Origin of the sequence: Wenyingzhuangia sp. (genome assembly GCF_039768515.1) — a bacterium.
Classification (GTDB): Bacteria; Bacteroidota; Bacteroidia; order Flavobacteriales; family Flavobacteriaceae; genus Wenyingzhuangia.
This window is the reverse complement of record NZ_JBDNAI010000012.1, coordinates 1-57,671: the sequence shown is the minus strand read 5'-3', so window position 1 is coordinate 57,671 and position 57,671 is coordinate 1. Positions and strand designations below refer to the sequence as shown.

Below are 57,671 nucleotides of genomic sequence, written 5' to 3'. Positions count from 1 at the left end.
TCTGGGTAGGGTTTTAAATAGACGAGTGGTTTTAACTGCTGTAGAATAATTTAGCTCGTTTTCTTTTCTAAATCAAACTCCCTTTGTGCTCTTCTACTATTGGGTATTAAAGTAAACCTCCACTTATTCCAAACTATTTAGGAAAACATCTGCGTTTTTAAGATGCGCTTCTTTTTTTGTTGCATCCATTTTGTCAAACATAGCGACCATCATTCTTAGCCTTGGGTTTTTACTCAGAAAAGCTCTTTGTTTGTCTATAAATCTCCAAAATAAACCATCCCAAATGACTTGCCATTCCCCCTTTTTATAGTTGCTCATTTTCATTAAATAATTACTTCCACTTATGTACGGTTTTGTCGACATTAGGCCACCATCAGCAAATTGACTCATTCCGTAGATGTTAGGAACCATCACCCAATCGTAAGCATCGATGAACAGTTCCATAAACCATTGATATACTTCATCAGGATCAAATTCACAGAGCAACATAAAATTACCCAAGACCATTAAACGTTCGATGTGATGAGAATATCCAGATGTTAATAATTTATGAATTGTTTGATCAATAGGAACGATGCCCGTTGTTCCATCGTAAAATGAGCGGGGAATTTTTTTAGAAAACCCCCAAAAATTTTGGGTTCGTTCTTTAGATCCACACGTAATGTAAACACCTCTCATAAATTCACGCCAACCTATAACTTGTCTGACAAAACCTTCTGTTGAGTTGATAGGAATTTCATTCTTTTTTGCAAATGCCAAGCATTGATTGATAATTTCCCCTGGGGTAATAAGTCCTACGTTTAGCATGGGGCTCAAAACACTATGATTTAAGATAGAGTTCTCTGAAACAATGGCATCTTCATAGGTACCAAATTCAATAAATCTTTGCTCTAAAAATTGCTCTAGCCATGCTTGTGTACTCTCAAATTGGTACGGATAGAGAGGTTGGTCTGTCAGTTGACCCAAATTGTCTTTATAATATTGATCCACATATGAAATGGCTTCTGTGTAAAACAAATCTTTCTTAGGAAAAAGAATAGCAGGAGGTGTTTTCTTGGCAGGATATTTTTTTCTATTCTCATCATCAAATGTCCATTTTCCACCCTCAGGATTTCCAAAAGCGTCTATCAAAATATTTCTAAGAACACGTTGTTGTTTGTAGAAGGTAGTTTGGTGGAATTTCTTTTTTGTTTCTTTGAAGAAAGACGACAGGTCTTGTGGTGTGTTTAGAAACATTGGGTTGTCCACCATGGTTAACAAAATATTATTTTCATCGCCTGTCTGTTGAAGACGTTTTGATAACCACTCGTCTACGGGGTCTACATAATTTATTTGTGATATTTCTTCTTTTCTAAAGTGAGGAATTAAATTTCGTACATCCGATAGAGGCACTATAGCTTCAATATAAACGACTTCGATACCCTTAGCAATAAGAAAGGCTTCATAGGCTTTCATGCTTGCTCTGTGGAATGCAATTTTTTGTTTATGAAATTTATATTGATTAAAGAATAATTCTTCTTCGATTAAATAAAAGACACCTTCGTTTTTGAATAAAGGGGAGTTTTTAAATAATTGATGTGGAAAAATAAGGTTTGCTTGTTTCATTTCTTCGGTTTGTTTCTTCTACAACGTTCACTGCAATATCGTACTTCTTCCCAGTTTTTTTCCCATTTCTTTCGCCAATTAAAAGGGAGTTGACAAACGATGCATATTTTTGAGGGAAGATTTTGTTTTTTCATACCTAATGATAATTGTTAACGTCTATTTACATGCATTTGTAGTAGTCTCTTTTTTTCTTTTATTACCATTGGGTGTTTTCTATGCCCCCAGATTTTGTCTCTTGCTTTGCTTGCACTTTCTTTCAAATCAACAATTGGAAATGGATAGTCTTCACCCAGGTGGACACCACAAAAGCTTTGTTCCATCAAGCTCATTTTCCAAGGTTCATGAATAAATGCCTCAGGTACATCTTTTAATTCTGGTACCCATTTTTTGATAAATGCTCCATGGGTATCGTGGGTTTCAGAGTTTTTAATAGGGTTGTATAGTCTCACGGTATTGATACCCGTAACCCCAGCTTGCATTTGGAATTGTGGATAATGGATACCGGGTTCATAATCTAAAAACTGCTTTGCCAAATGGTAAACACCTTCTCTCCAATCTTGATCTAAGTTAAAGACCAAAAAGGAAACTACCATTGCTCTCATTCTAAAATTAATCCATCCTGTTTCCATAACGGCACGCATACAAGCATCTATCAAAGGGTAGCCTGTGGTTCCCATTTTCCAGGATTTTAAGTATTCTTCGTTAGGAAGATGAGGTAAATGTTCATAACCTCTATTGACACAAAGTGTTTCGTAGCTACATTCCATTTCAAACTTCTGAATGAAGTGGCAATGCCAATGCAATCTGGTTAGCATGGCAGAAAAAGCTTTGCTATTTTTGGTTCCATTTGGATGTGTTCCCACAAACTGAAATACTTGTTTGATGCTCAGGTTTCCCCAAGCAATAAAGGGAGATAATCTGCTGCATGATTTTCTGCTTTCGGAAGGTTTGGAAATGTTTTTTTGATACTGAAACCCACGATTTTCAACAAAAGAAGTAAGGTATCTCCATGCATTTTGTTCTCCAGGAGGTTGAAAACTTTTAGGATAGTTCTTTAGTTTGTTCAGTAAGTTTTCAGGAATAATAAAAGAGTGTTTTGGTGTAGATACAGTTCCTATACTATATTTGTTTTCTGTTAGAGGTTGGTGCATTTTTTGATGCCAAGATCTACTCCAATCTTTTCTGTTCTTAATTCCACGTAAAATACCATCTCGTTGAAACTCTTTCCATGTGATTGCATGATTTCGACAAAAATTATGCATTTTTTTGTCTCTATTCCATGTCAATTGTGTACCCGTTTCCTGGTAACTATAAAGATGTTTAACAGAGAATTGGGTATTTAAAAAGGAAAACACATCAATTGCTTCTCCATAAAAAATACTGACTTCTCTTTCAAAAGGTCTTAACCTCTTGTTGAGGGATTTAATGGAGTGATAAACAAATTGTAAGTGCCTTGTGTTAACGTCAGGTTGTTTTAAAATAGAGGGTTCAAACAGATAAACAATCAAATAAGGTAAGTGGCTTTGTTCTGCATGATGAAGTGCAACATGATCCTGTAAACGCAAATCACGTTTTAACCATACAATATTTAGATTATTGGCTTTCAATAGGTAATTTGTTTTTGACATTTTTTCCAAAAACTAAAGAAAGATGGAAAGTAGCCTTTTACATCAAACATCCACGCTCTGGGCTCCTCAATTCCCTTATAATGGGAGTTTGTAGGATGCTCTTTGTAGTGAACCGAAGAAAGATGGTATTCTTGAATCAATTCATCAAATTCACCGACATAGATTTGAACACCTTCAATGTTTTTTGAAAGTCCCAAAACAAAATCTAAAGTTTTTTGGCTGACAGGGTATTCTCTAAAATGAGAAGGTTCCAAGAGTAAAACGTTGTTGGTGATGATGTCTTTTTTCCAAAGCGGGTCTAAATTGTAAAAGTTGTACACTGCTGTTGGTAGTGAACTATCAACATATATAATTTCTTTTTTAGGTAGTGGGGTCTCCAATTTGATTTTGTCTGCCAAATCTTCTAATACTCTAGGGATCTGTAAATCGGGAATATTCTCGTAGGTTATGTCTAAAAAAGTATGTTGTTGCTGAGTGTTACAGTATTTATTTATGTTTTCTTGGTTCGCAATGTATTTTTTGTTGCTGTTTGCACCAGCTACCCATTGCCAACTCAAAGCATTGCTAGCCCAATCTGCGTCTAGCAAGTGATAATACATCCACCTTGCAGGGAGTTTCCAGTGGCTTTTCCCAAAATTACAAGCCAATGCAGCAATATACATTCTAAGGTGATTGTGTAGGTAGCCAGTTTGGTAAAACTCTTCTAAAGCCTTGTCAATGGCAATGATTCCTGTTTTTGCATTTAGGATTGCACTGGGGATCTTGTGATTTGATACCTCTGGTTGCTCATGCTTTAAATCAAAGTTAATCAGTGTTCCTTTGGCTATCCATACTTGTTGCCAATAGTCTCTCCAGGCCAGTTCTTGTATAAGTTTTTGCGCTTTCCAAGGTTTGTGTCCTTGTTTCAAAATTTCTTGATAAACGTATTGTGTCGAGATGACTCCACGAGAAATATAAGGGGACAGATAAGTAACAGACCCATTGATAAAATTTCTAGTTTTACCGTAGTCTACAGGGTCTATCGATGACACTTTCTTGAGAATGTCTTCAAATTGAGTAGAAAAAGGAGTAATCATCTTTTACTGATTTTATTTCCTGTGATCGCTCGTTGCCGAGTACATTTGAATCTAGTAATGTCTGGATTTCTTTTTTTGAGGTGTTTTTGACTTACACCGCTATGAACTCTTTTTCTCCAGCGCTTGAAGCTTGTTTCCTTTAGGTTTGCTCTCATGGTCTGAATGACTTCTTTCTCCGAAAGCCCAAATTGAAATAAAATGGCTTCAAAGGGAGTTCGGTCTTCCCAGGCCATTTCGATAATCCTATCTAGCTCCCTTTCGCTCAATTCTTTTTTGTCTTTCATGTCTTACCTGTTTTTTTTCCAAATAAAATCAGTGGTCAAATAAAAACTCCCTAGAAAATCAAAAAGGCATTGTTCAGGAGAAATAATGGATAAAAAAGTATCTCCGTTTGCTTTTTCATACAAATGATAAATTTCTCCAACGATGGGTTCAAAATTAAATTTAGCGTTAAAAATCAATTGATTGTGCTCATATTCCTCAATCATTTTTGCATACGCATTTTTGATTTCCAGATATTTTGCCTCCATCTTTTGATTGACCTTATGGATGCTTCTGTTTTTCCAAACTACACTATCAGTTGGCGTAATTGCAGGAGCTCCTACGTTGGTTGCATAGGGCTTTAAGTGAGCGTCGTATGTTTGACTTTCAGAGCTAAAGACCACATTATCTGGTTTTTTTTCTTTCATTGATCCGATTTAACCATAATTAATCTATAAAAATAATAATAACGCAAATAATACTCGTGCTTTATTTTAGAAATGCCATACTTTAGAATAGGTTAAGATAGTTTGTTTTTCTTTCAAAGCTTTCTTTAACTTATGCGTTCTTTTTTTTAAAAATTACGTTACTTTATAGAACAGCTTTTTTAACATAAAATATGAAAACATTTTTACAAGAAACGACGGAATCTATCATAAACATTACAGAGAATCAAAAAGATACGATTTGTATAGTTCCTAGTGAGCGAGCTGGAGTCTATTTGAAAAATGCGTTCAAAGAAGCGTTAAAAGGTAAAGTTTCCTTTTTACCTAAAATTGTAAGTGTTGAAAATTTTATTAAAGAAATATCAGGTTTAGAGAATATCGATCAGATTTCTTTATTGTTTGAATTTTTTAAGATCTATCAAAAAGAAAATAAAAAATTAAAATCAGATACTTTCGAGCGTTTCATAGGTTGGGCAACGATTGTGATTCAAGATTTTAATGAGATTGATAGGCATTTGGTTAATGCTTCAGAAATTTTTGAGTACCTCACAGATGTTCAGAAAATAAAAGACTGGTCACCTTCATCAACTGAGATAACAGACACAATTAATAATTATATGAGTTTTGTTGGAGATCTTCATTTGTATTACAAAGAATTAGGTAAGGTGTTGATTGATAAAAAAGTAGGGTATCAAGGTTTGGTATATAGACAGGCGTATAAAAATTGCGAGGCTTATTTGAGAAATCATCAGCAAAATCATTTTCATTTTATTGGTTTTAATGCTTTGAATAAGGCAGAAGAAGAGATTTTTAAGAGTTTTTTAGCTTTGGAACACAATCATATTTATTGGGATGCTGATGATTATTACATGGAGGGGGCTCACGAGGCAGGAACTTTTATGAGGAAGTTTTTTGATGAATGGCAATGTTTACAAAAGGGGAAAAGAAAAAACTGGATTCATAATCATTTCAGTCAGAAAAAAAACATTCAAATTTTAGGAAGTCCATTAAATGTAACCGGTTTAAAATCGGTTACCACCTTATTGGATGAAGAATTGGTGGCAAATGAAACCGCATTGGTTTTGGCAGAAGAAACTCTTTTGCCGGTCGTTTTAAATTCTATACCACCTTCAATAAATAAAGTAAATATAACCATGGGGTACCAGTTGAGCAATATTCCTTTATCGGGACTATTCCAATCCATTTTTGAACTCCATTTGAATAAAGACAAGCTAGGTAAAAATGATTTTTACCATAAGGATATTTTATCATTTTTAAGACATTCCTATATTTCTAAAATCAGCAATAACAATAGCGAAAAAGTAATCAACACGATTAATCAAAACAATTTGGTATTTGTTTCCCATTCCCAAATGCTTACTTTTTTTACCTCTTCTGGATTAGATAAAAGTTTGGCGGTATTGTTCGATCCCGTAGATGATATTTCTGTCTTTATTGAGCGAATAATTCAGTTTATCAATTACTTGAATACGGGGTTAGATGGGATTGAATTACTCTATGTTGAAGGGTTTAGAAAGGTCTTTCAAGAAATATCCAATTTGAATATGACCTACAAATACATCGACAACATAAAAGTACTTTACAAAATATTTAAAAAAATATTGCCTTTGGAGAGTATTGATTTTAGAGGAGAGGCTCTAGAAGGTATGCAGTTGATGGGGGTTTTAGAAACCCGTTGTTTAGATTTCAAGAACGTCATCATTACATCCGTAAATGAAGGGATTCTGCCCACCGGAGCAAGTGAACGATCTTTTATTTCCTTTGAAGTAAAAAAGCAATTTCAAATGCCTACATACTTAGCAAAGGACGCCATCTTCTCTTATCACTTTTATAGGTTGATTCAGCGAGCGGAAAATGTTTATCTGCTCTATAATACAACTTCTGATGATTTCGGTCGAGGTGAAATGAGTAGGTTTTTAACTCAATTGATGATTGATAAAGAGGCAGATGTTACCCATAGGAATATTGTTTCAAAAATCAATAATTATACAAAAAAGGCTAGAGAAATAGAGAAAACTCCAAAAGTAATGGAGGTATTATCTTCTTATTTTGAAAAAGGAGCTTCGCCCAGTAGAATTATAGATTACATAAGAGATCCTTTGTCTTTTTATGAAAATATGGTGTTGAAAATAAGAAAGCCTGAAAGTGTTGAGGAAGAAGTCGCAAGCAATACTATGGGTACAGTTGTTCATGATTCTTTAGAGCTTTTGTACCTGCCCCATAAGGGAAAAAAAATACAGGTTGAAGATTTGAAAAAAATGAAGGCGAGCCTAAAAGAAGTTGTGAGCTCAAAATTTAAAGAGTACTTTAAAGATGGAGAGGTAAAAACAGGGAAGAATAAATTGATTAGCGAAGTCGCTGAGAAATTTGTAGAAAGTTTTCTGGATAAAGAATTGTATGACTTGGCTTCGGGAAAAGAAATTGTTATTATCGATTTAGAGGGGAAATATGAATGTTCGGTCACTACACCAAATGGAAATCAAGTAGTTTTGGTTGGGAAAATAGATAGGATAGATGAGGTAGATGGAGTCCGAAGAATAGTAGATTATAAAACAGGTGTTGTAAAGTCGTCAGATTTAAAACTAGGAGATTTGACTTTATCGACTTCAGATTATAAATATCACAAGATTATCCAAGTCATGATGTATGTTTTGTTGTATACTGAAGATCAACATTTCGATTTGGATCAGTTTGAACTCCAAACAGGAATTTATTCTTTTAGAAATTTTAAAGAAGGGTTTTTAGGTATGAATTTTGCTACCAATAGACAGAAAAAAGACCAGAGGGTTACCCGAGAACATCTAGGTGCTTTTAGGCAGACTTTGTTCCGCTTAATTGACGAAATTTTAGACGATAAATTTAATTTTATTGAAAAATTAGACGCCCCTTATAAAAAAGAAGCATAATGGTAGAAAAGAATGTACAAGTATTAGGAAAACACAAAAAGCCAATTTTAACAGATTTTCACTACACCAAAAACAAGGTAAAGAAGCCCGTTGTTATTTTGTGTCATGGATACAAAGGCTTTAAAGATTGGGGAGCCTTGAATTTGGTTGCTACAGAGTTTGCTAAAGAAGGTTTCTTTTTGGTCAAATTTAGTTTTTCACACAATGGAGGAACAGTTAAACAGCCTATAGATTTTCCAGATTTAGATGCTTTTGGGCGAAATACCTTTTCTATTGAGTTAGATGATTTGCAATCTGTTATTGATGAAGTGATTCAGAATTCAAAATTTTCTAATGAAATAGACGTGAATAATATTTCATTAATAGGCCACTCTCGAGGTGGTGGTATTGTTACGATAAAAACAAACGAAGAGCCTCGAATAAAAAACATTATTTCTTGGGCAGGCGTCTCAGATTTTAAGTCTAGATTTCCAAAAGGATTCAAATTGTTTTGGTGGAAATTAAGGGGGGTTGCTTATATTATAAATACAAGAACCAAACAGAAAATGCCTCACTATATATCTTTTTATAACGATTTTATCAAACATCAAGATAGATTTAATATTCAACGTGCAGTAAAGAATTTAAAAGCAAACCATTTGATGATTCATGGAACTGCAGATGAAGTAGTAAAACCACAAGAATCCAAAGATATTCACATTTGGAATTCCAAAAGTAAGTTGGTCTTAATAGAGAATATGGATCATGCTTTGGGTTCTTGTCAGCCCTATTTGGAAAAACAAATGCCAGAATATTTGCGCCAAGTGGTGGAAGAATCAATATCTTTTATACATGAACAGTCTTAGGTTTTCGTTTAGGTATATCAATGGTATCGCTATTCCAGCTATTGTGTCAGGTGTTATTGAGCCTGTTTTGTCTTTGACAGATACAGCGATCGTTGGAAATGTTTCGGTAAACGCAACGCAAGCTTTAGCTGCGGTAGGCTTAGCAGGTTCTTTTATTGCAACTCTTGGTTGGATTTTTACACAAAGTAAAGTTGCTGTTGCAGCTTTAGTAGCTGAGTATCTGGGTAAAAATCAACTCGATAAAATCATAGGCTTGCCTGCGCAAATGATTGGAATCAATATTGTGTTGGGCTGTTTGGTTTATTTTATCACATATGGTTCATCAGTATGGATTTTTAAATTTTATAATGCTGACGGATTGGTGTTAGACTACACGGTTTCATATTATAAAATTAGAGCTTTAGGTTTTCCTATGCTTTTGTTTATCGTTTCTGTTTTTTCTGTTTTTAGAGGATTGCAAAATACTTTTTGGCCTATGATTGTAAGTCTTACTGGCGCCGTATTAAATATCATATTAGATGTTGTGTTGGTGTATGGTGTAAAAGGTTTTATTCCGGCAATGCACGTAGAAGGAGCTGCATGGGCAAGTGTGTTTTCTCAGTTGGTCATGTTTGTGTTTGCTTTGGTGTTACTGTTTTTAAAAACACCTTTTCGTTTAAAAATTAGTTTTAAAACTCATCCGCAATTAAAAAGAACACTCAGTATAAGCGCCAATATGCTGGTTCGGACAATTGCTTTGAATGTCAGTTTAGTCATGGCGAATACTTACGCTACAAAATATGGTCCTAGTTATATAGCTGCCTTTACAATTGCTTTTCAAATATGGTTATTCTTTGCTTTTTTTATGGATGGCTACGCTAGTGTGTCCGCTATCATTTCAGGAAAGTTAAAAGGAGAAAAAAATTATAAAGAATTATCTCTATTGGTCAATACGATTATGAAATATACGCTAGGAGTTTCTTTGTTGTTGTTAATTGTTTTTACATTTGCATATCCTTATGTAGGGTTTGTTTTTACAAAAGATAAAGAAGTTATAAGTATTTTTACTTCTTTTTTCTGGATGGTGTTGCTTATGCAGCCTTTGAATGCGGTCACCTTTGTGTATGATGATGTTTTTAAAGGAATGGCAGAAGCAGTAACATTGAGAAATACATTATTAGTAGCAACTTTTGTTGGATTTGTGCCCACCTTGATGATCTTTGATTTTCTTGGTTTTAAAATGTTAGGTATTTGGATGGCATTTGTGGTTTGGATGTTTATACGAGCAGTCATTTTACATTTCAAACTAAAAAATATTTTGAATTTAAATCTGGAATAAATATTTGAATATATGGAGTCATACGTAAAGAATACCATTAAAGATAAAGTAGCTCAGATAGAGTTTTTTAGTTCAGCGAGTAATTCTTTGGGAAGTGAGGCATTAGAACAGTTGCGAGAGATGATTAAAACCTGCGCTTCTGATGTTAATGTTCAGGTTATTCATTTGAAAAGTGCAGGTGAAAAAGTGTTTTGTGCTGGAGCCTCTTTCGATGAATTGTTGGCCATTAAGGAACTAGACGAAGCAAAGCGTTTCTTTATGGGTTTTGCTAAAGTAATCAATGAGATTAGAAGGTGTGGTAAAATAGTGTTAACGACTGTACAGGGTAAAGCAGTAGGAGGCGGTGTGGGGATTGCAGCAGCTAGCGATTACGTTTTTGCCACAGAAAGTGCTGCTGTAAAATTGTCAGAATTAAGTATCGGGATAGGGCCTTTTGTTATAGAACCGGCAATCACCAGAAAGATAGGCTTGTCAAATATGACCAGTCTAGCGTTAAATGCAAACCAGTGGAAAAGTGCAACATGGGCACAAACCTCAGGTTTGTTTCATGAGGTTGAGGCAGATCTTGATCAATTGAATCAAAAGTCAGATGCCTTGCTAAAACAGTTGGTCAGTTATCATCCTCAAGCTTTGGCTGAAATGAAAAAAGCGATGTGGCAAAATACAGATCACTGGGATATTTTATTAGAAGAAAGAGCTGCTATAAGTGGAGAGTTAGTGTTGTCCGAAGCGACAATAGAAGCGCTAACCCAGTTTAAAAGAAAGTAACATGGAAAAAATAAGAATTACAAAGAAATTTGATTTTGAAACAGGTCATGCGTTACATGGGTACGACGGTAAATGCAGAAATGTACATGGGCATAGTTATAAGTTGTATGTGACGGTTATTGGCACACCTATTCAAGATATAAATCATGTTAAAAACGGGATGGTTATAGATTTTTCGGATTTAAAAACCATTGTTAAATCTGAAATAGAAGATGTTTTTGATCATGCTACTGTATTCAATAAAAACACTCCACACGTGGAATTAGCAAAAGAATTACAGGACAGAGGGCATCATGTTATTTTAGTTGACTATCAACCCACTAGCGAGATGATGATTTTAGATTTTGCTAAAAAGATTAAAGATAGACTTCCTCGTCATATTAAATTGCACTCTTTAAAACTACAAGAAACAAGTAGCTCTTTTGCTGAATGGTATGCAAGTGATCAATAAAATTCGCGTTTTGGGAGGGTTCTAGACAGAAAGATTTACGTGTTGGTAACACTGGTGTCAAACCATTTGTGAATCAAAAACTTTACAAGCTTAACACATATAATGGCCTCTGTAACCCCTAAGGCATAGCCGCAGAGGATATCAAGGGGGTAATGTTTTCCCATATAAATTCTGCTGTAAGCAAACAACAATGGATAGCTGAAGAAAATAACTGTCCATGGAGATTTTTTTCTAAAAAGAAAATATATAAATGTAGTTACTGCCATAGAAGTGGTTGCGTGTCCTGAAACAAAACTAAAGCTCCTAGAAGGTTTTAAAATTCTTATTTGTTCCATAACTCCTATTTGCCAACATGGTCTTGGTCTTTCAAATGAGTATTTAATCAGGTTTACTAAAATATCAGATAACCCAGCCATCAGAGAGATAAATAAGAAAAGAAAGATCCCTTTTTTCCAGCCCAACTGCTTTACTAACAAAAATAGCCAGAAAATAAAAAGTGGGAGCCAGTTTGTTGCCTTTGTGATTGCAAGCCAAAAAGCATCGTAACGGCGGTCTCCAAAATTGTTAAGGTACACTAAAAGTTGTTGATCAGCATGGATGAAAACATCTAATAGATTCATTATTTCATCCTTTTAATAGGTCCTGTAACTTCATCGATGCTAGACTTTACGTCTTTAACAGTTTCTTTAATGTCTTTGGTAACGTCAAGATCTAACCCATTATTAACTGCAGAGTTGTTAATTTCTTTTTTGATGTCATTGGTAGCATTTTTAACTTGGTTGATCCCTTTAGCAAGTCCCCTTGCGATTTCAGGAATTTTATCAGCTCCAAAAAGCATAACCACTAACAGAAGAACGATAAAAATTTCAGGACCCCCGATGAATAAAAACATAGTGTTAAAATTTAGTTTAGCAAAGATAACAGGAATAAATGACTTTTCAATAATTTGAAGTTCCACAAAAAAAGACCCCTAACTAAAGAGATCTTTTTTGAGTTATGCTCCAAGTAAATAGTGACTTAACTTTGGATGATTTGGTTTTGTTTCATCAGAAGGTGAATGTCTTCATTTACAATTTCTTTTTTAGTATCAGCAAATGCTAAGAATTTTGGATAAATAGAATCGAGTTCTAATTTTGTAAGTTCATAACCTATGTTTTTTGCTCTGTAAGCCAAGGCAGCTCTTCCACTACGTGCAGTTAAAATGATAGCAGACTCGGTAACCCCAACATCTTCTGGATCCATGATTTCATAGGTTTCTCGATTTTTAATAACTCCGTCTTGATGAATTCCTGAAGAATGAGCAAAAGCATTTGAACCGACAACAGCCTTGTTCGCTTGTACAAACATACCCATGTGCTCTTGAACCATTTGAGAAGTACTGTATAGCAGTTTTGTGTTGACACCGGTATCAAGGTTTAGATTAGGATGTTGTTTCATAATCATAACCACTTCTTCCAAAGAGGTGTTTCCTGCTCTTTCTCCAATACCGTTTATGGTACATTCTATTTGTCTAGCACCATTGATCGCACCTTCTATTGAGTTTGCAGTCGCTAGTCCTAAGTCATTGTGACAATGACAAGACAATACCGCTTTTTCTATCCCTTTTACGTTTTCTTTTAAGTACTTAATTTTAGCTCCATATTCATGAGGTAAGCAGTATCCTGTTGTGTCTGGAATATTTAGAACTGTTGCACCAGCTTTGATGACCGCTTCGCAAACTCTTGCTAGATATTCGTTATCTGTTCGTCCTGCATCTTCAGCATAGAATTCAACATCTTGCACAAAACCTTTGGCGTATTTAACTGCAGCAACAGCTCGTTCAATAATGGCTTCACGGTTAGAATTAAATTTGAATTTGATATGAGAATCAGAAGTTCCAATTCCAGTATGTATTCTTGGTTTTACAGCGTGCTTTAGGGCTTCCGAGGCTACCTTAATGTCGTTTTCAACGGCACGAGTCAATCCACAAACGGTTGCTCTTTTAACCAGCCTAGCGATGGCATCTACCGATTTAAAATCACCAGGACTAGAAACAGGAAAACCGGCTTCGATGATGTCTACTCCTAATAAATCTAAACGCTCAGCGATGATTAATTTCTGCTCTGTGTTTAGTTTACATCCCGGAACTTGTTCTCCATCTCTAAGAGTTGTATCAAATATCTGTACGTGATCCTCAGCCATTGTTTTGTAGTCTTTTTTGCGTGTGTGTAAACAAAAATAACGTTCTGGTCAAGTGGGCAAAACTCTTGTTAAATAATCTTTCCCTAGGCCAAACGGTATATAAAACCCATTATCCCAGTAAAATCAAGTGTTTGTGTTGTTTTTTTTTACGACATCCAGCGTTGTAAATATGAATATTTTTTGTAGTATTGAATTAAATTAGATTTACATAAATATGAGAAAAGAAAAGAAAAAAGATCCCTTGTTTTTTCTGATAAAATCATTGAGCAAATCGGAAAAAAGACAATTTAAATTGTATGCGGGGAGGTTGGAAGGGAATACCCAGTCTAATTTTATGGCTTTGTTCGTTCTCATGGATAAGATTTCAACATATGACGAAAAGCTAATTCTTGCAAAGACAAGCATTAAAAAGCAACAGATGTCGAACACAAAAGCTCATTTATATAGGCAAATTTTAATTAGTTTGCGTTTGAGTCCTGTACATCAAAATAGCATTACTCACATCAGAGAGCAAATAGATTTTGCCACGATATTGTACACTAAAGGTTTATATAAGCAAAGTTTACGCTTGTTAGATAAAACCAAATTGCTTGCCGTTAGCAAAGAACAATTCAATTTGGCCTACGAAATTATAGAACTTGAAAAAGTAATTGAATCTCAGTATATTACCCGTAGTATGAGTGATCGAGCAGATACTTTAGCAATAGAAGCCAAAAATATCAACCAAAAAAATGTAATCACTTCAAAATTATCAAATCTCTCTTTACAACTGTACAGTTGGTTTCTAAAACATGGTTATGCTCGAAATGATACTGATACCCATATCGTTGAACAGTATTACAAAGACAGAATTCCAAAGTATAATTTTTCTGAGCTTGGTTTTACTAGTAAAATGTATTTGTACCAGGCTAACTTGTGGCAAGGTTTTATTACTCAGGATTTTTTATCCTGCTATCGTAATTCTCAAAAATTAGTTCAGTTGTTTCATGATTTGCCGGACATGAAAAAGTTACATCCTGTTTTTTACTTGAAGGCAGTGAATTATTTGTTAGAATCCCTGTTTTATCTTCAAAAGAATGACAAGTTTCAAGAAATCTTAAGAGATTTAGCTATAGAAATAAAAGAAGAGAAAGTATTTTCCTCTGAAAACACTCAAAATCTTTGCTTTTTGTATTTGTATCAACATAAAATCAATTCATTTTATTTGACTGGAGATTTCAGCAAAGGAACTGACTTTGTGAAAAATGTATTGGTAGAATTGGATAAAACAGATAAAAAAATAGATGCACACCATGTCATGTTATTTTATTACAAAATTGCTTGTATGTATTTTGGTGCAGGCGATTATGAACAGTGTATTTTTTATTTGAATAAAATCATTAGGAATAAGAATCTGAAAATGCGTGAAGACTTACTCTGCTATACAAGAGTTTTAAATTTGGTAGCACACTATGAGTCGGGAGAGGATGAACATATTGAAGAGTTGATTAAGTCTACTTATAAGTTCTTGTTGAAGATGGATAACCTATACGAGGTACAGAAAAAAATGATTAAATTCTTGAGAAACTTAAGCAACTTGTATCCACACGAATTAAGGAAATCTTTCAAAGATCTTTATGAGGGATTAAAAGTATATGAAAACCATCCCTATGAAAAACGTTCTTTCTTGTACCTGGATATTTTGTCATGGTTGGAGTCAAATGTCAAAGGAGTTCCTGTGGAAGATATAGTAAAACAAAAAATATTAAAATCAAAGCATTGAAGTATTTAGGCGATCATTATTATTTAATTCAACTCCAGTATTTAGGCTTTCGGTTTCATGGTTGGCAAAAACAACCAGGAGTCAAAACCATTCAACAATATCTAGAAAAAACTTTGCGTTTTGTTTTGAAGCATCAAAAATTCAAGACAATAGGAGGAAGTAGAACTGATGCTATGGTTTCTGCAAACGATGCGTATTGTCATTTGATTACCAAGCAATCATATGATACGAGTTGGTTGCTAAAGGAGTTAAATAAAAATCTACCAAGAGATATGAATGTGCTAAAGGTGAAAAAAGTTGAGGCTACCTTTGATATGATAGGAGCGGTAAAAGCCAAAGAATACCATTATTTGTTTTCTCACGGTGAAAGAAACCACCCTTTTTGTGCTCCAATGATTACAGGAAAGATTACAGAATTGGATATTGACCTTATGCAGCAAGGAGCTAAATTATTTGAAGGCAAGCATAATTTTAAAAAATACACCAAGCGTTCTAGTGAGCATACACTTTTTCAGAGAGAAGTTTTTTCTTCTGAAATCATAAAAAATGAACGATACCAGGCAAATTTCTTCCCAAAAGAAAGTTACATATACAAGGTTGTGGGGCCAGGGTTTATGAGGTATCAAATAAGAATCATGATGGGTACTCTTTTTTCATTGGGGAGTGGAGAAATAGATTTAGATTTCTTGAAAAAGACGTTAACCCATTTTGATGACGATGTTGTCTTGAACGAAATTGCACCTGCAAGTGGACTTATTTTACATCACAATACGTTGTGATTTGATTTACGTTTGATTTGAATTTGAAGAATACATATTTTAAACGATGATGTTTGTGCTTAAAATAAAAGTATTATATTTGCCGACCGATTCTCATCGTGGGAATCTGCATAATAATCATTTACATAAATATTAGCATGTCAATATCAAAAGAAGCAAAAGCAGAGATTTTTGCAAAACACGGAAAGTCAGCAACTGACACAGGTTCAACAGAAGGTCAAATAGCGTTATTCACCAAAAGAATTGCAGATTTGACAGAACACCTAAAAGAAAACAGAAAAGACTACAATACACAACGTTCTCTAGTGAAGTTAGTGGGTAAGCGTAGATCTTTGTTAGATTACTTAACCAAAGTAGATGTCTTAAGATATCGTGCCATTGTTGCAGAGTTAGGGTTAAGAAAATAATTTAAGACAAAAAAAAGAGGCGATGAGGCCTCTTTTTTTTATTTTAGTCATCTCGCTAGAATTTATTAGCGATAAAAATAAGAAATCAAAACATAGATTTTGATTCCATTGTAGACAAGACCCTATGACAACACAATATTTTGTTATACAATAACCGTTGGATTTTCTTATTTCATCCAACACTTAAAACATTTTAGTTATGGTACCTAAGGTATTTAAAGAAGTTATCGAATTAGGAGACGGAAGAACCGTATCTATCGAAACTGGAAAATTAGCAAAGCAAGCTCACGGTAGCGTTGTTGTGCAGATGGGAAAAGCAATGTTGTTATGTACAGTAGTATCTAACTACAAGCAGTCTGATGTAGATTTTTTACCATTAACAGTAGATTATCGAGAAAAGTTTGCAGCTGCAGGGAAATACCCGGGAGGTTTCTTTAAAAGAGAAGCTCGACCTTCTGATGCAGAAGTGTTGACTATGCGCTTGATTGATCGTGTGTTACGTCCATTGTTTCCAAAAGATTATCACGCAGAAACTCAGGTTATGATTCAGTTGATGTCACATGACCCAGAAGTAATGCCAGATGCATTGGCTGGATTAGGAGCATCAGCAGCTATTCAATTGTCTGATATTCCTTTTGAAACTCCAATTTCTGAAGCGCGTGTAGCTAGAGTCAATGGAGCGTTTGTGATCAATCCAAGTCGTGAACAATTAGCAGAAGCTGATTTAGACATGATGATTGGAGCATCTGCAGATTCAGTAATGATGGTAGAAGGAGAAATGGATGAAATTTCTGAAGAAGAAATGGCAGACGCAATTAAATTTGCACACGAAGCGATCAAGCTACAATGTGCTGCTCAAGTTCGTTTGGCAGAGGCTTTTGGAAAAAAAGCTACCCGTGATTATGATCAAGCTGAAGAAAATGAGACATTGGCGACAAGAATCAACACTTTGGCATATGACAAATGCTATGCGATAGCTGCACAAGGGACTTCCAAAGCAGAAAGAACTGAAGCATTTGCAAACGTAAAAGAAGAAGTAAAAGCTGATTTTACAGAAGAAGAGCTAGAGGCTTACGGTGATTTGGTTGGAAAGTATTTTAATAAATCTCAAAAAGAAGCAGTACGTGAATTAACATTGGCTACAGGAAATCGATTAGATGGACGTAAAACAGATGAAATTAGACCTATTTGGGGAGAAGTTGATTATTTGCCTTCTACTCACGGTTCTTCTATTTTTACACGCGGGGAAACTCAAGCGTTGGCAACAGTAACCTTAGGTACTTCAAGAGATGCTAATATAATTGATTCACCAACCAACGAAGGAGAAGAGAGATTTTATTTACACTATAATTTCCCTCCATTTTGTACTGGAGAGGCTAGACCACTAAGAGGAACTTCTCGTAGAGAAGTAGGTCATGGAAATTTAGCGCAACGCGCATTGAAAGGAATGGTTCCTGCAGATTGTCCTTACACTGTAAGGGTTGTTTCTGAGGTGTTAGAGTCTAACGGTTCTTCATCTATGGCAACAGTTTGTGCTGGTACTATGGCTATGATGGATGCTGGTATTCAAATGACAAAACCAGTTTCTGGTATTGCTATGGGATTGATTTCTGATGGTGATCGTTACGCGGTATTGTCAGATATTTTAGGTGATGAAGATCACTTAGGAGATATGGACTTCAAAGTGACAGGGACAGCTGACGGAATTACTGCATGTCAAATGGATATCAAAGTAAAAGGATTGTCTTACGAGATTTTGGTCAATGCATTGAAGCAAGCTCGTGAGGGGCGTTTACATATCTTAGGAAAAATCACGGAAGTGATACAAGCGCCTAATGAAGACGTGAAATCTCATTCTCCAAAAATGATTACAAGAGTAATTCCGAACGATTATATTGGAGCATTGATTGGGCCAGGAGGTAAAAACATCCAAGAGCTACAAAAAACCACAGGGTGTACAATTGTTATCAACGAAGACCCAGTAACTACAGAAGGTATAGTTGAGATTTTAGGAACCAACCAAGACGGTATTGATGCTGTTTTAGCGAATATAGAATCTATGTTGTTCAAGCCTGAGGTAGGAAAAGCTTACAAGGTTAAGGTGATTAAGATGCTTGACTTTGGGGCTGTGGTTGAATACTTAGAAGCACCAGGTAATGAAGTTTTGTTACACGTTAGTGAATTGGCATGGGAACGTACCGAGAATGTTACTGATGTAGTAAATATGGGAGATGAGTTTGAAGTTAAATACTTTGGAAGAGACCCTAAAACTCGTAAGGAGAAGGTTTCTAGAAAAGCCCTATTAGACAAACCAGAAGGTTATGTTGCAAGACCACCAAGAGACAATAATAGAGGTAGAGATAATCATCGCGGAAGAGATAACCGCAGAGAGGATAGAAGGCCTAGAGAAGATAAAAAAGCGGACTAGTTTTTTGATTTCTTGTAAAACAAAAACCCCTTTCAATTAATTGAAAGGGGTTTTTGTTTGGTTGATGCAAAGACCTAATGAGAATCAGTAAAAGAAAAACAGTAAATAGCTTAAAATGAGTTGCTTATAATGTGTCAAAAAAATAAAATAAAATAATCTAGTATTTTTTGTAACAAAAAACCTTTTTCGCTCGTATTACCTAAAATACAATATAGTTTAACATCAAAATTCAATGAGACAACTTAAAATTACCAAGCAGGTTACCAATCGTGAGACGGCTTCTTTAGATAAATACTTACAAGAAATTGGGAAAGTAGATCTAATTACTGCTGACATGGAAGTGGAATTAGCACAAAGAATCAAAGCTGGAGACCAAGCGGCTTTAGAGCGTTTGACAAAAGCTAACTTACGTTTCGTAGTATCGGTAGCAAAACAATATCAAAACCAAGGATTGACGCTACCTGATTTGATAAATGAAGGGAATTTAGGTTTGATCAAAGCAGCAAAACGTTTTGATGAAACTCGTGGATTTAAATTTATATCCTATGCTGTATGGTGGATTCGTCAATCTATTTTACAAGCATTGGCAGAGCAGTCGCGTATTGTTCGTTTGCCTTTAAACAAAATTGGATCGATCAACAAGATTAATAAGATGTACGCTTTCTTAGAACAAGAAAATGAACGTCCTCCTTCGGCAGAAGAAATAGCCAAAAAATTAGATATGACGGTCAATGATGTTAAAGAGTCTATGAAAAACTCTGGTCGTCACGTTTCCATGGATGCTCCGCTAATAGAAGGTGAAGATTCCAACTTATATGATGTTTTGAATTCTGGGGAGTCACCGAATCCAGACAGAACATTGCTGCATGAATCTTTGAAAGTGGAAATAGAAAGAGCATTAGAAACTTTGACTCCTAGAGAAGCAGATGTTGTACGTTTGTATTTTGGTTTGGGTGAACACCAACCTATGACTTTAGAAGAAATTGGAGAAACTTTCGATTTGACTCGCGAGCGAGTTCGTCAGATTAAAGAGAAAGCGATCCGAAGGTTGAAACATACATCAAGAAGTAAAATATTAATGACCTACTTAGGTTAATCAATACGATTAAATAAATACAAGTATGAGCAAGTTAGTAGCTCCATCGGTATTAGCAGCCGATTTTGCAAACATCCAACGCGATGTAGAAATGATTAACAACAGTGAAGCTGATTGGTTTCACATAGATATTATGGACGGTGTTTTTGTTCCAAATATTTCATTTGGAATGCCAGTGATGAAAGCGATTAAAAAGCATGCCACTAAGCCTTTAGATGTCCATTTAATGATTGTCAATCCAGATCAATACATAAAAACATTCAAGGAAATAGGTGCTGATATTTTGACTGTGCACTACGAAGCTTGTACGCATTTGCATAGAACGATACAGGCGATTAAAGCTGAGGGAATGCAAGCTGGAGTAGCTTTAAATCCTCATACTCCTGTAGCTGTTTTAGAAGATATTGTTCAAGAGCTAGATTTGGTTTGTATTATGAGTGTAAATCCTGGTTTTGGAGGCCAATCATTTATAGAAAATACTTACACTAAAGTACAACAATTAAAAAATCTAATTACTTTTAAAGGTTGTGAAACTAAAATCGAAATAGATGGTGGAGTAACCAATCAAAATGCAAACAACTTAGTTGAAGTTGGTGCAGACGTATTGGTAGCAGGGAGCTATGTTTTTGGCGCAGAAGATCCAATAGCTACCGTAAAAGAATTGAAGACAATGATTAATTAATCAAATAAATTTAAACAAATGAAATTTTTTATTGATACAGCAGATTTAGCCCAAATAAAAGAGGCTCAAGAGCTAGGGGTTTTAGATGGGGTAACAACCAATCCTTCCTTAATGGCAAAAGTAGGAGTTAAAGGACAGGAAAACGTTATCAACCATTACAAAGCTATTTGCGAAATTGTAGAAGGAGATGTAAGTGCTGAGGTAATTTCTACTGACTTTGAAGGAATGGTAAAAGAAGGAGAAGCATTGGCTGCTTTAAACCCTCAAATTGTGGTAAAATTACCTATGATAAAAGATGGGATAAAAGCTTGTAAATACTTTAGCTCTAAAGGAATTAAAACCAATGTAACATTAGTTTTTTCTGTGGGTCAAGCTATTTTGGCTGCTAAAGCAGGGGCAACTTACGTATCTCCTTTTATTGGCCGTTTAGATGATATTTCTACAGATGGATTACATTTGATAAATGAAATCAGAGAGGTTTATGATAATTATATGTTTGAAACAGAAATATTAGCAGCCTCGGTGAGGCACACCATGCATATTGTGGATTGTGCAAAAATAGGAGCAGATGTTATGACTGGACCCTTGAGTGCGATTGAAGGTTTATTGAAACATCCTTTAACAGCTAGTGGATTGGCTACTTTTTTAGAGGATGCCAAAAAATTTCAATAGTCAAGATTTAAACGATTCAGAATAAAAAAATCCCGAATGGACTTGGTCATTCGGGATTTTTTATGTTTTCAATTGAGTTCTACTGTTTAGGAAAATAGTTGATTTTGGTTTCTACAGTGGCAAATTGGCGAAACATTTCCATCACACCACAATAGGTGTCAATAGATAGAGACACTGCTTTTTCAATTTTAGTTTGATTTAAATGATTTCCATAAAAATTAAAATTCACCAAAACTTTGTGATAAAATTTAGGATGTTCGTCTGTTAATTCAGCTTCTACATCAATGTCAAAAGTATCAACGTCAATACGCATTTTTTTTATCAAGGAGCCAATATCTATTCCCGAGCAACCCGCTAAAGCTGAAAGCATTAATGCTTTTGGGCGCAGCCCTTTTCCTTGTCCTCCTACTTCTTCTGAACCATCAATTGAGACCATTCCTCCAGGTCCTTCAGATTCAAAATGTACTCCTTCTTTCCAATATAAAGATATTTTTTGTGTTGCCATATTTCTGTGTTTTTATCTTGTCAAAAATAAGTAAAGTAATTGACGTATTGAAAAATAGAGTAGTTGAAAGATGTTTGTCAGTTATTCGCCTAAAATAATTACGAATGCTCAATGCGTTAATTGCTAATTGTAACTCGTATATTTACACTATGAATCAACCTTTAGCGGAACGTATTCGTCCTAAAACTTTAGAGGATTATATTAGCCAACAACATTTAGTTGGAAAAACAGGCGTGCTAACCCATCATATTAGCAAGGGTATTATTCCTTCTTTGATTCTATGGGGACCACCGGGTATTGGAAAAACAACGTTGGCTAATATTATTGCTGAAACATCAGGTCGACCTTTTTTTACTTTGAGTGCAATCAACGCTGGAGTAAAAGATGTTAGAGAAATCATCAACAAAGCAAAGCAAAGCGGAGGATTGTTTACAACCAAAAACCCTATTTTGTTTATTGATGAGATTCACCGTTTTAGTAAATCTCAGCAAGACTCATTGCTAGCAGCTGTAGAAAAAGGATGGGTCACATTAATTGGTGCGACAACTGAAAATCCAAGTTTTGAAGTCATACCTGCTTTATTGTCTCGTTGTCAAGTTTATATTTTGAATCCTTTTGAGAAGAGCGATATGCAGTCTTTGTTGCAAAGAGCTATTGAAAAAGATGCGTTCATTGCAGAAAAGAAAATAGTCTTAAAAGAAATAGATGCTTTGTTACAAGTATCAAGTGGCGATGCAAGAAAGTTATTAAATATTTTTGAATTGATTGTTGCTTCTGAGGAGGAGGGAGTCATTATTACGAATGATTTGGTTTTAGAAAAAGTTCAAAGAAATGTAGTCAGATATGACAAAACAGGAGAACAGCACTATGATATCATTTCGGCTTTTATAAAATCAATTAGAGGTTCAGACCCCAATGCTGCAGTGTATTGGTTGGCGAGAATGGTTGAAGGTGGAGAGGATGTGAAATTTATTGCTAGAAGAATGTTAATTTCGGCCTCTGAAGATATCGGTAATGCAAATCCAACGGCTCTAATTATGGCTACAAGTACGTTTCAAGCAGTCGCAACTATAGGGTATCCAGAGGCAAGAATTTTATTGAGTCAATGTGCTATTTACTTAGCAAATTCAGCCAAAAGTAACGCAAGTTATGAGGCCATAAACAAGGCGGTTCAACTCGTAAAGCAAACAGGAGATTTGTCCGTTCCGCTCCATCTAAGAAATGCCCCTACCAAATTGATGAAAGATTTGAATTATGGTAAAGAATATAAATACTCTCATGCTTATGAAGGTAATTTTGTTGCACAAGAATTTATGCCAGATGAACTCAGAGAAGTGTCCTTGTATCGTCCGGGAGTAAATGCTCGTGAAAACGAGTTTAGAAAAGTAATGAGAGATAGGTGGGGAAATAAATATGATAAAGAGTAATGACAACTACAAAACAAAAACTAGACGCTTTCTTATTCAGAAAATTAGTCAATTTTCTTTATCCTAAATATATTAGACCTAGATATGGATATTCTACCTATTATAGAATTTTAAAAAAATATGCCTTTTATCAGAAAATATTAAAGATAAATAATAGCGTAAAATGGCCAGTCGATAAGACTTCCGTCGTTGTTTGTCCTGAAAATATTACAAAGGGTTATATGTGTGATCCGGGTGACAATATTGGGAATTATATACAGGCTTCAAATGGTATTGTATTTGGTAATAATGTAGAATTAGGTCCTGGAGTAAAAATAATTTCATCAAATCATAATTTTGAGGACTTCTCAAAAATCATAAAATCTAAACCAATTGTTATAGGTGATAATGTATGGATAGGTGCCAACTCAGTAGTATTGCCTGGAATTAAAATTGGAAACAATGTAATTGTTGGAGCAGGTTCTGTTGTGGTGAAAGATTTACCCTCAAATTCCGTTGCTGTAGGGAATCCTTGCAAAGTGATTTCAGAAAAAAAAGAGCATGTAAAGACTTCAGATATTGAATTTAATCAAAAAGTAAAATGAAATTTTTGAAAGCACATTTGTCAAGTAGTTTTTTAGATTTGACAAAAGGACATCTAGTATCTCAGTTTATAGGTGCGTTAGGCTCTGTCTATGTCGCTAAAATTTATGGAGCAAATCTATTAGGAGTTTTTTCTGTGTATTATACGGTGACCATGATTTTTTCTAGTTTTAATACTGGTAGACTTGAAAGCATGTTGTTTTTAGAGCAGCAAACCACGAAAAGACGAAATAATTTAACGGGGCTTTTGTGGATCATTCTTATGAGTAGTATATTGCTTTTCTCTCTTTCGTTTTTGGTTTCGAATCAAATCATTCATAAATATTTTGTATCTAGAACTGTTTTGTATTTTGCCATATTAACTGCGATGCTAAAATCTATGAGTACTCTTTTTCAGAGTATGAATTTATTTTCAGAAAATTTTAAGAAGTTAAAAAAAGCTAAAATCTTGTTTACGATTGTTCGATATTTTTTGCAGTTCCTGTTTTTCTATCTCTCGATACAAACGCTAGGGCTTGTCTTAGGTTACCTTATCGCTTCGGTTATAATTTTATTGTATTATTTTAATGGTGGAGAAATCATCATTAAAAAATTAAACATAGCCATGTTTAAAAGATCGATTAAAGATCATATGGAAATTTTAAAATATGCAATATCAGGAGATGCAATCAATACCATTGCCGTAAATGTTTTTCCAGTCTTGTTGCTTGCTACATACGGTGAAGAACTAACAGGTAATTATTTTATGGCTTTTCTAATATTATCAATTCCTTTGGCTTTTTTACAATCGGTAATATCTCCTGTTTTCTTCCAAAAATCTGTAGTGTTGTTTCAAGAAGAGTCTCATGATCAACTTTTGAAATATACACAATCTATAGTCAAAAGAATTTTTTTAATGATCTCAATTCCTTTGTTATTACTCATTCTTTTTGGAGAAGATATCATAGTTTTAATTTTTAAGGAAGATTGGAGATCTACAGGAAAGTTTGTTCAGATATTTGCGTTGATGTATGGTTTTAGAGTTTTGTACAGTCCCATTTCTTCTTTAGAGGAAACCTTAAAGAAAAATAAAATAAGTTTAATGGTCAATATTTATTTTATGTTGGTCTTATTTGTTAGTCTTTATGTAGGAAAAAATGACTTTACTATTTTTCAAATATCTACGTGCATATCTATCTTTATGTCTTTAGGTTACTGTTTTTTATTGGTGTACTTCTTTGGGTTGTTAAAAGCTAAAATAGTTGTCTAGTATATTCATAATAGATTTCAGACACACTACCAAAGCTTTTAAAAAAGGAGGCAATTCCAGGATGCATAGAGCCTTCAAAATCTAATGTATATCCCGAGTTAGAATAGGATGCGATCATGTGATTTAATATGGCTGTATTTCCTTCTACTTTATTTCCTTTGTTATTGTTGGCTGAAAAGACATAGTAAATTCTTTTTTCATCTTTAAAAAAAACAGATCCAGAAACAAGATGATTGCTCTCGTCCAGAACACCAAAAGTTATCGGCTGTAATTTTTTCTTTTGGGTTAGTTTTTGAAGTTTAGCATAATCTTGAAAGTTGATTTTTACTTCATTAGCATAGTTTTCTTTAAAAAGATCAATAACATCAACAATATTGATGTTTTCTTGAATGCTATATCCAGATTTGATAAATTTTTTTATTCCATCTTTTCTGTTTTTTTTATACCCTTGTTGAATGTTTTGATAACTTTTGTTCAGCTTTAACACAAAATTTGTTCTAGGGGTAAACTGTTCATGTGAGCACTTATTGTTAAACTGGAGTGTAGTTTTTAGAAATTTTTTAGGGATTGCTTTCAAAAATATTTCAATAAGATTTGCATCAAAGCTATCAATAGAAAATACGCCTAGTTGTTGCGTCCAACATGGAGGATAAATATATTTAATCAAATATTTACTTCTCCAGGGAATTGGCATTACTGCTTGGTAATCTTTAAAGACAATTGCATCCCAGTGGTCTACAACAATATCTAAGTAGTCGCTCAAAGCATAGATCCTAGGGTTTAACGAGTTTTGGATGCAGGAGTCGTATTTTTTAATGTCTAAATCTTTTCTTTGGATGTATTGTATCATTAACTTTTAGCGCATTTTAAAACGTCTTCATAAAAATCTCCCCAGTATTTCCATTCTTCGAAATTGGATAGTGAGTCATTGTGGAAGACAGAGATTAGGGTTCCGTTTACTTGTTTCACAAGATTCACCAGATGATTTATTTTCATTAAAGCCTGCTTTGGGCTTAGTTGCATTTCAAAACGTAAAGAAGTATCGTTGAAAGCATATGGGTATATCTTTAGAGGCGCTTGAAATTCAAAGTTAAGGTCATAAAAATAAAAAGGAGTACACGTGCTAGCTTTAAAACCTAGATGTTTTGGATACCCCATGGTGTAATCTTCTTGAATATCTAAATCGATGAGTTTATGATAAGTGTCGGGTAATTTGTTTCTTCCGTAATGTTGCCTTGATAGTTTTGTAGGTGTGTTGATGATCTTTTCAAGCCGACTGGTCTCTTTAATTAAGCGTTCTTCATCATCCATTGTGAAATAGGAGTACAACAATCCTACCCTTGCATAATCTGATATAGATTTAATTAATTGATGGTATATTCTTCTGGTGTGTGTGATGTTATTGTCATAGGTGGTATAATTGCTTAAAAGAAAAAAGAAAAGTGTTTTGACGCTATACTTATCTTGTAACTCTATAATCTTTGCAAAAGTATCATACGGATCCTTTTTGAGGGAAAGTAAAGTGGTCAATCTTGACCACACTGAATATAATTTGAAAGTGAACAAATCATAAATACTACTAACGATTGTTCTAATAATACCCTTTCCTTTAAACAGAAATGTTTGATTTACACTAAAAGTAGAAATATACTCATAAGTGTTTGGTTTATGTTTGTATTCGGGATACTTTTCTTTAAGCGATTTTAGAAGTTTGTAGGACCAAATATCAATGACAGGTTTGTCTAGAAAATTATGTTTAAACGCCAAACTTTCTTCTGCAGGAAAACAATCATTCTCATCTAGCATACAGGGTAAGTATTCTTCGTATCTGCTCAATAGATAAAAGCTTGCAGAAAAAATATCAAAAGGCAAATTTGATTTTTTACCAGTTCCAAAGAAACAAGGACTACTATCCCATTGAGAAATATTTATTTCTACATCATTTATTTCTTGTTCAAATAGTAAGCCGTGGCTTTGAATAAAGAATTCATTTCCAAGAGGAGATTTTCCATAACTCATTTTTAGATCATCATGAGCGACAAATTCCTCAACTATTGAAGTAAATTTTATAGGGATATTTAAGATGCGAATAAAAATATGCTTGAAAATATAACTTACTCTAGGAGTTGTTTTTTGTGTATATATCAATAATTCGTTAGCCATATAGATTACAGGATTTCTTCATCTGCAAAGCTAAAATAAGCTTTTTGAGTGATTATTAAATGATCTAGGACTTTTATATCTAGCATGCTGGCAGCATTTTTAATTTTATCAGTCAGTTGTTTATCTGCTAAACTAGGCTTTAGTTTTTCTGAAGGATGGTTGTGACCTAAAATCATTGTAGTCGACAAGAGTGCTAAGCTCTTTTTGAATATAATTTTTAGATCAACAAGTGTTCCTGTGACACCTCCTTTACTTATCATTTGTTTTTCAAGGACTTTGTTACTGTTGTTTAGGTGTAAAACCCAAAATTCTTCGTGTTTAAGATCTCCAATAATGGGTAGAAAAATTTCGTATGCATCTTTGCTACATGTAATTTTAGGTATTGATAAGGCTTTTTCTAAACGTCTTCTTTTACCAATCTCTAAGGCGGTAGCAATACTGATAGCTTTCGCTTCTCCAATACCTTTAAAACTTTGTAATTCCTCAAGACTTGCTTTAGCCAATTGGTTTAAATTGTTGTGAAAGTAATTTAAGATGTTTTTAGAAAGTGCCACTGCACTTTCATTTCTATTTCCAGAACCAATCAGAATAGCGATAAGTTCTGCGTTGGATAAGGTTTGGACTCCTTTTTCGATCAGTTTTTCTCGCGGTCTGTCTTTTTTGTCCCATTCCTTAATTTTGAGTGATTTAATACAGTTTTTCATAGCTTTTATTTTTATTCACAGATGCAAACTAAATATAATATATTTGTAGCAAACTAAACTCAACTATGAAAATCATTATCGCGGGTGCTGGAGAAATTGGTTATCATTTGGCAAAACTACTGTCAATGGAATCTCAAGATATTTATGTGATTGATCAAAATTCAGAGAGATTAAATCATTTGAACGCTCATCATGATGTGTTTACTAAAAAGGGAGATGCTGCTTCTATAGCTGTTCTAAAGGAAGTAGGGATAAGTGATGCAGATTTATTAGTTGCGGTTACCGAATCTCAGAACACCAATTTGACTATTGCAGGAATTGGTAAAACCCTCGGCGTAAAAAAAACCATTGCAAGAATATCGAATACGGAATATATAAAAACCAAAGAGATCAATTTCTCAGATGTAGGGATAGATTATATGATTTCTCCAGAAGAATTAGCGGCTAATGAAATAGAGGTACTGATTAAAGAAACCGCTTTTAATGATAAGTTTGAATTTGAAGAAGGAGAATTGAGTGTTTTAGGGGCTAAACTTTCTTCAGAATCTTTGATTGTTGGCTCTTCAGTAAGAGAAATAAATTTAAAGTACAAATTTGATTTTGTCGTGATTGCTGTAAAACGAGAGAATTCTTCTGACATTATTATTCCAAAAGGAGATACTGTTTTTGAATCCAATGATCAAGTTTATTTTTCTGTGCCAAGAGAGAGTCTTGATAAAATTCACGAATTGGTTGATACCAAAAAAATTGGAATCAAAGATGTAATGATTGTAGGAGGTGGTAGAGTAGGAAGTAAAATGGCACGAAGACTTTGCCACAAGAATCTGAGGGTTAAAATTATAGAACAAGATAGAGAAAAGTGTTTTGAATTGTCTGACGAATTAAATAATACTTTAGTAATTCATGGTGATGGAAGAGATATTGAACTTTTAGAGGAAGAATCTTTAAATAACACTGATGCTTTTATTGCGGCTACAGGAAATTCTGAAACCAATATCATGACGAGCCTAGTAGCCAAATCCAAGGGAGTTAAAAAAACAATTGCATTGGTAGATAACATGAATTATATGGATATTTCTCAAACGATTGGTGTGGATACACTGATCAACAAGAAAATATTAGCTGCAAGCGCTATCTTTAGACATGTTCGCAAAGGGCGTGTGTTGGCTTTGGCAAATTTACACAATGTAGATGCTGAGGTTTTAGAGTTTTTTGTGAGAAGAAATACTAAGATTACACAGCACAAAATTAAAGATTTAAACTTGCCGGAAAACACGGTTCTTGGAGGTGTTGTTAGGGGAGGTAAGGCATTGATGACTTTTGGATCGTTTATGATCAAACCAGGAGATAGAGCTTTGGTTTTTTGTTTACCTGATGCGATACCACATGTTGAAAAGTTGTTCAATAATTAAAAACGATGAGAGGATTAAATTATAAAATAATTTTAAGTTTTCTGGGATTGACTTCCATGATGAACGGTTTTTTCATGTTGCTATCAGAGCCTTTTAGTTGGTATTCTCATGAAGAAGCGACACATGGAATTTTGTTGGCAGGTTTGCTAACAATTGCCATAGGATTTATGCTTTGGTTTTTTAACAGAAATGCTAGTAAAGATATTCAAAAAAGAGATGGATATTTAATTGTTACACTTGGTTGGTTGATGTTAACGCTAACGGGAACTTTGCCTTATATCTTAACAGGAACTATCACCTCTTTTCCAGACGCTATTTTTGAAACCATTTCAGGATATTCTACAACTGGTGCCTCTATTTTGACAGACATAGAAAGTGTTCAAAAAGGGGTGTTGTTTTGGAGAAGTGCTACTCATTGGATAGGGGGAATGGGAATTATTGTTCTTACTGTAGCAATTTTACCACTTTTAGGAATTGGGGGGATGCAGTTATTTGTTGCCGAGGCTCCAGGCCCATCAACAGATAAGTTACATCCCAGAATTACACAAACAGCCAAGCGCTTATGGCTGATTTACTTTAGTTATACCATAGCGGAGTTTCTTTTGTTAAAAATAGCAGGTATGTCATGGTTTGATGCTATTAACCATGCCATGGCTACCCTGAGTACTGGAGGATTTTCTACTAAGAACGATAGTATTGCCTATTGGAATAACAATCCGTTGATTCAGTATATTATTATTGCTTTTATGTATGTAGCAGGGGCAAATTTTGTTCTTAGCTATTTTGCTTTAAAAGGGAAGGTCTCTAAAATTTTCAAAGATGACGAGTTCAGGTATTATTTTATGATATCGATTATTGTAACTATCATTATTGCTATTTTGATTGTTTGTTTTCAAGATCCAACACTGCAAACAACGATTAGCCACCCGATGCCATATGGTCCCGTTGAGAGTGGTTTTAGACATGCGGCTTTTCAGGTAGTCAGTGTATTAACCACCACTGGTTTTGTATCTGCAGATTTTACGATGTGGAACTACTTAGCAACGGCATTAATGTTTTCATTGTTTTTTATTGGTGGGTCTGCAGGCTCTACAAGTGGAGGAGTCAAAATTGTTAGGCATGTCATCATGATTAAGAATTCGTTGCTAGAATTAAAAAAACAACTACACCCAAATGCTATTATATCAGTACGTTACAACGGGAACAGAGTTTCTAGAGTTATCATCTTTAACATTCTCTCGTTCTTTGTGATTTATATGTTGATTTTTATTTTAAGCGCGATCATACTAACCTTTCTAGATTTGGACTTTCTTTCTGCTTTTGCAGCTGCAGCCTCTTGTTTAGGAAATATAGGTCCTGCATTAGGAACTGTGAGTCCAGTAGATAATTTTGCACATTTAAGTAATGCAGCAAAGTTGTTCTGCTCTTTTTTGATGTTGATTGGTAGATTAGAGTTGTTTACTGTTTTAATTGTGTTGACTCCGTATTTTTGGAAGAGTAACTAATTTACAACCAATCTCAATAAAGCTCTTTTTCAATGCGATCATCCAATGATGCATAAGGTTTAGTATTTTTAAAGTTATGGAACAGGAATTCACATGCCCTTATTGTTGGGAATCTATAAGTATGCTTTTGGAGTTTTCGGTAAGTGAAACTTATGTCCAAGATTGTGAAGTATGCTGCAACCCTATTGAGATTAAAACTCTTTGGGACGAGGATTATTTGAGCTCTTTTGAAGCCAATCCTATTGATCAATAGAACAAGATGTTTTGAACGACCCCTTTGATTTACTTCATCATATAAAATTCAAAAATCAATGAAAAAAACACTACACAGGGCAGGTACCAGAGGATATGTAAATCACGGTTGGTTAGAGAGTTGTCATACGTTTAGTTTTGCAGCGTATCATAATGTAGATAGGATGAATTTTGGAGTGTTACGTGTTTTAAATGATGACAAGGTTGTAGGTGGTAGTGGCTTTGGAACGCATCCCCATGAAAATATGGAAATCATCTCAATTCCTTTAGAGGGAGATTTAGAGCACAAAGATTCTATAGGAACATCTGGAGTAATCAAAGAGGGTGATATACAGGTGATGAGCGCCGGAACTGGTGTTTTTCATAGTGAGCAAAATAAAAATTCTGAAATACCCGTAGCGTTTTTACAAATTTGGTTGTTTCCAAACAAAAAAGATGTTGTTCCTAGGTATGACCAGCAGTCTATGGATGAATTAGAAAAGCAAAATGAATTTTATCAAATACTATCGCCCAACAGGCATGATGAAGGTGTTTGGATTTACCAAGATGCTTATTTTAATATGGGGAAGTTTGGTGCAGGCGCTTTTGCTACTTATCAATTAAAGAATAAAGAGAATGGTTTATATGTTTTTGTCCTCTATGGAGATTTGTCGGTAGAAGGCCAAGATTTAACAAATAGAGATGGCTTAGGTCTTGAAGATCTTCATGAAGTATGCTTTGAGTTCAAAAAGAGTTCTCATGTGCTTTTGATGGAAGTTCCTATGGTATAAAAAAAGCCGTTCTAAAAAGAACGGCTTTTTTTATAATTGATCATGTCTGTTATACTTCTAACAAATTATTTGTTTTTCTAACAGCATCAGCAGAGGCAGAAAACTTTGCTGCTTCGGCTTCGTTTAAATCAATGTCTATGATTTTTTCAATACCATTGGCACCCAAAACACATGGAACACCGATACAGATATCTTTTTGTCCATATTCACCATCAAGGTATGCTGAGCATGGGAATATTTTTTTAGCATCTGTAGCTATGGCCTGGACCATTGCTGAAACAGCAGCACCGGGAGCATACCAAGCAGAAGTTCCTAACATTTTGGTTAGTGTGGCTCCTCCAACCATTGTTGCCTGAGCAACTTCTTCTAATCTCTCTTCAGAAATAAATTGAGTTACAGGTATTGAATTGCGTGTAGCATATCTTGTTAATGGAATCATTCCTGTGTCAGAATGCCCACCAATAACCATCCCGTCGATATCAGACAATGGAGCCTCTAAGGCCTCCGCTAGACGATATTTAAAACGTCCAGAATCTAAAGCACCACCCATACCAATAATCTTGTTTTTAGGTAAATTTAAAGATTTGTGAGCCAAGTAAGTCATCGTATCCATTGGGTTAGAAACGACAATGATAATAACGTTTGGTGAATGTTTAACCAAATTTTCAGAAACTTGTTTTACAATTCCAGCGTTAATCCCTATCAACTCCTCACGAGTCATTCCTGGTTTTCTTGGAATTCCAGAAGTAATCACAGCAATATCTGATCCAGCAGATTTAGTGTAGTCATTTGTAGATCCAATGATTTTGGTATCAAAACCATTTAAAGAAGCTGTTTGCATAAGGTCCATAGCTTTTCCTTCAGCAAAGTTTTCCTTAATGTCAACAATAACCACTTCTGATGCAAAATTTTTAATAGCGATATATTCTGCACATGATGCTCCAACAGCACCAGCTCCAACTACAGTAACTTTCATTTTATTTGTTTTAATGTTAAAATTTTTATGCGTCCGTAAAAATAAGGATTTGGATTGATTGATTGCAATTTTGAAGGACGAATAAACAGAAAAGTAATATTTTGTTTAATATTCAATCGTGTTAAAAAAGGATTAATTTTTTTTCTTTTTTTGAAAGAGAAAAAAAGAGATGGTTATGAGTGTGGTTAAGATGGCTCCTGTTGTATATGACTTTTCACCCAGCCCAAATCCCTCTGGAGCCACTAGTATATAGGTCGTACAGACCATAGTCATGAATATTGCTGGAAGGAGAGTAACCCAGAAATTTTTGTTTTTCATAAACAAAAATGCCGTTATTGTCCATAAAATGATCACTGATAAAGTTTGATTGGACCAAGCAAAATATCTCCATATGATTGCAAAATCTATTTTTGTTATTCCAAATGAAATTATAAATAAAGGAATGCTAATATAGAGCCTTTTTAATAGTGTTTTTTGGTCGTATTTGAAAGTGTCTGCTAAGATTAGTCTTGCAGATCTAAAGGCTGTGTCTCCAGATGTTATTGGTGCAGCAACAATTCCTAATATTGCCAGAATACCACCAACCTTTCCAAGCATATTTAAAGAAATTTCGTTAGCAGCCCAGGCAGCACTGTTTCCATTTTCCACCATTGCTTCGTTTAATCCATTGACATCTTTAAAAAATACCATGGCAGCAGCAGCCCAAATAAGAGCGACAATTCCTTCTGTAATCATAGATCCAAAAAATACTTTTTTACCATCAGCCTCATTTTTGATACATCTCGCCATCAAAGGAGATTGTGTTGCGTGGAATCCAGATATTGCACCACAAGCAATCGTGATAAATAGCATAGGGAAAATAGGGGTTTCATTTGCATTACTTTTCATATTGATTAAATTCTTAGGTGTTAATTCTGGAATATTGTAATCTCCTGTAAGTAACATTATAAATATTCCCAAAGCCATGAATAGCATTGCTCCTCCAAAAATAGGATATAGCTTGCTTATCAATTTATCAATTGGTAGTAAAGTGGACAGTATATAGTAAAAAAGAATAATGAAAACCCAAATAGTTATGCCAAAGGTATGATTTGTCATTCCATCAATAATTTTAGCGGGTCCAATTAAGAAGACTGATCCGACAAAAATTAATAGGATGACGGTAAAAAACCGCATGAAGTGTTTGGCATAGGAACCAAGATATAGACCTACCACTTCGCTAATACTTAAACCATTGTGCTTTAAGGATAGCATGCCTGAAAAATAATCATGTACAGCACCTCCAAAAATACAACCAAATACAATCCATAAGAACGCTGATGGCCCATACATAGCTCCAGCTATAGCTCCAAAAATAGGGCCTAAACCAGCAATGTTTAAGAATTGAATTAAAAAAGATTTCCATACAGGAAGTGGTAAGTAGTCAATATTGTCTCTTTGTCTTATGGCTGGAGTAGTTCGGTTTTCATCAATTCCCATAATCTTCTCTATCATATTTCCATAAACAAAGTAGCCTAGAATTAATAATGAAATTGAAACTAAAAAAGAGATCATATCGCTAGTCGTTTTCAGAAATGTTTATTGTAGTCTTTGCCAATATTGAGTTCTTCCTAGTAGAGAAAAGCCAATAAATCCTCTAACTTTCAGTTTGTTTTTTTCAATCAACTCTACATTACAATCATATGTTTTTCCGTTCTCAGGATCTAAGATGTTCCCATCTGTGTATTGACCTTCTACTTTTTTTAAGTCTTCAAGGATAACCAAATTAACAATGGGTTTTTTGTATTTGTCTCCTGTACACTTCTCGCACAATTTACCCGGTTTCGCAGTATAGCTTTTTATGATTTTTCCGTAATACTTGTTATCAAGTTTATAGATTTCAATAATTGCTTTTTTTGTATTTGTTGCCTCGTCAAATGTTGTCCATTGTCCTGTGATTTCTTGAGCATTTGTAAGGGAATAAATCCCGAAAAACAGAAGGTAAATTATTTTCTTCATTGTTTAAGATTGTTTGATTATTGTGGTTAGAACCAAAAAAGCCTACAGGTATTCTGGAGGCTTTTGGTTTTATTTATTTTGTTTGATTAAGCATCAATATTTGCATATTTTGCGTTTTTCTCGATGAATTCTCTTCGAGGTGGTACTTCATCACCCATCAACATAGAAAAAACTCTGTCTGCTTCTACCTCACTATCGATGGTAACCTTTCTTAAAGTTCTAAATTCAGGATTCATGGTTGTGTCCCATAATTGTTCTGCATTCATCTCTCCCAAACCTTTGTAGCGTTGGATTCCTGCAGATCCTCCAAATTTAAGATTGATCATATCACGCTGATCATCGTCCCAAGCATATTCTTTTTTGGCTCCTTTTTTTACCAAATACAGGGGAGGTGTAGCAATATAAATATATCCTTGCTCAACCATTTCTCTCATATACCTGAAGAAGAAAGTTAAGATTAAGGTAGCAATATGAGATCCATCTACATCGGCATCACACATAATAACAACCTTGTGATATCTTATTTTTGATAAATTTAACGCCCTTGGGTCTTCTTCTGTCCCAATGGTAACTCCCAAAGCGGTAAACATGTTTTTAATCTCTTCGTTTTCAAAGACCTTGTGTTGCATTGCTTTTTCTACATTCAAGATTTTCCCTCTCAAAGGTAGAATAGCTTGAAACTCACGATCACGACCTTGTTTTGCAGTCCCTCCAGCGGAGTCTCCCTCAACTAAGAAAATTTCACATTTTTCTGGATCTGTTTCTGAGCAGTCAGATAACTTACCGGGAAGCCCACCGATAGACATTACCGTCTTACGTTGTACCATCTCTCTAGCCTTTGTTGCTGCGTGACGTGCTTGTGCGGCTAAAATCACTTTTTGCACAATGGTCTTGGCGTCTTCTGGATTTTCTTCTAAGTAATCTGTAAGCATTTCTGAAACTGACTGGCTTACGGCAGCTGAGACTTCTCTATTTCCTAATTTTGTTTTGGTCTGTCCCTCAAATTGAGGTTCTTGCACTTTTACGGATACGATTGCTGTGAGTCCTTCACGAAAATCATCACCAGTGATGTCAAATTTTAATTTTGACAACATTCCAGAGGCATCAGCATATTTTTTAAGTGTTGAGGTCAGTCCTCTTCGGAAACCGGATAAGTGTGTTCCTCCCTCGTGTGTGTTGATGTTGTTTACGTAGGAATGTAGGTTTTCGGAGTAAGAAGTATTATATACCATTGCAACTTCAACAGGAATTCCATTTTTTTCTCCCTCCATAGCAATGACACCAGCGGTTAACTGCTCACGAGTGCTATCTAAGTATTTCACAAATTCACTCAGTCCTTCAGTACTTGTGAATGTTTCAGTAGGGTAGTTTCCTTCATCATCTTTAGTTCTCTTATCTGTTAGAGTAATCACGATTCCTTTGTTTAGGAAAGATAATTCTCTTAACCGAGCAGCCAGTGTGTCATAATTGTATTCCGTAGTTTGTTGGAATATCGATTTATCTGGTGTGAATGTAACTTCAGTACCTCTTTTGTCAGTTACACCAATTTGTTTTACAGGATAAGAAGCTTTACCTCTTGCGTATTCTTGTTCGTAGATTTGACCATTTCTATATACAGTTGCTTTTAAATGGTCTGATAAAGCGTTTACACAAGAAACTCCTACTCCGTGGAGTCCTCCAGAAACCTTGTAAGAATCTTTATCAAACTTACCTCCAGCACCAATTTTTGTCATTACAACTTCTAGAGCCGAAACACCCTCTTTTTTGTGTATATCTACTGGAATCCCTCTTCCATCGTCATTAACAGTTATTGAGTTTTCTTCATTTATGAAAACGTTTATTTTGTTACAATGTCCAGCTAAGGCCTCGTCAATGGAGTTGTCAATGACTTCGTATACCAAGTGATGTAAACCTCTTACTCCGACATCTCCAATATACATGGAGGGACGCATTCTAACATGCTCCATACCCTCTAAGGCTTGGATACTGTCTGCAGAATACTGTTGTTTGTTTTCTATGTTACTCATGATTCATTATTTTTTTAATCTAATCTAACCAAATATAACAAATAAGAAGTGATGTAAAGGACTTTTATTCAAAAAGTAAGGGTTGAGCGTAAAAAGGAGAAATTGCTTAAATCGTCTAAAAAGGGCTTCAGGAATGATTTTAAAAAACAAGGGCGTCAAATTAATTTGTCTTTTTTAATAAAATAGCACTATGGCGTTTTAAAAAAATCAAAAAAAAGCTAAATGTGCTTGAGGTTTAATTTTTTAGGATGATAAAGGTTTTTTATCAAACAGGTTCTTTACGAGGTCTCTTTTCATTAAAAATTTTGTTATTAAGTTTCGTGTTTACTCCAACTTTGTTAGGTTTTGTTCGGCTTTGAAGTTTAAACTTTCAAACCTTTTTACTCCGCTAAAACTTTTGTATTTTCGCGGTATTGAAGTACGATTTAAACTAGAGAAGAAATGAGTAAAATAATGCCAGTAGACCTATTGTCTAGTATAAAAGGAGCAACCTCTTCAAAGGCGGTGGATCAATTGTTTGAAGTGATAAAAAATGCTGAAATAAAACAGGATGCGTCAAATAAAAACACCTATAACGCAGTGTCTATAGAAGATTTGCGTGCGGATGTTGTTGAAAATAGTTCAGAGATCACTAAACAAATCATTAAAGAAAATTTTCCTAATCAGAAAAATGGATATTTGGTGGTTTCAAAAGTTATAGAGGGTTAAGATATAAAATGGCAATCAGTAAAAAGCCCCCTTTCTTAAATTCTGATAAGATCTTTTTACTCAAAACGAATGAAATGAGTTTGATACAAAAAACACACAACCAATTGGTGGGTAAGGAAATTACTTGTACCGCTTTGGTACAAGAAAAATTAAATCTGCTAAGAGAAAACAAATACAATTCTGTAAATGTTGTTTTAGATGAATTGGCCTTGGAAGCTGCAGCAAAAGTAGATGCTAAAATTAACAACGGAGAAGAAATAGGTTTGTTAGAAGGAATTCCTTTTGGAATCAAAGATGTTTATATGGTACAAGGAACATATACATCTGCAAGTTCAGATTTGTTGAAAAATTACAAATCGGCTTATACAGCAACCGCTATTCAGAAGTTATTAGATGCTGGAGCCATTCCTATGGTAAAAGAAAATTGTGACAGTTTTGGTCATGGATCTTCCTCTGAAAATACTGTTTTTGGGAGTGTCAAAAATGCAATAAATACAAGTTTGGTCGCAGGAGGTTCTTCAGGAGGTTCTGCAGTTAATGTAGCTGCCGAATACACGGTTTTCTCTATTGGGGGAGATACAGGAGGTTCGATTCGTCAACCAGCAGGATACAACAAAATTTATGGGTTAAAACCTACTTACGGAAGGGTTTCACGTTTTGGTTTGATGGCTTATGCTTCCTCAACAGATACCGTTGGGCCTTTAGCAAAATCTATAGAAGATATTGCTATCGTAATGAATGTCATCAGTGGTAAAGACAGCAAAGATCAGACTTCTATAGCCTCAGAAAAGATAGAGACTAGTGTATTGACTTCTAAGCCTAAGGGGGTTAGGGTTGGGTATTTTAAAAACTTTATTGAGAACGATGCCATTGATCCAGTTATAAAGACACAGTTCTTAGCAACTTTAGAAAAAATAAAGGAAGCAGGGTACTCTGTAGAAGCATTAGATTTCTTTGATGCAGATACTTTGGTTTCTACTTATTATACATTAGCTATGGCCGAAACCGCATCTAATTTATCAAGATTAGACGGAACCAATTATGGTGAAAGGGTTGAAGGGAAAAATTTAAAAGAGACTTACATGGTTACCCGCTCAGAAAATTTTACTGAGGAAACTCAGCGAAGGATAGTAGGAGGAAATCAAGTTCTGTCTCAAGGGTTCTCAGATGCCATCTATTTGAAGGGTCAGCAATTAAGAAAAGAGATTGAAGCTGCTTTTGAATCAGACTTTGATAAAGTAGATATTGTTTTATCACCAGTAACGCCAAGTTCAGTTCCGAAGATAGGCGAAGTGTTGAACAATCCACATGCGATGTATTTGTCTGATGCTTATACCGTAGGATTTAGTTTGGGACAGTTGCCAACTTTAACTTGTCCTTTTGGTACAGAAACAGGGATTCAAGTGACCGGAGCTAAAAACAAAGAACAAACAATTTTGCAGTTTGCGAACTTCTTAAACCAAGTGCAATAATGGAATTAAATAAATTAAACGCTCTATTAGATGAAAATAACATAGAGTTAGTTGCAGGGATAGAAACACATGTTAGATTGAATACAAAATCTAAATTGTTTTGTGGATGTGCAAATGAGGAAAGTGAAGTGGCAAACGTAAATATTTGTCCAGTATGTACGGGTCAAATGGGTGTTTTGCCTGCTATTAATAAAGAAGCGATAGTTAAAGCTATTTATTTTGGTAAAGCCGTAAACTCATCATTTTCAAATGAAATGATATCTTGGGATCGTAAGCATTATGAATACCCTGACAACCCCAAAAATATTCAAATCACTCAATTCCATAATCCTATTATTCCTGATGGTCAAGTAGACTGTTATCGTAATGATGGGTCCCAATTTACGGTTCAAATTGAACAAGTACACATTGAAGAAGATGCAGCTAAATTAGTGCACGAAAAGAATATTTCATTGGTGGATTTTAACAAAGGTGGAGTTCCTTTAATTGAAATTGTAACCAAACCATGTATCCGTCACATAGAAGATGCATCTACTTATGCACAATACATACAGCGCATAGTTCAAAATTTAGGAATTTCTGAGGCCAACTTAGACAAAGGCCAATTTAAGTCCGATGTATCAGTTTCTTTACGAATTAAAGGATCAGAGGTGTTAAATCCTCGTACTGAGATTAAAAACCTGAACTCTTTTAAGTTTATGGTGGAAGCTCTAAAAGAAGAAATAGAAAAACAGTTAAATTATTTTATTGAACACAAAGAGTTTAGACCAGATCAAACCACAGTTTTATGGGATGAAGCATTAAAGCAGACAAAGGTCATGCGTAAGAAAGAATACGATGCAGATTATCGTTATATTTCTGAGCCAGATTTACCTTTTGTAGCAATTAAAGATGTGGTTGACGGGATTGCAGTAGACCCAAAAGTATTGCCCTATTTTGTTGAGTCTAAATTGATAGAAGGTAAAGTCTTACCTCAAGACGCTAAGTTTTTTACAGCAGACGCTTTGCGATCTAAAACGGTGATGACGCTTATTGATGTCATAGGGGACGTTGCTTTTGTAGCCAAAACTTTAACCAATAATCTAAAAGCTGAAGACTATGACAAGATTGAAAATATAGAAGATTTATCTTCTATATTCAAATCGTTTAAAGATGGATCGGTTACAAATGTATTGGTCCAAAACGCGATTGAATCTTTATTGGCAGATGCTAATTTTGACTATAAAAAATACTTCAGAGATCATACTATTTCTAAGACTCAAATTCAAGAAGCAGTAAATATAGCGATTGCTGAAAATGAAGCTATAGCCACTGATATTAAATCTGGTAACCAGGGTAAAGCTGGTGTTCTTGTTGGAAAGGTTATTGGGAAAATAGGAAAAGGAGCTCCAGGAAATGTAATTCGTGAAATGATTCTGAGTACACTTTCAACCTATTCTGAAGCTCAAGGACAAAGCGAAAATTCAACAGTAGACCCCAATGCTCAGGGTTCGGTAATGAGTAACAAAGAAGAAGAGGTGCTGCCTACAATTCCGTTGGTTATAAAAGAAGAGTATAGAACACACGTAATTACGGATATAAAGGAAGATGCTATTAGCGATAGTGTAAGTTTGTCAGGATGGGTTAGTTCTGTTAGGGATCATGGAGAATTGATATTCATAGATTTACGAGACTCCTCTTACGAAGTGATTCAGGTCCGTTTGTCAAAAGAATCTTTTCCAAATTTAGATGAATTGGTAAAGTTAAAACCAGAGTCTGTAATTGCTGTTTCTGGTAAAATAGTACAGCGTAGAGAAGATGATTACAACAAAGGTTTAAGAACAGGTAAAATTGAATTAGAAGCTACAACATTAGATATTTTAAACTTATCAAGAACATTGCCTTTTGAAATCAAAAAAGCCATGCGTTCAAACGAGGCGGTTCGTTTTGAGTATAAGTTTCTAGATCATAGAAATCAAGAAGTACGAAAAGCTGTAGTCAATCGTCATAAAGTGATCAAGTTGTTGCGCGATATGTTAGATGATGATGGGTTTTTAGAAGTGGAAACACCTATTCTAACAGCGGGTACAGACGAGGGAGCAAGAGAATTTATAGTGCCAACTCGTAAAGAAGCAGGAGCATTTTATACTTTACCACAAGCGCCACAACAGTTCAAACAAATGTTGATGGTCGGGGGATTTGAAAAATATTTTCAAATTGCACGTTGTTTCCGAGATGAAGATTCTCGAGGAGATCGACAGCCTGAATTCACTCAGTTAGATATTGAAATGGCTTATGCGTCTATGCAAGACATTATCAATTTGAATACTGAAATGTTTAACACTATTGTAAAAAAGATTTATGGAAATAAATGGATACTCCGTCCATTTGAAGTAATAACCTATAAAGAAGCCATGGATAAATATGGTTGTGATCGACCAGATTTACGTTTTGGTTTGCAAATGCGTGACATCACAGAGATTGTTAAAGAAACAACTTTCCAGGTTTTCTCAAAGCCTATAGCCGAAGGAGGAATTGTAAAATGTATCAAAGTTTCTGCTAAGGAGCAAGGAGGTAAGCGAATGTCTAAAGGTCAAATCGAAAAATTGACTTCCATTGCACAACAAAATGGTTTGGGTGGGTTAGCCTACATTTTTGTGAACGAAAATGATTTGCAATCACCAATTATTAAATTTTTGGGAGAAGAGATAGGGATCAATATTATCAAAGAGGCTGAGGCTCAAGTGGGGGATGTGGTTTTCTTTTCGGCTGCAGATTATGCGACTGCAAATAAGGCTTTGGATGCTGTGCGACAAGAGTTAGGAACAATGCTGAAGTTGATCAACCCAAAAGAATTAAGGCCTGCATGGGTGGTAGATTTCCCAATGTTTGAAAAAACAGATGAAGGTCGATGGACCTTTACACATAATCCATTTTCAATGCCAGCCATTTATGATTTGGAGAAGCATATGAACGGAAATGAAGATGAGGTTGGTGATATTATTGCACAACAATATGATTTGATTTTAAATGGTTATGAGATTGGTGGAGGATCTGTACGTGCTCACAAGCCTGAAATTCTTGAGGCTACTTATAAGAATATGGGCTACAACAAAGAAGAAATGTTGAAAAGTGTAGGCACCATGTATGAAGCTTTCCATTATGGTGCACCACCACATGGAGGAATTGCTTGGGGAGTAGATCGATTGATGATGATTTTAGAAAAAAAGGCTTCTATTCGTGAGGTGATGGCTTTTCCAAAAACAGGAAGTTCTGAAGACTTATTGTTTAAATCTCCATCCAAATTGTCAAATAAAAAAGTTGAGGAAATGAATGTAAAAGTAATTTCAAAGAAATAAAGAATGTGGATAGGTTTAGAACTTTATTTACATTAAATTAGAGTAAAAGAAATATTATTTTTTGCATGAAAAATATTTTAAGATTTTTTTTAAAAAAGACACACTTTATATTTAACGTTGACGGTGTATTGGTTGTAACCTCTCAGAAAGATGAAAAATATATAAAATGGAGCAACATCAATAAAATAGTGGTGTTAAATATATTTGAAGAGTACAGTGGTTATTTCTTTACAGAAGATTACCGATCAAAAAAATTGTATCATGATATTTCTATAGATTGCTACAAAAATAAATTAAAGGTTCGTACTGGAGGTGCTCCGCTTACCAAACAAAATGTTTCGAAACCATTTTCCAAAAAATTTGGTACGACCACACTTTTTCATCCCGTGTTTGTTGAATACAAAGATGATTTAGGGAATTTGAACTTATATGCAACCCATTTTGAAGGGAGTAATAAGGACATATACTTAAAGCAACTAGAGGACTTTTTTCCAGCAGAAAGACTTTTTCAGAAAGCCAAAATAGAAGGGTTTTCATCGTTGTCAGAGCTGAAAAAATCAATTTTGTAGCGTGGTCTTGTCTTAATTACGAATTTATTCTTTTTAAGTTGTCATTTTAAAAATTGTATTTTTGCTCTTCACTATTTCCAGCCTTTAACAACCTGTTTAAGGTTCTAATTAAGTTGAAATTTTTTGTAATTTCATTAGACATTGCTATTCCTGATACCCCAGATTCTAAGAGGTCAGCAATGTTTGTTTTGGTAATATCCCCATAAGCAATAATAGGGGTTTTAGTATCCAATTCTTCAACAATCAATTGATACGCTTCCTTGTTAAGAGCAGAGTTGGTTTCGTTATCAGTTTTTGTTTGTTTGAACTCTCCTAAACCAATATAGTCTACATGTTTGTTGATTAGAATTTTGCATTCTTGTAGAGTGTTCGCTGACGCTCCGATAAGTTGCCAACTGTGTAAATGTTTCCTTACTTCTGTTACCGTATGGTTATTGTCTCCTAAGTAAACACCATCTGCTTTTATTTCTTTTGCAATTTTGGGTTGGTTGTTTAGAATCAATCGAGTTTGAAAATGATGGGTAATCTTGCGTGCTTCAGTAGCTATTTTTAAAGCCTTTTTGTCAGATATGCTTTTGAAGTTTAGTTGTATCAACTCAGCCCCAGATTGACAAGCGTTCTGAATATTTTCAAGATGGTCTTTAGGAGATATTCCTTGTGATATATAATGTAGTTTAGGAATTAGCATATGGTTTCTTCTTTGTATGTAATTATTTTGATGAGAATCTTATTTTGGATTTAATAAATTTTCAACGTAGAGTTTAGCATTCTTAACGGCGTCTTCCAATGCTATACCAAGAGCAATATTACAGGCTATTGATGAGGATATGATCGAGTTCTTATGTGGTTTATGAGCGTTTGTTTTTTTGCCAGGTGGAATATTTACCATCACGATCTTGCTATGGTATAATTTATCCCATCCCTCTTTGCTAGTTTTGTTACGTTGACTTAAAAAGATATTAGTATGCTCTGAATAATATGCTATGGTTTCTTCAATTTGTTCATCAGAAATCCAGGTTTTCAGGTCATCATGGTCTACAACCATTAGCGAGCAATTTTGTAAGATTTTTTCTAATAGTTGTTGCTCTGTTTTGGTGTTGTAATTAAAAGGGAGATTTTTCTTTGAAACAAGATTAAGTATTATTTTGATCTTAGCGTTTATCTGCTTTAGTCTCTTGATGACTAGCCAAATTATTTCTGGGTTCTGTAGCGTTTCAATTTTAACAGTATTTATTTCATATTCTGAAAACACTAGCGCTATTTGTTGTCGTATAATTTCTGAGGAGCTCCAATGACAATTGTTATAGTCAATTTCTTTGTGTGCCACTATAGCGGAACAGACAGACAATCCATGAAGATGATGTGCTTCGAATGTTTTAAGATCTGATATGATCCCACTATTTTCTGTAGGGTGGTGGTAAGTTATTGTCAGTATAGATTGTTGCGTTTTCAAAAAAATAAATTTTAGATTTTGTCATTTTGAACGAGCAAATTTATTTGTTTCGCTGGCTAAAATTAGGGTTTAACTTTTGTTGGCCAATTGTCCACAAGCGGCATCAATATCTTTTCCTCTGGAACGACGTACATTGACCACTATACCGTTTTTCTCCAAAGCATAAACATAATTATTTGTGGCTTTCGAGCTTGCTTGTTGATATTTTCCATCATCAATTGGATTGTATTCAATGATATTTACTTTACAAGGTACGTAAGAGCAAAACGTTACCAATGCATTAATATCTTCCTGTTTGTCGTTAATATCTTTCCAAACCACATATTCATAGGTAATTCTATTTTGGGTTTTTGCATACCAATATTCTAAAGATTCGCGTAAATCTGTTAATGGAAATTTCTTAGAAAATGGCATGATTTTATTACGAGTTTCCTCTATAGCAGAGTGAAGGGATACTGCTAGATTGAATTTCACTTCATCATCAGCAAGTTTTTTAATCATTTTAGGTAATCCTGAAGTGGAAACAGTAATTCGTTTTGGCGACATTCCTAAGCCTTCTTCACTTGTAATCATTTCAATGGATTTAATCACATTGTTGTAATTCATTAGTGGTTCACCCATTCCCATATACACAATGTTTGAAAGTTTGTGTCGATGTGTTTTAATACTCTCCAAATTAATAGCAGCTACCTGATCATAAATCTCATCAGCATTTAAATTTCTCATTCTTTTTAATTGTGCAGTTGCGCAAAATTCACAATCTAGACTACATCCTACCTGACTAGATACACAAGCGGTAGTTCTATCGCTAGTAGGGATTAGTACAGATTCCACAATTAATCCATCGTGAAGCCTTACTGCGTTTTTTATAGTACCATCTTTACTTCTTTGCATATCATCAACCTCAATATGATTGATGGTGAAATGTTGTTCTAGCATATCTCTCGTTTCTTTGGAGAGATTTGTCATGTCTTCAAAAGTATGAGCAGTTTTGCTCCACAGCCATTCATAAACTTGGTTACCTCTAAAAGGTTTGTCTCCTTTTTCTACAAAAAAGGTTCTTAGTTGGTTTTTGGAAAGGGCTCTGATATCTTTTTTAGACATGTTTAGTGGTGTGAAAAATATTAGGTAAAGGTACGGAACTAATACAAAATAAAAATCCCGGAGTATAAAACTTCGGGATTTTAAAATATGCTTAATCTTGTTTAGATGATCAACATGGCATCTCCATAAGTGCTAAATTTATACCCTTCTTTGATAGCTTCTTGATAGGCTTCCATCAGAAAATCGAAGCCTGCAAAAGCTGCTACTTGCATCATTAAAGTTGATTTGGAAGGATGTAAGTTTGTAATCATTGAGTTGGCAATTCTGAAATCATAAGGTGGAAAAATAAATTTATTGGTCCATCCATCATATGGGTTTAATCTATCATTTGAGGAAACAGAAGATTCTATAGTACGCATAACAGTGGTTCCAACAGCGCAAACTCTTCGCTTTGTGTTTATTGCGTTGTTCACGCGATCACACGTATCTTGAGAAATACTTATTTGTTCCGAATCCATTTTGTGTTTAGATAAATCTTCAACTTCAACAGGATTAAATGTTCCTAGGCCTATGTGTAAAGTAATTTCAGAAAAATCAATTCCTTTAATCTCTAAACGCTTCATCAAATGTTTTGAGAAGTGTAATCCAGCTGTAGGCGCTGCAACAGCACCTTCTTCCTTAGCATATATGGTTTGAAAACGTTCAGCATCTTCTTCATCTACTTCTCTGTTTAGATGCTTGGGAATTGGGGTTTCTCCTAGTTGATCTAATTTTTTTCTAAATTCTTCGTAAGAACCATCATATAAAAATCGTAAAGTTCTACCTCTTGAAGTTGTATTGTCAATAACTTCTGCTACTAACGAATCGTCTTCTCCAAAAAATAATTTATTTCCTATTCTAATTTTTCGAGCAGGATCAACTAAAACATCCCATAGACGATTTTCTGCATTTAATTCACGCAATAAGAACACTTCAATTCTAGCCCCAGTTTTTTCTTTGTTTCCATACATACGAGCAGGAAAAACTTTAGTGTTGTTTAAAATCATTAAATCACCATCATCAAAGTAATCAATAACATCTTTAAATTGCTTGTGTTCTATGGTTTGTTCTTTTCTGTTCAAGACCATTAAGCGTGATTCATCTCTGTATTCTGCTGGGTGCTTTGCAATTAATTCATCAGGTAAATCAAAGTGAAATGCGGATAACTTCATGAGTTTGTTGTTTTTAAATAGATTGCAAATATACAATCTCCCAGTAGGGGTTGTCAAGCATATTGAGGTTTATTTTTGTTTTAGGATAGGGCAATGTCACGTCATCATAGTGATATGACTACTGTTTAGAAGTGTTATAGCGTCTTTTTAGATTTTAAAAATAAACGTAAAAGCGCTCAAATTTATAGAATCTAAGCGCTTTTGAATGATTTTGATGAGATTGGTAGGAATATATTTATTTCTTTTTATTGAAATCTACCAAAATCGTTCCAGAAAGTAGGATATGATTTGGAGACTACTCCAGCATCATCAATGTTGATGTTTGTTTTTAGTAATAATGGTGCAAAAGCCATAGCCATTCTGTGGTCATTGTAAGTTGCTATGTGTACATCATTACGGATAGTACCCTCAAATGCTTTTACGGTTAAGGTGTCATCAGTATGTAGTATAGTAGCACCGAGCTTGGTTAATTCATTAAACAAAGCAACAATTCGATCTGTTTCTTTGATTTTTAGAGTATGTAAGCCGGTCATATGACATTCTATTCCCAGTCCAAAAGCGGTAACTGCAATGGTTTGAGCAATATCGGGTGCCTTTACCAAATCGAATTCAACACGTGTGGGCAAATTGAAATTTGGTATTTTTTCTAATAGGATAGTGTTCGCTTTAAAAGTAGTGCTCACTCCAAAATTGTTGTAGATGTTTTGTAGCACCGAATCCCCTTGTAAACTATCTTCTTTGTAGGACGAGATTTCTAGTCCTCCAGATTTTGATAAAGCCACAAAACCATATGAGTAGGATGCTGAACTCCAATCTGATTCTACTGTAAAATCAGTGTTTTCAATCTCTTTTGTCGGGGAAACTTTAATGAACTGTCCCTCAAAACTTGTGGTAACTCCCAAGTTATTCAACAAGCTTAAAGTCATTTGTATGTATGGAATCGAGGTTATTTTCCCTTCAAATTCGATGGTAAGTCCGTCAGATAATGTTGGTGCAATGAGTAGTAAAGAAGAGATATATTGACTACTAACGCTACCATCAATTTTAACTTTGTTACCAGTTAAGGTACTTCCTGTGATCTTTAGGGGTGGAAACCCATCATTTTTTACGTACGCTATTTTGGCGCCCAAAGATCGTAATGCATCAACTAAAATTTTGATTGGGCGTTCTTGCATTCTAGCTGATCCTGTTAAAATAACTTCGGAGTTTGGCTTTACGGCAAAATAGCTGGTTAGAAAACGCATCGTAGTCCCAGCGTGTCCTATATTGATTTCTTTTTCCGATGAATTTAATGCGTTTAGCATTAGGTTGGTGTCATCAGAATTAGACAAGTTGTTAATTTCTATACTTGGGTATAACGCCTGTAAAATTAACAAACGGTTACTTTCACTTTTAGAACCAGTAATTTTGAAAGAATCATTTACGGTTCCATTGTATTTCTTAAGGAATTTAGTTCCTATGTCTGCATGTGCCATTTTATATCATATTTTTAGCCTTGCTTTTTGTTAAAAAAGCCATTACAAATCCATATCCAACAATAATCGCTACTCTTGTAGCTACAAATGGATACCAACTACCGTCTTTAAAACTTTCAGAGATAGCATTTAAATTTCCGCTTTTAAATAATTCTGCTGCAACAAAAACAATTGTAAGAATCCCTCCAAAAGAAATCATAAATCTAAGTGCTAACTTCCACAATGGTGTTTTTGCTACTTTTTTTACTTTTTGATTGGCCATTATTTTAATTTTTGATTGTTGTGATGACGATCGTGATCTCGTTTTGTTTTTAGATCTAGTTTAGTATCAAAAGCAGCTTGTAAATCAACTCCTGTTTGATTGGCTAAACATAAAACTACAAACAAGACATCAGACAATTCCTCTCCGAGGTCTTTGTTTTTGTCACTTTCTTTTTCAGACTGTTCTCCATATCTTCGAGCAATAATTCTTGCCACTTCACCAACTTCTTCGGTAAGTTGAGCCATGTTTGTTAGTTCGTTAAAATAACGAACACCATGCGCTTTTATCCAGTTATCTACGTCTAATTGTGCGTTTTTAATATCCATATAATAGGTCTTAACATTAAAAAACCCAGCGGGTTCAAACGCACCAAAGATAAGGCTTTGCTTTACAAGTAAAAATATTAGAGGAGGAAAGTGTTAAAGATGTTTTTTTGTCAGAATCTCTAAAAATTCTTGTCTTGGAATTTCATATGCGCCTAAGCTTTCTAGATGTTCGTTATGTACTTGGCAGTCTAATAATCTATATTGATGTTCATTCAGGTAGTTGTTGAGCCATGCAAAAGCAACTTTGGAGGCATTGCTCATTTTGCTAAACATACTTTCTCCACAAAATACATGTCCTTGATCTACGCCATACAAACCACCAACCAACTTATTGTTGTGCCATACTTCTACAGATTTAGCTATGCCAAGTTCATGGAGTTTAATATAGGCTTTTTGCATGTCGTTAGTAATCCATGTCCCAAGGCCATCATTTCTATTGATGGTTTTACAATTGTAGATAACCTCTTTAAATTGCTGGTTAAAAGTAATGTTAAAGATGTTTTTTTTAAGAAGTTGATTTAAACTTTTAGACGGTTTATAGTGTCTGGGGTCTAAAACCATTCTCCAAGCAGGACTGTACCAGACAATAGGTTGTCCCTCAGAATACCACGGAAAAATTCCGTTTTTATAAGCCATAATCAATCTTTCTGTAGATAAATCTCCACCAATAGCAAGTATATCCTCAGCGTTGGCTAAGTTGGGTTCAGGAAATGTGGTGGTGTTTTGGTCTAAGGTATACATGTTGATTGTTGCTTAATGTAAAAACGCTTTCAAATGTATTGAAAGCGTTTTTATACGGCAAAGATGATTTTCTTAGAAAGGCAAATCATCTGGCTCTTCGTTTTGTGCAATCGATGTCGTTTCAAAACTAGCAGGTGCTTCGCCACTTTGTGAGGCTGCTGATGCGTTAGCTTCAATTCTCCAACCTGTGATAGAGTTGAAATATTTGGCAACACCTTCTGGATTGATCCACTCACGTCCTCTCAAATTGATAGAAACAGTAACGTCTTGTCCTACTTTATATGTGTCTAAAATATCTACTTTATCTTGAACGAATTCAATCATTAGCATTTGTGGGTACTGCTCATCGGTCGTTAAAACCAATTCTCTTTTTCTAAATCCACTAGCGCCAAAAGTTTGAGTTTCGTTGATTAATTTAATTTTTCCTGATACTTGCATGTCTTCATTTATTTGTTGAATATCAAAAATAAATAGATTGTTAAGAAACTAAAATAGAAACCGTTTAAACTTATTAACAAATCTATGCTATTGTTGATAACACTTTGTTTATAACGGTTTTAGGGCTGATGGTTTCCATTGCTTTTTCGTAGCCAGGTATTGTTTTATTCCCATATATAGATGTTGGTAAAAGCGGGTATTGCTCTCTATCAGCAGTTAAGCCGTTCATTTCTTGACCAAACGGAGCAAAGCCAGCATAGGGATGGGTGGCGCCCCAAAGGGTTATGGTAGGTACGCCGAATAGTGCAGAGAAGTGACCATTGCCACTATCCATACTGACCATAGCAGACAGTTGGCTTATTATAATTAATTCGTCTTTTAGCTTAATTTTACCAGCGACACTAAACACGTTTTGGTTTTTTTCTTCCAAAGTGTTCAAGAGGTGAATTTCTTGTTGTCCTCCTCCAAACAATAAAATTTTATGCTGTTTGGAGAGTTTGTTCACGACTTCTTCCATCAATTTTAAGGGGTATTTTTTGCTCTCGTGCGCGGCAAAAGGAGCAATGCCAATCATTTTTTCATTGGGTTGATACTGAATCAAATCTTTTAAGTTCTCGGTAATTTCTTTTTTTTCTTTGAATGAGGGAGTTTTGAGGTCTATAGGTATTCCCAGTCTTTTAAATACCTCACAGTAGCGTTGATGTGTGGAGATTAAACGTTTAAATTTTTTATTTTTTCTAGCGGTCAGTGCTTTTTTTTCAGATCTTCCTTTGTTGATAAAACAAACCTCGATCCCCTCTAATCTAAAAAAAAATCTTAAAATTTTAGAACGGAGTACATTGTGTAAATCTGCTACGCCATCAAACTTTAGAGGTCTTAGTTCTTTATATAGTTTATAAATTCCTTGAAGTCCCTTATGTTTTGTTTTTACGTCAACAGCAAAGAAAGTTACCTGGTCTAGATCATCAAAAAGAGGTTTTAAAAAACTTTTTGAAACAATGGTGAGCTTAAGCTCTGGGTTTTGATCAGTTAAGGTTTTAATCACGGGAACGGTCATGGCAACATCTCCCATGGCAGACAGTCGAATCACTAAAAGGTGTTTAATATTTTGCATTGAACGAATTTAGTTATTTTCTGATGATGTTTAGTAATGTCTATTTAATATTTCTAAGCGTTACGTTTGTTTTGGATGTTTTTAGAAAATATAGACCGGGAAAGCTATGCCGGCTAGCCTTTTGTAATATTGATAACTCAATAATATTTAATGGAATTTGAAAGCGAACTTTTTTATAAAATTTTGTTATTGACGCCGTTGTCAAAAGAGTGTATTTCATATTGACATTGGTTTTCTGGGGTAGTGTGATGGTGTTGATTAATTATACAATTCTTTTGTCTAGTTGTAAAAGTCCTTATTTATAACCAGTTGAGAATACTATCCCATGTAAAATGCTTATTTTTACCCTCAAATTTTTGGATACATGATACAGTCAATGACAGGGTACGGGAAAGCAATTGTGCAATTGCCCACCAAAAAAGTGACCATAGAAATTAAAACGTTAAATAGTAAAAACTTAGATTTAAACGTTCGCATTCCTTCATATTACAAAGAAAAAGAAATTGCTGTTCGCAAAACCATCGCTAAAAGTCTGGTGAGAGGGAAGGTAGATTTCTCTATTTATGTTGAGACAACTTCAGAGGTATCACAAACAAAAGTGAATGTAAATGTGGTTGCGGATTATATGAGCCAGTTGAAGCAAATTGCATCAGGTTCTGATGTCGAATTGTTAGAAATGGCGATGAGATTGCCAGACACGTTGAAAACAGAAAAAGAAGAATTGGACCCCAAAGAATGGGCTTTGATTGAAGCAGGAGTTCGCGAAGCCATTCTGGCGCTGATACAGTTTCGTAAAGATGAAGCCACTTCTTTAGAAGTAGATTTTAGAGAACGTATTCAAAATATTCAACATTTTTCTTTAGAAATCAATAAGCATGATGAGGATAGGATGGCTGCAGTAAAAGAAAAATTACGCAAAGCTATTGACGATTTAGAAGTGAAAGTTGATGAGAATAGGTTTGAGCAAGAATTGATTTATTACTTAGAAAAACTAGACATCAACGAAGAAAAAGTTCGGTTGGCAAATCACTTAGAATATTTTTTAAAGGAATTAGATAATGAAGTTTCTGATGGTAAAAAATTAGGATTTATTGTGCAAGAAATTGGGAGAGAAATTAACACTACAGGTTCTAAATCTAATTATGCACCCATGCAACAAGTGGTGGTACAAATGAAAAATGAATTAGAAAAAATTAAAGAACAAATTTTAAACGTTTTGTAATATGGGTTCGGGAAAATTAATTGTGTTCTCAGCGCCATCAGGCTCAGGAAAAACCACCATTGTTAAGCATTTGTTGTCAGCAACAAATTTGCCTTTAGATTTTTCAATCTCGGCAGCTTCTCGTCAACCAAGAAAAGGAGAAATAGATGGGAAAGATTATTATTTTTTATCCGTTGAAGACTTTAAATCTAAGGTAGCGCAAGAAGCATTTTTAGAATGGGAAGAAGTTTATCAAGATAATTTTTATGGAACATTGAAATCAGAAATTACACGTATTTGGTCCGAGGGGAATCATGTAGTTTTTGACATTGATGCGATAGGAGGATTGAACATTAAAAAACAGTTTCCAGAACAGACATTGGCTATTTTTGTACAGCCCCCTTCGGTTGAAGAAATGGAACGAAGATTGAGATCAAGAGCAACAGAAACTGAAGATAAAATTAAAATGCGTTTGGCTAAATCAGCACAAGAATTTGAATTTGCTGAACAGTTTGATACAGTTTTGATCAATGATGATTTGTCTGTTGCAAAAGATGAGGCTTATCATAAGGTTTTAGAATTTATAAATAAATAAAAAAATGAAAGTAAAAGAAGTACAAGAACGAATACAAGCAGCAATAGACAGATTGAATGCTCACGATTTATACAAAGATTTAAACAGTATTCAGGATGTCAAACAATTTATGGAAAGCCATGTGTTTGCTGTTTGGGATTTTATGTCTTTGTTAAAAAACTTACAGTTAAAGTTAACTTGTGTATCTAAGGTTTGGTTGCCTGTGGAAAATCCAGTTACAGCAAGATTTATCAATGAAATTGTACATGGTGAGGAAACAGACATCAATGAGCTTGGACAGCCGATGAGTCATTTTGAAATGTACTTAGATGCAATGAGAGAAGTAGGTGCTAGCACTAAAAAAATAGATATATTTATTGAGCTGATTAAAAAAGGCACTCCAGTTTTAGAAGCGTTAGAGGAAGTTGAGGTTCCACAGGCAGTATATGACTTTGTATCCTATACCTTTGAGGTTATTGAAAGAGGAAAAGCACATGAGATTGCAGCAGCTTTCACCTTTGGAAGGGAAGATGTAATTCCAGAAATGTTTTTGGAAATAGTAAAGGAAACAAAAAAACAAAATCAGGACAATGCTTATACGAAGTTGTTGTACTATTTGGAACGTCATATCGAATTAGACGGAGATGAGCATGGCCCTCTTTCTTTGAGGATGATTGAAGAACTTTGTGGTAACGATCCACAAAAATGGCAAGAAGTTTTGGATGTGTCTGATCAAGCCATCGAAATAAGAATTAAACTTTGGTCTGGAATTCAATTAGAATTGGCATAGATGAAAATAGGCTTGTATTTTGGCACCTTCAATCCAGTACATGTAGGGCATGTAATTCTGGCCAATCACATGTTGCATCATACTGCTTTGGATGAAATATGGATGGTGGTAACACCTCACAACCCTCATAAGAAAAAACACACCTTGTTAGATAATCACCATAGGTTAGAGATGGTGTATAAAGCCACAGAGGAATACGATCATATTCATCCTTCAGACATAGAATTTAAGTTGACTCAACCCAATTACACAATCAATACCTTGGTTCATCTTTCTGAAAAATTTCCTCAACATGAATTTGCAATCATGATGGGTGAAGACAATCTAAGGTCTTTTCATAAATGGAAAAATTATGAAATGATATTACAGGATTATGATGTGTTTGTTTATCCAAGAATTGCTGAAAATCAAGAAGAAGTTATTCTAAAATCCCATCCCAAAGTACATTTGATACAGGCGCCAATTGTTGACATCTCATCTACGCTGATTAGAAAATCTATCCAAGATAAAAAAAGCGTACAGCATTTGTTGGCTCCAAAGGTATGGAGTTATATAGATTTGATGAATTTTTATCAATAGGAAGTTCTATTGTTTTGAAGCCCAGAAATGCTGTTTTTTCAACAGTTATAAGCATGAGTATTATTTGTTTTAATTTTTAACTCACAGGTTCTCATGTTTTGAGGAGGAGTTTCATGTTTACTGGATAAGGCTTATTCACTTTTTTTTGCAGGTATGTTTTGTTTGAGATTTTGCGCTTAATAGTAGGTAGGTATTATATATTCTGTTGTGATTTGACTTTGTTTAAAATTCTCTTTTCATAATCTTACAATTGTGTATCTTTGTGTAGGACCGGAATTTCTAGTTTTCTGATATTTGGAATTGAAATAGGATGAGTAAATTTAGTCTATCCACAAAAGGAGTGATAAGTTTTCTGAAAAACAGTATGGTTTTTCACCTTAATCATTAAGAGTTTTAAATGGCAACAAAGAGTAAGCGTATAAAAAGGAAATTGATTAAAAAATACCGTTTGGTAGTTTTAATTGAAGAATCTTTTGAAGAAAAATTTTCTTTTAAATTAACCCTGTTAAACGTTTTTGTTTTTGGCGGTTTGTTTAGTCTCTTTTTGATATTTTCCGTTATTTGTTTGATCGTTTATACACCATTAAAAGAATATATACCAGGTTTTGAATCTCCGGAGTTAAAAAAGAACGCTATCAATTTAAATTTTAAACTAGATTCTTTAGAGCAAAACATGCACGCCATAGAATTGTATACAGAGTCGATGAAGCCTGTCTTGTTGGGTGATAAATCTATTGAGATGGATGTATTGCCTTTTGTGACCAAAGATGGAGAATCGGTCTATCAATTAGGGATTGTAAACAATGATTCTATTCACCAAAAAATAAAAAATTTATACGCTTTACTGCAGGAAAAAAATAGCACAATCGAATTTTTAAAAGAAAAATATAAGGGGTTGTCATTAGCTGTTGGGGAAGACAGTATCAAAGATTTTTTTGTGGAGCCAGATAGTCTCAGTCAAGCGCAATTAGAATCTTTAGAGACCTCAGTGTTAGATTCAATTTTTAGAGAAAAAGTAGAAAGAGAAGAGCGTTTTAGTCTTTTTGGTTCAGATGATAACAAGTCTGAAGTGGCTTTTGTAACACCAGTTGAAGGTAATGTCACGGAACAATACAATACAAGTGAGCATCATTTTGCGATAGATATAGCAGCAAAAAAAGGAGCCTCTGTCAAATCAATTGCTGATGGGGTAGTTGTTTTTGCAGAAAGATCTATAGCAACAGGTTTTGTTATTGTAATTGTACACCAAGACGACTATGTTTCTATATACAAACACAATAGTAAAATAAATGTGATTCAAGGCTCATTAGTGAAAGCGGGACAGGTAATTGCTAATGTGGGTTCATCAGGGGAACTAAGCACAGGGCCTCATCTTCATTTTGAAATGTGGAAAGATAGTTACCCAGTAGATCCTACAAATTTTATGAAATTTTAACCATGAGTATCAAATCAAAAATAGCGCTACCTTTTGCCAAATTCATTAGAAAACAAGTCTATAAATGGGCTAATAACCCACTAGAAACGCAAGAGAAAGTATTTCAATATTTGATCAAAAACGCAAAAAATACAGCTTTCGGAAGGGATCATCATTTTGAGCAAATCAAGACTTATGATGATTTCAAAAAACAAGTACCTGTAAATGATTATGAAGGGATAAGATCCTATGTTGATAGAATGGTAGACGGAGAAGCGGATGTGCTTTGGAAAGGGCGCCCTTTATATTATGCTAAAACATCGGGTACTACCTCAGGCGCAAAATACATACCGATCACTAAGGAGTCTATGCCTACGCATATCAGTGCTGCACGGAACGCGTTGTTGTTTTATATTGCCAATACAGGAGATGCATCATTTGTCAATGGAAAAATGATGTTTTTACAAGGGAGTCCAGTTCTCAAAGATTTGAAAGGGGTTAAGTTAGGTCGTTTAAGTGGTATCGCTGCACATTACGTGCCGAGCTATTTACAGAAGAATAGATTACCAAGTTGGTCGACCAACTGTATTGAAGATTGGGAAACCAAAGTAGATGCTGTGGTAGATGAGACCTTAAATGAAAACATGTCTGTAATCAGTGGAATTCCATCGTGGGTTCAAATGTATTTTGAAAAACTTCAAGAAAAAACTGGAAAGACAATAGCAGAGCTGTTTCCAGCTTTTAATTTCTTTATTTATGGAGGAGTAAATTTTGAGCCTTACAAAAATAAATTTGAGAGCTTAATCGGTAAAAAAGTAGATTATGTAGAACTCTATCCAGCTTCAGAAGGTTTTATAGCGTATCAAGATACGCTAGCAGAAAAAGGGATGTTGCTTCAGTTGAACAGTGGGATATTTTATGAATTTATTCCTGCAGCTCAATTTTTCGAGGAAAATCCACCTCGACTATCAGTCGGACAGGTTAAGATAGGGGTGAATTATGTCATTATACTAAATACTTCTGCAGGGCTTTGGGGATATAATATTGGAGATACTGTTGAGTTTACCAATTTGAGTCCTTATAGAATCAAAGTTACAGGTAGAATCAAGCATTTTATTTCAGCTTTCGGAGAGCATGTGATTGGGAAAGAAGTAGAGAAAGCGCTTAACGATGCCATGAAGGGAACAGATATAACTGTAAGTGAATTTACCGTTGCACCCCAAGTAGCGCCATCAACAGGATTGCCTTATCACGAGTGGTTTGTTGAATTTGTAAACGCACCCGAAAACTTAGAATCTTTTGCCGCTAAGATTGATAAATCTATGCAAGAACAAAACATTTATTACCAAGACTTAATAAAGGGAAGTGTATTAAAATCATTGGTCATCTCTAAGGTGAAAAAAGGAGGATTTCATGAATATATGAAGTCGATTGGTAAATTTGGAGGACAAAATAAAATACCACAATTATCAGATAACCGAAAAATAGCAGATGTTTTAGAGAGTTTTAAAGTGTAGTTTTTTGTGAGGTTTAATTGAGTTTAGACCTACTTTACAATATAAAAGTGAAACAGAGTTATTTCAATAATATAGCGTCATGAATAAAACAGTTTTATTATTAATTTTAGGATTGACGTCATCCTTGTTTGCTCAAAAGGCAAAATTTAAAATATCGAAATCAAACCGTAAGGCTCTAGCATCAACTGGATATGTAAGATGTGCTACCGTCGAATATGAAAAAATGTTAGCAGAAGAAAATCCTGCCCAAATATCCACTGCAGAATTTGAATCTTGGATCTCCTCTAAAATAGCGAAGCAAGAGAGTAGAAGTACAACTGCTAGATTCGCCTCCGAAACGTATGTTGTTCCGGTAGTGGTCCATGTTATTCATGATGGCGATGAGGTCAATGGTATTGGAAATGTTTTGGGGGAAAACATATCTGATGCACAGGTGAAATCTCAAATCGCAGTTTTGAATCAAGATTTTAGAAGATCTGCTAATACTCCTGGTGGGCTAAATTCCACAGGTCTTGCCGTAGATGTAGGAATAGAATTTGCTCT

The 57,671-nt window shown here is 34.6% G+C and carries 57 protein-coding genes and 1 pseudogene (1 of these 58 running past the window's edge); 31 read left to right on the top strand and 27 right to left on the bottom strand.

Annotated features, from left to right (window positions below; genetic code table 11):
- A protein-coding gene (locus ABF281_RS01000) for an OmpA family protein (RefSeq protein WP_347179839.1) crosses the window boundary here: on the top strand, positions 1-49 show its final stretch. Its footprint begins 1,403 nt before the window's first position; only the last 49 of its 1,452 coding nucleotides appear in the window; the start codon falls outside the window, past its left edge; its stop codon occupies positions 47-49.
- A gap of 74 nt (positions 50-123) precedes the next feature.
- On the opposite strand, the gene ABF281_RS00995 is transcribed toward ABF281_RS01000, so the two are convergent.
- From ABF281_RS00995 to ABF281_RS00970, 6 genes are read right to left on the bottom strand one after another with little or no spacing between them, the layout of a single operon-like run.
- Entirely contained in the window at positions 124-1,605 is a 1,482-nt protein-coding gene (locus ABF281_RS00995; protein WP_347179838.1) for a cryptochrome/photolyase family protein, read from the bottom strand.
- Positions 1,602-1,739 carry a DUF2256 domain-containing protein gene (locus ABF281_RS00990; RefSeq protein ID WP_347179837.1) on the bottom strand — a complete coding sequence of 46 codons (138 nt, stop codon included), beginning with the start codon at positions 1,737-1,739 and terminating at the stop codon, positions 1,602-1,604. The genes ABF281_RS00995 and ABF281_RS00990 overlap by 4 nt, the downstream gene beginning before the upstream one ends.
- 15 nt (positions 1,740-1,754) lie before the next feature.
- Entirely contained in the window at positions 1,755-3,233 is a 1,479-nt protein-coding gene (locus ABF281_RS00985) for a deoxyribodipyrimidine photo-lyase (RefSeq protein WP_347179836.1), read from the bottom strand.
- Positions 3,209-4,309 (bottom strand): FAD-binding domain-containing protein, encoded by a 1,101-nt coding sequence (locus tag ABF281_RS00980; RefSeq protein ID WP_347179835.1) that lies wholly within the window; start codon positions 4,307-4,309, stop codon positions 3,209-3,211. The genes ABF281_RS00985 and ABF281_RS00980 overlap by 25 nt, the downstream gene beginning before the upstream one ends.
- Positions 4,306-4,593, bottom strand: a complete 288-nt coding sequence (locus ABF281_RS00975; protein WP_347179834.1) for a TIGR03643 family protein — start codon at positions 4,591-4,593, stop codon at positions 4,306-4,308. Before ABF281_RS00975 ends, ABF281_RS00980 begins: the two co-directional genes overlap by 4 nt.
- Positions 4,594-4,596: 3 nt before the next feature.
- Positions 4,597-4,998, bottom strand: coding sequence for a DUF2452 domain-containing protein (locus ABF281_RS00970; protein WP_347179833.1), 402 nt, complete (start codon positions 4,996-4,998; stop codon positions 4,597-4,599).
- 191 nt (positions 4,999-5,189) lie between these two features.
- On the opposite strand from ABF281_RS00970, the gene ABF281_RS00965 reads away from it, so the two are divergent.
- The 5 genes from ABF281_RS00965 to ABF281_RS00945 are packed head-to-tail and all read left to right on the top strand — an operon-like array spanning position 5,190 to position 11,325.
- The gene (locus ABF281_RS00965; RefSeq protein WP_347179832.1) at positions 5,190-7,943 is read left to right on the top strand and encodes a PD-(D/E)XK nuclease family protein; all 2,754 of its coding nucleotides are present in this window, start codon (positions 5,190-5,192) and stop codon (positions 7,941-7,943) included.
- Positions 7,943-8,788: a dienelactone hydrolase family protein gene (locus ABF281_RS00960; RefSeq protein WP_347179831.1), complete on the top strand. Its 846-nt coding sequence runs from the start codon at positions 7,943-7,945 to the stop codon at positions 8,786-8,788. Before ABF281_RS00965 ends, ABF281_RS00960 begins: the two co-directional genes overlap by 1 nt.
- Positions 8,775-10,106, top strand: coding sequence for an MATE family efflux transporter (locus tag ABF281_RS00955; protein ID WP_347179830.1), 1,332 nt, complete (start codon positions 8,775-8,777; stop codon positions 10,104-10,106). The genes ABF281_RS00960 and ABF281_RS00955 overlap by 14 nt, the downstream gene beginning before the upstream one ends.
- A gap of 12 nt (positions 10,107-10,118) precedes the next feature.
- On the top strand, positions 10,119-10,874 hold the full coding sequence (locus tag ABF281_RS00950; protein ID WP_347179829.1) for an enoyl-CoA hydratase/isomerase family protein: 756 nt from the start codon (positions 10,119-10,121) through the stop codon (positions 10,872-10,874).
- 1 nt (position 10,875) lies between these two features.
- Positions 10,876-11,325: a 6-carboxytetrahydropterin synthase gene (locus tag ABF281_RS00945; protein ID WP_347179828.1), complete on the top strand. Its 450-nt coding sequence runs from the start codon at positions 10,876-10,878 to the stop codon at positions 11,323-11,325.
- Positions 11,326-11,360: 35 nt separating this feature from the next.
- Here the strand turns inward: ABF281_RS00945 and ABF281_RS00940 are convergent, their stop codons facing one another.
- The 3 genes from ABF281_RS00940 to ABF281_RS00930 form a co-directional block, all read right to left on the bottom strand.
- Positions 11,361-11,945 carry a phosphatase PAP2 family protein gene (locus ABF281_RS00940; protein ID WP_347179827.1) on the bottom strand — a complete coding sequence of 195 codons (585 nt, stop codon included), beginning with the start codon at positions 11,943-11,945 and terminating at the stop codon, positions 11,361-11,363.
- On the bottom strand, positions 11,945-12,217 hold the full coding sequence (locus ABF281_RS00935; protein WP_347179826.1) for a twin-arginine translocase TatA/TatE family subunit: 273 nt from the start codon (positions 12,215-12,217) through the stop codon (positions 11,945-11,947). Before ABF281_RS00935 ends, ABF281_RS00940 begins: the two co-directional genes overlap by 1 nt.
- A 125-nt stretch (positions 12,218-12,342) precedes the next feature.
- Positions 12,343-13,506: a 2-isopropylmalate synthase gene (locus ABF281_RS00930; protein ID WP_347179825.1), complete on the bottom strand. Its 1,164-nt coding sequence runs from the start codon at positions 13,504-13,506 to the stop codon at positions 12,343-12,345.
- A 214-nt stretch (positions 13,507-13,720) separates the two neighbouring features.
- Between ABF281_RS00930 and ABF281_RS00925 the strand changes: the two genes are divergently transcribed.
- From ABF281_RS00925 to fsa, 7 genes are all read left to right on the top strand, one after another.
- Positions 13,721-15,268 carry a hypothetical protein gene (locus tag ABF281_RS00925; protein WP_347179824.1) on the top strand — a complete coding sequence of 516 codons (1,548 nt, stop codon included), beginning with the start codon at positions 13,721-13,723 and terminating at the stop codon, positions 15,266-15,268.
- Entirely contained in the window at positions 15,265-16,047 is a 783-nt protein-coding gene (locus ABF281_RS00920) for a tRNA pseudouridine(38-40) synthase TruA (RefSeq protein WP_347179823.1), read from the top strand. Before ABF281_RS00925 ends, ABF281_RS00920 begins: the two co-directional genes overlap by 4 nt.
- Positions 16,048-16,184: 137 nt before the next feature.
- Positions 16,185-16,454 (top strand): 30S ribosomal protein S15, encoded by a 270-nt coding sequence (gene rpsO, locus ABF281_RS00915; RefSeq protein ID WP_347179822.1) that lies wholly within the window; start codon positions 16,185-16,187, stop codon positions 16,452-16,454.
- A 199-nt stretch (positions 16,455-16,653) separates the two neighbouring features.
- Complete coding sequence (locus tag ABF281_RS00910; protein ID WP_347179821.1) at positions 16,654-18,882, top strand: polyribonucleotide nucleotidyltransferase; 2,229 nt, start codon at positions 16,654-16,656, stop codon at positions 18,880-18,882.
- A gap of 232 nt (positions 18,883-19,114) precedes the next feature.
- Positions 19,115-19,978, top strand: a complete 864-nt coding sequence (locus tag ABF281_RS00905) for a sigma-70 family RNA polymerase sigma factor (protein WP_068827853.1) — start codon at positions 19,115-19,117, stop codon at positions 19,976-19,978.
- Positions 19,979-20,003: 25 nt separating this feature from the next.
- Positions 20,004-20,660, top strand: a complete 657-nt coding sequence (rpe, locus tag ABF281_RS00900; RefSeq protein ID WP_347179820.1) for a ribulose-phosphate 3-epimerase — start codon at positions 20,004-20,006, stop codon at positions 20,658-20,660.
- A gap of 18 nt (positions 20,661-20,678) precedes the next feature.
- The gene (fsa, locus tag ABF281_RS00895) at positions 20,679-21,332 is read left to right on the top strand and encodes a fructose-6-phosphate aldolase (protein WP_347179819.1); all 654 of its coding nucleotides are present in this window, start codon (positions 20,679-20,681) and stop codon (positions 21,330-21,332) included.
- Between the two features lie 79 nt (positions 21,333-21,411).
- Here the strand turns inward: fsa and ABF281_RS00890 are convergent, their stop codons facing one another.
- A complete protein-coding gene (locus ABF281_RS00890) occupies positions 21,412-21,837 on the bottom strand; it encodes an OsmC family protein (protein ID WP_347179818.1) in 426 nt (141 codons plus the stop codon).
- 149 nt (positions 21,838-21,986) lie between these two features.
- On the opposite strand from ABF281_RS00890, the gene ABF281_RS00885 reads away from it, so the two are divergent.
- From ABF281_RS00885 to ABF281_RS00875, 3 genes are read left to right on the top strand one after another with little or no spacing between them, the layout of a single operon-like run.
- Entirely contained in the window at positions 21,987-23,264 is a 1,278-nt protein-coding gene (locus tag ABF281_RS00885; protein ID WP_347179817.1) for a replication-associated recombination protein A, read from the top strand.
- Positions 23,264-23,848: a DapH/DapD/GlmU-related protein gene (locus ABF281_RS00880; protein ID WP_347179816.1), complete on the top strand. Its 585-nt coding sequence runs from the start codon at positions 23,264-23,266 to the stop codon at positions 23,846-23,848. Before ABF281_RS00885 ends, ABF281_RS00880 begins: the two co-directional genes overlap by 1 nt.
- Positions 23,845-25,095 (top strand): oligosaccharide flippase family protein, encoded by a 1,251-nt coding sequence (locus ABF281_RS00875; protein ID WP_347179815.1) that lies wholly within the window; start codon positions 23,845-23,847, stop codon positions 25,093-25,095. Before ABF281_RS00880 ends, ABF281_RS00875 begins: the two co-directional genes overlap by 4 nt.
- Here ABF281_RS00875 and ABF281_RS00870 read toward each other — a convergent pair.
- From ABF281_RS00870 to radC, 3 genes are read right to left on the bottom strand one after another with little or no spacing between them, the layout of a single operon-like run.
- Positions 25,079-25,945 carry a hypothetical protein gene (locus ABF281_RS00870; RefSeq protein ID WP_347179814.1) on the bottom strand — a complete coding sequence of 289 codons (867 nt, stop codon included), beginning with the start codon at positions 25,943-25,945 and terminating at the stop codon, positions 25,079-25,081. The two genes, ABF281_RS00875 and ABF281_RS00870, sit on opposite strands and share 17 nt — an antisense overlap.
- On the bottom strand, positions 25,945-27,258 hold the full coding sequence (locus ABF281_RS00865; protein ID WP_347179813.1) for a polysaccharide deacetylase family protein: 1,314 nt from the start codon (positions 27,256-27,258) through the stop codon (positions 25,945-25,947). The genes ABF281_RS00870 and ABF281_RS00865 overlap by 1 nt, the downstream gene beginning before the upstream one ends.
- Positions 27,259-27,263: 5 nt before the next feature.
- The gene (gene radC, locus ABF281_RS00860) at positions 27,264-27,962 is read right to left on the bottom strand and encodes a DNA repair protein RadC (RefSeq protein WP_347179812.1); all 699 of its coding nucleotides are present in this window, start codon (positions 27,960-27,962) and stop codon (positions 27,264-27,266) included.
- A gap of 65 nt (positions 27,963-28,027) precedes the next feature.
- Between radC and trkA the strand changes: the two genes are divergently transcribed.
- From trkA to ABF281_RS00840, 4 genes are all read left to right on the top strand, one after another.
- Positions 28,028-29,374 (top strand): Trk system potassium transporter TrkA, encoded by a 1,347-nt coding sequence (gene trkA, locus ABF281_RS00855; RefSeq protein ID WP_347179811.1) that lies wholly within the window; start codon positions 28,028-28,030, stop codon positions 29,372-29,374.
- A 5-nt stretch (positions 29,375-29,379) separates the two neighbouring features.
- Positions 29,380-30,879, top strand: coding sequence for a TrkH family potassium uptake protein (locus ABF281_RS00850; protein ID WP_347179810.1), 1,500 nt, complete (start codon positions 29,380-29,382; stop codon positions 30,877-30,879).
- A 76-nt stretch (positions 30,880-30,955) separates the two neighbouring features.
- Positions 30,956-31,132, top strand: coding sequence for a CPXCG motif-containing cysteine-rich protein (locus tag ABF281_RS00845; protein ID WP_347179809.1), 177 nt, complete (start codon positions 30,956-30,958; stop codon positions 31,130-31,132).
- 58 nt (positions 31,133-31,190) lie between these two features.
- Complete coding sequence (locus tag ABF281_RS00840) at positions 31,191-31,901, top strand: pirin family protein (RefSeq protein ID WP_347179808.1); 711 nt, start codon at positions 31,191-31,193, stop codon at positions 31,899-31,901.
- Positions 31,902-31,950: 49 nt separating this feature from the next.
- Here the strand turns inward: ABF281_RS00840 and ABF281_RS00835 are convergent, their stop codons facing one another.
- The 4 genes from ABF281_RS00835 to gyrB all read right to left on the bottom strand — a co-directional run bounded on the left by ABF281_RS00835 (position 31,951) and on the right by gyrB (position 36,902).
- Entirely contained in the window at positions 31,951-32,877 is a 927-nt protein-coding gene (locus tag ABF281_RS00835) for a malate dehydrogenase (protein ID WP_347179807.1), read from the bottom strand.
- 132 nt (positions 32,878-33,009) lie between these two features.
- Positions 33,010-34,431, bottom strand: coding sequence for a carbon starvation CstA family protein (locus ABF281_RS00830; RefSeq protein ID WP_347179806.1), 1,422 nt, complete (start codon positions 34,429-34,431; stop codon positions 33,010-33,012).
- Between the two features lie 24 nt (positions 34,432-34,455).
- Positions 34,456-34,875 carry a DUF2147 domain-containing protein gene (locus ABF281_RS00825; protein ID WP_347179805.1) on the bottom strand — a complete coding sequence of 140 codons (420 nt, stop codon included), beginning with the start codon at positions 34,873-34,875 and terminating at the stop codon, positions 34,456-34,458.
- An 86-nt stretch (positions 34,876-34,961) separates the two neighbouring features.
- Positions 34,962-36,902 carry a DNA topoisomerase (ATP-hydrolyzing) subunit B gene (gyrB, locus tag ABF281_RS00820; protein WP_347179804.1) on the bottom strand — a complete coding sequence of 647 codons (1,941 nt, stop codon included), beginning with the start codon at positions 36,900-36,902 and terminating at the stop codon, positions 34,962-34,964.
- A 441-nt stretch (positions 36,903-37,343) separates the two neighbouring features.
- Between gyrB and ABF281_RS00815 the strand changes: the two genes are divergently transcribed.
- From ABF281_RS00815 to ABF281_RS00800, 4 genes are all read left to right on the top strand, one after another.
- On the top strand, positions 37,344-37,610 hold the full coding sequence (locus ABF281_RS00815) for a hypothetical protein (RefSeq protein ID WP_347179803.1): 267 nt from the start codon (positions 37,344-37,346) through the stop codon (positions 37,608-37,610).
- Positions 37,611-37,684: 74 nt separating this feature from the next.
- Entirely contained in the window at positions 37,685-39,082 is a 1,398-nt protein-coding gene (locus tag ABF281_RS00810) for an amidase family protein (RefSeq protein WP_347179802.1), read from the top strand.
- Complete coding sequence (gene gatB/aspS / locus ABF281_RS00805) at positions 39,082-42,420, top strand: bifunctional amidotransferase subunit GatB/aspartate--tRNA ligase AspS (RefSeq protein ID WP_347179801.1); 3,339 nt, start codon at positions 39,082-39,084, stop codon at positions 42,418-42,420. The genes ABF281_RS00810 and gatB/aspS overlap by 1 nt, the downstream gene beginning before the upstream one ends.
- 65 nt (positions 42,421-42,485) lie before the next feature.
- A complete protein-coding gene (locus ABF281_RS00800; RefSeq protein WP_347179800.1) occupies positions 42,486-42,989 on the top strand; it encodes a hypothetical protein in 504 nt (167 codons plus the stop codon).
- Between the two features lie 46 nt (positions 42,990-43,035).
- On the opposite strand, the gene ABF281_RS00795 is transcribed toward ABF281_RS00800, so the two are convergent.
- The 10 genes from ABF281_RS00795 to ABF281_RS00750 all read right to left on the bottom strand — a co-directional run bounded on the left by ABF281_RS00795 (position 43,036) and on the right by ABF281_RS00750 (position 51,053).
- The gene (locus tag ABF281_RS00795) at positions 43,036-43,677 is read right to left on the bottom strand and encodes a thiamine phosphate synthase (protein WP_347179799.1); all 642 of its coding nucleotides are present in this window, start codon (positions 43,675-43,677) and stop codon (positions 43,036-43,038) included.
- 39 nt (positions 43,678-43,716) lie between these two features.
- Positions 43,717-44,442, bottom strand: coding sequence for a bifunctional hydroxymethylpyrimidine kinase/phosphomethylpyrimidine kinase (locus ABF281_RS00790; RefSeq protein WP_347179798.1), 726 nt, complete (start codon positions 44,440-44,442; stop codon positions 43,717-43,719).
- A gap of 69 nt (positions 44,443-44,511) precedes the next feature.
- Positions 44,512-45,546 (bottom strand): 23S rRNA (adenine(2503)-C(2))-methyltransferase RlmN, encoded by a 1,035-nt coding sequence (rlmN, locus tag ABF281_RS00785; RefSeq protein WP_347179797.1) that lies wholly within the window; start codon positions 45,544-45,546, stop codon positions 44,512-44,514.
- Between the two features lie 101 nt (positions 45,547-45,647).
- Positions 45,648-46,697, bottom strand: a complete 1,050-nt coding sequence (queA, locus tag ABF281_RS00780) for a tRNA preQ1(34) S-adenosylmethionine ribosyltransferase-isomerase QueA (protein WP_347179796.1) — start codon at positions 46,695-46,697, stop codon at positions 45,648-45,650.
- Between the two features lie 245 nt (positions 46,698-46,942).
- A complete protein-coding gene (locus ABF281_RS00775) occupies positions 46,943-48,172 on the bottom strand; it encodes a 3-phosphoshikimate 1-carboxyvinyltransferase (protein WP_347179795.1) in 1,230 nt (409 codons plus the stop codon).
- A 1-nt stretch (position 48,173) separates the two neighbouring features.
- Positions 48,174-48,434 (bottom strand): hypothetical protein, encoded by a 261-nt coding sequence (locus ABF281_RS00770; protein WP_347179794.1) that lies wholly within the window; start codon positions 48,432-48,434, stop codon positions 48,174-48,176.
- Positions 48,434-48,760 carry a nucleotide pyrophosphohydrolase gene (locus ABF281_RS00765; protein ID WP_347179793.1) on the bottom strand — a complete coding sequence of 109 codons (327 nt, stop codon included), beginning with the start codon at positions 48,758-48,760 and terminating at the stop codon, positions 48,434-48,436. The genes ABF281_RS00770 and ABF281_RS00765 overlap by 1 nt, the downstream gene beginning before the upstream one ends.
- Positions 48,761-48,853: 93 nt before the next feature.
- Positions 48,854-49,501 carry a leucyl/phenylalanyl-tRNA--protein transferase gene (gene aat, locus ABF281_RS00760; protein ID WP_347179792.1) on the bottom strand — a complete coding sequence of 216 codons (648 nt, stop codon included), beginning with the start codon at positions 49,499-49,501 and terminating at the stop codon, positions 48,854-48,856.
- Positions 49,502-49,573: 72 nt separating this feature from the next.
- Positions 49,574-49,939 (bottom strand): DUF3127 domain-containing protein, encoded by a 366-nt coding sequence (locus tag ABF281_RS00755; RefSeq protein WP_347179791.1) that lies wholly within the window; start codon positions 49,937-49,939, stop codon positions 49,574-49,576.
- Positions 49,940-50,021: 82 nt separating this feature from the next.
- Positions 50,022-51,053, bottom strand: a complete 1,032-nt coding sequence (locus ABF281_RS00750) for a glycosyltransferase family 9 protein (RefSeq protein ID WP_347179790.1) — start codon at positions 51,051-51,053, stop codon at positions 50,022-50,024.
- Between the two features lie 364 nt (positions 51,054-51,417).
- On the opposite strand from ABF281_RS00750, the gene ABF281_RS00745 reads away from it, so the two are divergent.
- The 7 genes and pseudogenes from ABF281_RS00745 to ABF281_RS00715 all read left to right on the top strand — a co-directional run.
- Positions 51,418-52,275: a DUF1732 domain-containing protein gene (locus ABF281_RS00745; protein ID WP_347179789.1), complete on the top strand. Its 858-nt coding sequence runs from the start codon at positions 51,418-51,420 to the stop codon at positions 52,273-52,275.
- 1 nt (position 52,276) lies between these two features.
- Complete coding sequence (gene gmk / locus ABF281_RS00740) at positions 52,277-52,849, top strand: guanylate kinase (protein WP_347179788.1); 573 nt, start codon at positions 52,277-52,279, stop codon at positions 52,847-52,849.
- 4 nt (positions 52,850-52,853) lie between these two features.
- Entirely contained in the window at positions 52,854-53,618 is a 765-nt protein-coding gene (locus tag ABF281_RS00735) for a DUF3050 domain-containing protein (RefSeq protein WP_347179787.1), read from the top strand.
- Positions 53,619-54,197 carry a nicotinate (nicotinamide) nucleotide adenylyltransferase gene (nadD, locus tag ABF281_RS00730; protein ID WP_347179786.1) on the top strand — a complete coding sequence of 193 codons (579 nt, stop codon included), beginning with the start codon at positions 53,619-53,621 and terminating at the stop codon, positions 54,195-54,197. It begins immediately after the preceding gene.
- 397 nt (positions 54,198-54,594) lie between these two features.
- Positions 54,595-55,632 (top strand): M23 family metallopeptidase, encoded by a 1,038-nt coding sequence (locus tag ABF281_RS00725; RefSeq protein WP_347179785.1) that lies wholly within the window; start codon positions 54,595-54,597, stop codon positions 55,630-55,632.
- Between the two features lie 2 nt (positions 55,633-55,634).
- On the top strand, positions 55,635-57,128 hold the full coding sequence (locus ABF281_RS00720; RefSeq protein WP_347179784.1) for a GH3 auxin-responsive promoter family protein: 1,494 nt from the start codon (positions 55,635-55,637) through the stop codon (positions 57,126-57,128).
- A gap of 79 nt (positions 57,129-57,207) precedes the next feature.
- A pseudogene (locus tag ABF281_RS00715) lies at positions 57,208-57,671 on the top strand (peptidase); the annotation flags it as partial.

Bases quoted from the DNA above. Each gene is read 5' to 3' on its own strand.
- ABF281_RS00845 (WP_347179809.1), top strand. From the start codon at position 30,956: ATGGAACAGGAATTCACATGCCCTTATTGTTGGGAATCTATAAGTATG.
- ABF281_RS00955 (WP_347179830.1), top strand. From the start codon at position 8,775: ATGAACAGTCTTAGGTTTTCGTTTAGGTATATCAATGGTATCGCTATT.
- ABF281_RS00800 (WP_347179800.1), top strand. From the start codon at position 42,486: ATGAAAAATATTTTAAGATTTTTTTTAAAAAAGACACACTTTATATTT.
- ABF281_RS00885 (WP_347179817.1), top strand. From the start codon at position 21,987: ATGAATCAACCTTTAGCGGAACGTATTCGTCCTAAAACTTTAGAGGAT.
- ABF281_RS00720 (WP_347179784.1), top strand. From the start codon at position 55,635: ATGAGTATCAAATCAAAAATAGCGCTACCTTTTGCCAAATTCATTAGA.
- ABF281_RS00865 (WP_347179813.1), bottom strand. From the start codon at position 27,258: ATGGCTAACGAATTATTGATATATACACAAAAAACAACTCCTAGAGTA.
- ABF281_RS00835 (WP_347179807.1), bottom strand. From the start codon at position 32,877: ATGAAAGTTACTGTAGTTGGAGCTGGTGCTGTTGGAGCATCATGTGCA.
- ABF281_RS00985 (WP_347179836.1), bottom strand. From the start codon at position 3,233: ATGTCAAAAACAAATTACCTATTGAAAGCCAATAATCTAAATATTGTA.
- rpsO (WP_347179822.1), top strand. From the start codon at position 16,185: ATGTCAATATCAAAAGAAGCAAAAGCAGAGATTTTTGCAAAACACGGA.
- ABF281_RS00950 (WP_347179829.1), top strand. From the start codon at position 10,119: ATGGAGTCATACGTAAAGAATACCATTAAAGATAAAGTAGCTCAGATA.
- fsa (WP_347179819.1), top strand. From the start codon at position 20,679: ATGAAATTTTTTATTGATACAGCAGATTTAGCCCAAATAAAAGAGGCT.
- ABF281_RS00960 (WP_347179831.1), top strand. From the start codon at position 7,943: ATGGTAGAAAAGAATGTACAAGTATTAGGAAAACACAAAAAGCCAATT.
- ABF281_RS00970 (WP_347179833.1), bottom strand. From the start codon at position 4,998: ATGAAAGAAAAAAAACCAGATAATGTGGTCTTTAGCTCTGAAAGTCAA.
- ABF281_RS00910 (WP_347179821.1), top strand. From the start codon at position 16,654: ATGGTACCTAAGGTATTTAAAGAAGTTATCGAATTAGGAGACGGAAGA.
- ABF281_RS00940 (WP_347179827.1), bottom strand. From the start codon at position 11,945: ATGAATCTATTAGATGTTTTCATCCATGCTGATCAACAACTTTTAGTG.
- ABF281_RS00965 (WP_347179832.1), top strand. From the start codon at position 5,190: ATGAAAACATTTTTACAAGAAACGACGGAATCTATCATAAACATTACA.
- ABF281_RS00945 (WP_347179828.1), top strand. From the start codon at position 10,876: ATGGAAAAAATAAGAATTACAAAGAAATTTGATTTTGAAACAGGTCAT.
- ABF281_RS00755 (WP_347179791.1), bottom strand. From the start codon at position 49,939: ATGCAAGTATCAGGAAAAATTAAATTAATCAACGAAACTCAAACTTTT.
- radC (WP_347179812.1), bottom strand. From the start codon at position 27,962: ATGAAAAACTGTATTAAATCACTCAAAATTAAGGAATGGGACAAAAAA.
- ABF281_RS00725 (WP_347179785.1), top strand. From the start codon at position 54,595: ATGGCAACAAAGAGTAAGCGTATAAAAAGGAAATTGATTAAAAAATAC.
- ABF281_RS00765 (WP_347179793.1), bottom strand. From the start codon at position 48,760: ATGGATATTAAAAACGCACAATTAGACGTAGATAACTGGATAAAAGCG.
- ABF281_RS00745 (WP_347179789.1), top strand. From the start codon at position 51,418: ATGATACAGTCAATGACAGGGTACGGGAAAGCAATTGTGCAATTGCCC.
- ABF281_RS00925 (WP_347179824.1), top strand. From the start codon at position 13,721: ATGAGAAAAGAAAAGAAAAAAGATCCCTTGTTTTTTCTGATAAAATCA.
- ABF281_RS00770 (WP_347179794.1), bottom strand. From the start codon at position 48,434: ATGGCCAATCAAAAAGTAAAAAAAGTAGCAAAAACACCATTGTGGAAG.
- ABF281_RS00935 (WP_347179826.1), bottom strand. From the start codon at position 12,217: ATGTTTTTATTCATCGGGGGTCCTGAAATTTTTATCGTTCTTCTGTTA.
- ABF281_RS00980 (WP_347179835.1), bottom strand. From the start codon at position 4,309: ATGATTACTCCTTTTTCTACTCAATTTGAAGACATTCTCAAGAAAGTG.
- ABF281_RS00830 (WP_347179806.1), bottom strand. From the start codon at position 34,431: ATGATCTCTTTTTTAGTTTCAATTTCATTATTAATTCTAGGCTACTTT.
- gatB/aspS (WP_347179801.1), top strand. From the start codon at position 39,082: ATGGAATTAAATAAATTAAACGCTCTATTAGATGAAAATAACATAGAG.
- queA (WP_347179796.1), bottom strand. From the start codon at position 46,697: ATGAAGTTATCCGCATTTCACTTTGATTTACCTGATGAATTAATTGCA.
- ABF281_RS00990 (WP_347179837.1), bottom strand. From the start codon at position 1,739: ATGAAAAAACAAAATCTTCCCTCAAAAATATGCATCGTTTGTCAACTC.
- gmk (WP_347179788.1), top strand. From the start codon at position 52,277: ATGGGTTCGGGAAAATTAATTGTGTTCTCAGCGCCATCAGGCTCAGGA.
- ABF281_RS00905 (WP_068827853.1), top strand. From the start codon at position 19,115: ATGAGACAACTTAAAATTACCAAGCAGGTTACCAATCGTGAGACGGCT.
- ABF281_RS00825 (WP_347179805.1), bottom strand. From the start codon at position 34,875: ATGAAGAAAATAATTTACCTTCTGTTTTTCGGGATTTATTCCCTTACA.
- ABF281_RS00850 (WP_347179810.1), top strand. From the start codon at position 29,380: ATGAGAGGATTAAATTATAAAATAATTTTAAGTTTTCTGGGATTGACT.
- ABF281_RS00890 (WP_347179818.1), bottom strand. From the start codon at position 21,837: ATGGCAACACAAAAAATATCTTTATATTGGAAAGAAGGAGTACATTTT.
- ABF281_RS00870 (WP_347179814.1), bottom strand. From the start codon at position 25,945: ATGATACAATACATCCAAAGAAAAGATTTAGACATTAAAAAATACGAC.
- trkA (WP_347179811.1), top strand. From the start codon at position 28,028: ATGAAAATCATTATCGCGGGTGCTGGAGAAATTGGTTATCATTTGGCA.
- ABF281_RS00775 (WP_347179795.1), bottom strand. From the start codon at position 48,172: ATGGCACATGCAGACATAGGAACTAAATTCCTTAAGAAATACAATGGA.
- ABF281_RS00815 (WP_347179803.1), top strand. From the start codon at position 37,344: ATGAGTAAAATAATGCCAGTAGACCTATTGTCTAGTATAAAAGGAGCA.
- ABF281_RS00875 (WP_347179815.1), top strand. From the start codon at position 23,845: ATGAAATTTTTGAAAGCACATTTGTCAAGTAGTTTTTTAGATTTGACA.
- rpe (WP_347179820.1), top strand. From the start codon at position 20,004: ATGAGCAAGTTAGTAGCTCCATCGGTATTAGCAGCCGATTTTGCAAAC.
- ABF281_RS00840 (WP_347179808.1), top strand. From the start codon at position 31,191: ATGAAAAAAACACTACACAGGGCAGGTACCAGAGGATATGTAAATCAC.
- ABF281_RS00880 (WP_347179816.1), top strand. From the start codon at position 23,264: ATGACAACTACAAAACAAAAACTAGACGCTTTCTTATTCAGAAAATTA.
- ABF281_RS00995 (WP_347179838.1), bottom strand. From the start codon at position 1,605: ATGAAACAAGCAAACCTTATTTTTCCACATCAATTATTTAAAAACTCC.
- ABF281_RS00975 (WP_347179834.1), bottom strand. From the start codon at position 4,593: ATGAAAGACAAAAAAGAATTGAGCGAAAGGGAGCTAGATAGGATTATC.
- nadD (WP_347179786.1), top strand. From the start codon at position 53,619: ATGAAAATAGGCTTGTATTTTGGCACCTTCAATCCAGTACATGTAGGG.
- aat (WP_347179792.1), bottom strand. From the start codon at position 49,501: ATGTATACCTTAGACCAAAACACCACCACATTTCCTGAACCCAACTTA.
- gyrB (WP_347179804.1), bottom strand. From the start codon at position 36,902: ATGAGTAACATAGAAAACAAACAACAGTATTCTGCAGACAGTATCCAA.
- rlmN (WP_347179797.1), bottom strand. From the start codon at position 45,546: ATGTCTAAAAAAGATATCAGAGCCCTTTCCAAAAACCAACTAAGAACC.
- ABF281_RS00795 (WP_347179799.1), bottom strand. From the start codon at position 43,677: ATGCTAATTCCTAAACTACATTATATATCACAAGGAATATCTCCTAAA.
- ABF281_RS00930 (WP_347179825.1), bottom strand. From the start codon at position 13,506: ATGGCTGAGGATCACGTACAGATATTTGATACAACTCTTAGAGATGGA.
- ABF281_RS00735 (WP_347179787.1), top strand. From the start codon at position 52,854: ATGAAAGTAAAAGAAGTACAAGAACGAATACAAGCAGCAATAGACAGA.
- ABF281_RS00750 (WP_347179790.1), bottom strand. From the start codon at position 51,053: ATGCAAAATATTAAACACCTTTTAGTGATTCGACTGTCTGCCATGGGA.
- ABF281_RS00810 (WP_347179802.1), top strand. From the start codon at position 37,685: ATGAGTTTGATACAAAAAACACACAACCAATTGGTGGGTAAGGAAATT.